This window comes from Rhodococcus sp. NPDC057297 (assembly GCF_042667435.1).
Lineage (GTDB): Bacteria > Actinomycetota > Actinomycetes > Mycobacteriales > Mycobacteriaceae > Rhodococcoides.
The window spans coordinates 114,355-172,025 of record NZ_JBHUZE010000011.1 but is presented as its reverse complement, the minus strand read 5'-3'; the positions used below and the strand labels follow the sequence as shown (position 1 = coordinate 172,025).

Annotated in this window: 52 protein-coding genes and 1 pseudogene (2 of these 53 only partly in view); 16 read left to right on the top strand and 37 right to left on the bottom strand. The window is 63.3% G+C overall.

Going from position 1 to position 57,671, the window contains the following annotated elements; all coding sequences use genetic code 11:
• The 13 genes and pseudogenes from ACFULT_RS25235 to ACFULT_RS25175 form a co-directional block, all read right to left on the bottom strand.
• On the bottom strand, positions 1-405 hold the 5' end (the start) of the coding sequence (locus tag ACFULT_RS25235) for a Gfo/Idh/MocA family oxidoreductase (protein ID WP_378482849.1). Its footprint begins 627 nt before the window's first position; 405 of the gene's 1,032 nt are visible here — the first part of the coding sequence; its start codon is at positions 403-405; its stop codon lies beyond the left edge, outside the window.
• 173 nt (positions 406-578) lie between these two features.
• Positions 579-1,217 carry an ABC transporter ATP-binding protein gene (locus ACFULT_RS25230; RefSeq protein ID WP_037112615.1) on the bottom strand — a complete coding sequence of 213 codons (639 nt, stop codon included), beginning with the start codon at positions 1,215-1,217 and terminating at the stop codon, positions 579-581.
• A complete protein-coding gene (locus ACFULT_RS25225) occupies positions 1,214-2,125 on the bottom strand; it encodes an ABC transporter ATP-binding protein (protein ID WP_378482848.1) in 912 nt (303 codons plus the stop codon). Before ACFULT_RS25225 ends, ACFULT_RS25230 begins: the two co-directional genes overlap by 4 nt.
• Positions 2,122-2,943, bottom strand: a complete 822-nt coding sequence (locus tag ACFULT_RS25220; protein WP_037112617.1) for an ABC transporter permease — start codon at positions 2,941-2,943, stop codon at positions 2,122-2,124. Before ACFULT_RS25220 ends, ACFULT_RS25225 begins: the two co-directional genes overlap by 4 nt.
• On the bottom strand, positions 2,936-4,006 hold the full coding sequence (locus ACFULT_RS25215; RefSeq protein WP_037112618.1) for an ABC transporter permease: 1,071 nt from the start codon (positions 4,004-4,006) through the stop codon (positions 2,936-2,938). Before ACFULT_RS25215 ends, ACFULT_RS25220 begins: the two co-directional genes overlap by 8 nt.
• A complete protein-coding gene (locus ACFULT_RS25210) occupies positions 3,961-5,574 on the bottom strand; it encodes an ABC transporter substrate-binding protein (RefSeq protein WP_378482847.1) in 1,614 nt (537 codons plus the stop codon). The genes ACFULT_RS25215 and ACFULT_RS25210 overlap by 46 nt, the downstream gene beginning before the upstream one ends.
• Before the next feature lie 70 nt (positions 5,575-5,644).
• The gene (locus tag ACFULT_RS25205) at positions 5,645-6,520 is read right to left on the bottom strand and encodes a sulfurtransferase (RefSeq protein WP_378482846.1); all 876 of its coding nucleotides are present in this window, start codon (positions 6,518-6,520) and stop codon (positions 5,645-5,647) included.
• Complete coding sequence (locus ACFULT_RS25200) at positions 6,517-7,443, bottom strand: TetR family transcriptional regulator (RefSeq protein ID WP_378482845.1); 927 nt, start codon at positions 7,441-7,443, stop codon at positions 6,517-6,519. The genes ACFULT_RS25205 and ACFULT_RS25200 overlap by 4 nt, the downstream gene beginning before the upstream one ends.
• Positions 7,444-7,565: 122 nt before the next feature.
• Positions 7,566-8,339 carry an enoyl-CoA hydratase/isomerase family protein gene (locus ACFULT_RS25195; RefSeq protein WP_378482844.1) on the bottom strand — a complete coding sequence of 258 codons (774 nt, stop codon included), beginning with the start codon at positions 8,337-8,339 and terminating at the stop codon, positions 7,566-7,568.
• Complete coding sequence (locus ACFULT_RS25190) at positions 8,336-9,097, bottom strand: 3-hydroxyacyl-CoA dehydrogenase (protein WP_378482843.1); 762 nt, start codon at positions 9,095-9,097, stop codon at positions 8,336-8,338. Before ACFULT_RS25190 ends, ACFULT_RS25195 begins: the two co-directional genes overlap by 4 nt.
• A gap of 101 nt (positions 9,098-9,198) precedes the next feature.
• Complete coding sequence (locus tag ACFULT_RS25185; protein ID WP_378482842.1) at positions 9,199-10,029, bottom strand: SDR family oxidoreductase; 831 nt, start codon at positions 10,027-10,029, stop codon at positions 9,199-9,201.
• Between the two features lie 13 nt (positions 10,030-10,042).
• Positions 10,043-11,234, bottom strand: a pseudogene (locus ACFULT_RS25180) (thiolase family protein).
• Between the two features lie 33 nt (positions 11,235-11,267).
• Positions 11,268-12,665 carry a 4-hydroxyphenylacetate 3-hydroxylase N-terminal domain-containing protein gene (locus ACFULT_RS25175; RefSeq protein ID WP_094720359.1) on the bottom strand — a complete coding sequence of 466 codons (1,398 nt, stop codon included), beginning with the start codon at positions 12,663-12,665 and terminating at the stop codon, positions 11,268-11,270.
• Positions 12,666-12,930: 265 nt separating this feature from the next.
• On the opposite strand from ACFULT_RS25175, the gene ACFULT_RS25170 reads away from it, so the two are divergent.
• From ACFULT_RS25170 to ACFULT_RS25150, 5 genes are all read left to right on the top strand, one after another.
• A complete protein-coding gene (locus ACFULT_RS25170; RefSeq protein WP_378482841.1) occupies positions 12,931-14,478 on the top strand; it encodes an acyl-CoA synthetase in 1,548 nt (515 codons plus the stop codon).
• A 175-nt stretch (positions 14,479-14,653) separates the two neighbouring features.
• Positions 14,654-16,108: a GntP family permease gene (locus tag ACFULT_RS25165; RefSeq protein WP_378482861.1), complete on the top strand. Its 1,455-nt coding sequence runs from the start codon at positions 14,654-14,656 to the stop codon at positions 16,106-16,108.
• A 68-nt stretch (positions 16,109-16,176) separates the two neighbouring features.
• Positions 16,177-17,382, top strand: coding sequence for a CaiB/BaiF CoA-transferase family protein (locus ACFULT_RS25160; protein WP_094720357.1), 1,206 nt, complete (start codon positions 16,177-16,179; stop codon positions 17,380-17,382).
• On the top strand, positions 17,379-18,335 hold the full coding sequence (locus ACFULT_RS25155) for a hydroxymethylglutaryl-CoA lyase (RefSeq protein ID WP_378482860.1): 957 nt from the start codon (positions 17,379-17,381) through the stop codon (positions 18,333-18,335). The genes ACFULT_RS25160 and ACFULT_RS25155 overlap by 4 nt, the downstream gene beginning before the upstream one ends.
• Positions 18,332-19,321: a D-glycerate dehydrogenase gene (locus tag ACFULT_RS25150; RefSeq protein WP_094720338.1), complete on the top strand. Its 990-nt coding sequence runs from the start codon at positions 18,332-18,334 to the stop codon at positions 19,319-19,321. The genes ACFULT_RS25155 and ACFULT_RS25150 overlap by 4 nt, the downstream gene beginning before the upstream one ends.
• On the opposite strand, the gene ACFULT_RS25145 is transcribed toward ACFULT_RS25150, so the two are convergent.
• Positions 19,309-20,091, bottom strand: a complete 783-nt coding sequence (locus ACFULT_RS25145; RefSeq protein ID WP_094720337.1) for an IclR family transcriptional regulator — start codon at positions 20,089-20,091, stop codon at positions 19,309-19,311. The two genes, ACFULT_RS25150 and ACFULT_RS25145, sit on opposite strands and share 13 nt — an antisense overlap.
• A 72-nt stretch (positions 20,092-20,163) precedes the next feature.
• Positions 20,164-20,778 carry a TetR/AcrR family transcriptional regulator gene (locus tag ACFULT_RS25140; protein WP_378482840.1) on the bottom strand — a complete coding sequence of 205 codons (615 nt, stop codon included), beginning with the start codon at positions 20,776-20,778 and terminating at the stop codon, positions 20,164-20,166.
• A 116-nt stretch (positions 20,779-20,894) separates the two neighbouring features.
• On the opposite strand from ACFULT_RS25140, the gene ACFULT_RS25135 reads away from it, so the two are divergent.
• The 6 genes from ACFULT_RS25135 to ACFULT_RS25110 are packed head-to-tail and all read left to right on the top strand — an operon-like array spanning position 20,895 to position 27,822.
• Entirely contained in the window at positions 20,895-22,472 is a 1,578-nt protein-coding gene (locus ACFULT_RS25135; RefSeq protein ID WP_094720336.1) for a carboxyl transferase domain-containing protein, read from the top strand.
• A gap of 5 nt (positions 22,473-22,477) precedes the next feature.
• The gene (locus ACFULT_RS25130) at positions 22,478-24,475 is read left to right on the top strand and encodes an acetyl/propionyl/methylcrotonyl-CoA carboxylase subunit alpha (RefSeq protein ID WP_094720335.1); all 1,998 of its coding nucleotides are present in this window, start codon (positions 22,478-22,480) and stop codon (positions 24,473-24,475) included.
• The gene (locus tag ACFULT_RS25125; RefSeq protein WP_037112635.1) at positions 24,472-25,638 is read left to right on the top strand and encodes an acyl-CoA dehydrogenase family protein; all 1,167 of its coding nucleotides are present in this window, start codon (positions 24,472-24,474) and stop codon (positions 25,636-25,638) included. The genes ACFULT_RS25130 and ACFULT_RS25125 overlap by 4 nt, the downstream gene beginning before the upstream one ends.
• Positions 25,635-26,135, top strand: coding sequence for a MaoC family dehydratase (locus ACFULT_RS25120; RefSeq protein WP_369597563.1), 501 nt, complete (start codon positions 25,635-25,637; stop codon positions 26,133-26,135). The genes ACFULT_RS25125 and ACFULT_RS25120 overlap by 4 nt, the downstream gene beginning before the upstream one ends.
• Positions 26,132-26,947, top strand: a complete 816-nt coding sequence (locus tag ACFULT_RS25115) for a CoA ester lyase (RefSeq protein ID WP_037112639.1) — start codon at positions 26,132-26,134, stop codon at positions 26,945-26,947. Before ACFULT_RS25120 ends, ACFULT_RS25115 begins: the two co-directional genes overlap by 4 nt.
• A 56-nt stretch (positions 26,948-27,003) precedes the next feature.
• Complete coding sequence (locus ACFULT_RS25110; RefSeq protein ID WP_378482839.1) at positions 27,004-27,822, top strand: Fpg/Nei family DNA glycosylase; 819 nt, start codon at positions 27,004-27,006, stop codon at positions 27,820-27,822.
• Between the two features lie 37 nt (positions 27,823-27,859).
• Here the strand turns inward: ACFULT_RS25110 and ACFULT_RS25105 are convergent, their stop codons facing one another.
• Both ACFULT_RS25105 and ACFULT_RS25100 read right to left on the bottom strand, forming a co-directional pair.
• Positions 27,860-28,618 carry an SDR family oxidoreductase gene (locus ACFULT_RS25105; RefSeq protein WP_037112641.1) on the bottom strand — a complete coding sequence of 253 codons (759 nt, stop codon included), beginning with the start codon at positions 28,616-28,618 and terminating at the stop codon, positions 27,860-27,862.
• A 63-nt stretch (positions 28,619-28,681) separates the two neighbouring features.
• Positions 28,682-29,539: a helix-turn-helix transcriptional regulator gene (locus tag ACFULT_RS25100; protein ID WP_241483901.1), complete on the bottom strand. Its 858-nt coding sequence runs from the start codon at positions 29,537-29,539 to the stop codon at positions 28,682-28,684.
• 48 nt (positions 29,540-29,587) lie between these two features.
• Between ACFULT_RS25100 and ACFULT_RS25095 the strand changes: the two genes are divergently transcribed.
• Positions 29,588-29,965 (top strand): VOC family protein, encoded by a 378-nt coding sequence (locus tag ACFULT_RS25095; protein WP_037112643.1) that lies wholly within the window; start codon positions 29,588-29,590, stop codon positions 29,963-29,965.
• Positions 29,966-30,046: 81 nt separating this feature from the next.
• Here ACFULT_RS25095 and ACFULT_RS25090 read toward each other — a convergent pair whose 3' ends face one another.
• From ACFULT_RS25090 to ACFULT_RS25055, 8 genes are all read right to left on the bottom strand, one after another.
• Positions 30,047-30,835 (bottom strand): 2-keto-4-pentenoate hydratase, encoded by a 789-nt coding sequence (locus ACFULT_RS25090; RefSeq protein WP_094720331.1) that lies wholly within the window; start codon positions 30,833-30,835, stop codon positions 30,047-30,049.
• A 122-nt stretch (positions 30,836-30,957) separates the two neighbouring features.
• Positions 30,958-32,142 carry an enolase C-terminal domain-like protein gene (locus tag ACFULT_RS25085; protein ID WP_378482838.1) on the bottom strand — a complete coding sequence of 395 codons (1,185 nt, stop codon included), beginning with the start codon at positions 32,140-32,142 and terminating at the stop codon, positions 30,958-30,960.
• A 104-nt stretch (positions 32,143-32,246) separates the two neighbouring features.
• A complete protein-coding gene (gene gcl / locus ACFULT_RS25080) occupies positions 32,247-34,037 on the bottom strand; it encodes a glyoxylate carboligase (protein WP_378482837.1) in 1,791 nt (596 codons plus the stop codon).
• A 1-nt stretch (position 34,038) separates the two neighbouring features.
• Positions 34,039-34,938 (bottom strand): 2-hydroxy-3-oxopropionate reductase, encoded by a 900-nt coding sequence (locus tag ACFULT_RS25075; RefSeq protein WP_378482836.1) that lies wholly within the window; start codon positions 34,936-34,938, stop codon positions 34,039-34,041.
• Positions 34,939-34,947: 9 nt separating this feature from the next.
• The gene (locus ACFULT_RS25070) at positions 34,948-35,754 is read right to left on the bottom strand and encodes a hydroxypyruvate isomerase family protein (RefSeq protein ID WP_378482859.1); all 807 of its coding nucleotides are present in this window, start codon (positions 35,752-35,754) and stop codon (positions 34,948-34,950) included.
• Positions 35,755-35,759: 5 nt separating this feature from the next.
• The gene (locus ACFULT_RS25065; RefSeq protein ID WP_037113007.1) at positions 35,760-37,187 is read right to left on the bottom strand and encodes an NAD-dependent succinate-semialdehyde dehydrogenase; all 1,428 of its coding nucleotides are present in this window, start codon (positions 37,185-37,187) and stop codon (positions 35,760-35,762) included.
• Positions 37,184-38,455 (bottom strand): iron-containing alcohol dehydrogenase, encoded by a 1,272-nt coding sequence (locus tag ACFULT_RS25060; protein WP_052059538.1) that lies wholly within the window; start codon positions 38,453-38,455, stop codon positions 37,184-37,186. Before ACFULT_RS25060 ends, ACFULT_RS25065 begins: the two co-directional genes overlap by 4 nt.
• Positions 38,452-39,465: an Ldh family oxidoreductase gene (locus tag ACFULT_RS25055; protein ID WP_037113387.1), complete on the bottom strand. Its 1,014-nt coding sequence runs from the start codon at positions 39,463-39,465 to the stop codon at positions 38,452-38,454. The genes ACFULT_RS25060 and ACFULT_RS25055 overlap by 4 nt, the downstream gene beginning before the upstream one ends.
• A gap of 125 nt (positions 39,466-39,590) precedes the next feature.
• Between ACFULT_RS25055 and ACFULT_RS25050 the strand changes: the two genes are divergently transcribed.
• Both ACFULT_RS25050 and ACFULT_RS25045 read left to right on the top strand, forming a co-directional pair.
• Positions 39,591-40,379 (top strand): IclR family transcriptional regulator, encoded by a 789-nt coding sequence (locus ACFULT_RS25050; protein ID WP_052059536.1) that lies wholly within the window; start codon positions 39,591-39,593, stop codon positions 40,377-40,379.
• Between the two features lie 121 nt (positions 40,380-40,500).
• A complete protein-coding gene (locus tag ACFULT_RS25045; RefSeq protein ID WP_052059535.1) occupies positions 40,501-41,892 on the top strand; it encodes an MFS transporter in 1,392 nt (463 codons plus the stop codon).
• A 157-nt stretch (positions 41,893-42,049) separates the two neighbouring features.
• Here the strand turns inward: ACFULT_RS25045 and ACFULT_RS25040 are convergent, their stop codons facing one another.
• From ACFULT_RS25040 to ACFULT_RS25015, 6 genes are all read right to left on the bottom strand, one after another.
• Positions 42,050-43,072 carry a Gfo/Idh/MocA family protein gene (locus tag ACFULT_RS25040; RefSeq protein WP_378482835.1) on the bottom strand — a complete coding sequence of 341 codons (1,023 nt, stop codon included), beginning with the start codon at positions 43,070-43,072 and terminating at the stop codon, positions 42,050-42,052.
• Positions 43,073-43,080: 8 nt separating this feature from the next.
• Positions 43,081-43,524 (bottom strand): heme-binding protein, encoded by a 444-nt coding sequence (locus tag ACFULT_RS25035; RefSeq protein WP_378482834.1) that lies wholly within the window; start codon positions 43,522-43,524, stop codon positions 43,081-43,083.
• Positions 43,525-43,609: 85 nt separating this feature from the next.
• A complete protein-coding gene (locus ACFULT_RS25030) occupies positions 43,610-44,635 on the bottom strand; it encodes a sugar phosphate isomerase/epimerase family protein (protein WP_378482833.1) in 1,026 nt (341 codons plus the stop codon).
• A gap of 55 nt (positions 44,636-44,690) precedes the next feature.
• Entirely contained in the window at positions 44,691-45,554 is an 864-nt protein-coding gene (locus ACFULT_RS25025) for a hypothetical protein (RefSeq protein WP_217900743.1), read from the bottom strand.
• A gap of 114 nt (positions 45,555-45,668) precedes the next feature.
• The gene (locus tag ACFULT_RS25020; RefSeq protein WP_378482832.1) at positions 45,669-46,949 is read right to left on the bottom strand and encodes an MFS transporter; all 1,281 of its coding nucleotides are present in this window, start codon (positions 46,947-46,949) and stop codon (positions 45,669-45,671) included.
• A gap of 52 nt (positions 46,950-47,001) precedes the next feature.
• Positions 47,002-48,090: a Gfo/Idh/MocA family protein gene (locus ACFULT_RS25015; RefSeq protein WP_378482831.1), complete on the bottom strand. Its 1,089-nt coding sequence runs from the start codon at positions 48,088-48,090 to the stop codon at positions 47,002-47,004.
• Positions 48,091-48,240: 150 nt separating this feature from the next.
• On the opposite strand from ACFULT_RS25015, the gene ACFULT_RS25010 reads away from it, so the two are divergent.
• Positions 48,241-49,503: an ROK family protein gene (locus ACFULT_RS25010; RefSeq protein ID WP_378482830.1), complete on the top strand. Its 1,263-nt coding sequence runs from the start codon at positions 48,241-48,243 to the stop codon at positions 49,501-49,503.
• 79 nt (positions 49,504-49,582) lie between these two features.
• Here the strand turns inward: ACFULT_RS25010 and catC are convergent, their stop codons facing one another.
• From catC to catA, 3 genes are read right to left on the bottom strand one after another with little or no spacing between them, the layout of a single operon-like run.
• Positions 49,583-49,864, bottom strand: coding sequence for a muconolactone Delta-isomerase (gene catC / locus ACFULT_RS25005; protein ID WP_037112999.1), 282 nt, complete (start codon positions 49,862-49,864; stop codon positions 49,583-49,585).
• A gap of 18 nt (positions 49,865-49,882) precedes the next feature.
• A complete protein-coding gene (locus ACFULT_RS25000) occupies positions 49,883-51,004 on the bottom strand; it encodes a muconate/chloromuconate family cycloisomerase (protein ID WP_378482829.1) in 1,122 nt (373 codons plus the stop codon).
• A 50-nt stretch (positions 51,005-51,054) separates the two neighbouring features.
• Entirely contained in the window at positions 51,055-51,918 is an 864-nt protein-coding gene (gene catA / locus ACFULT_RS24995) for a catechol 1,2-dioxygenase (protein ID WP_037112996.1), read from the bottom strand.
• 183 nt (positions 51,919-52,101) lie between these two features.
• On the opposite strand from catA, the gene ACFULT_RS24990 reads away from it, so the two are divergent.
• Positions 52,102-52,872: an IclR family transcriptional regulator C-terminal domain-containing protein gene (locus tag ACFULT_RS24990; protein ID WP_037112994.1), complete on the top strand. Its 771-nt coding sequence runs from the start codon at positions 52,102-52,104 to the stop codon at positions 52,870-52,872.
• Between the two features lie 2 nt (positions 52,873-52,874).
• Here the strand turns inward: ACFULT_RS24990 and ACFULT_RS24985 are convergent, their stop codons facing one another.
• From ACFULT_RS24985 to ACFULT_RS24975, 3 genes are all read right to left on the bottom strand, one after another.
• Positions 52,875-54,164, bottom strand: coding sequence for a benzoate/H(+) symporter BenE family transporter (locus ACFULT_RS24985; protein WP_052059532.1), 1,290 nt, complete (start codon positions 54,162-54,164; stop codon positions 52,875-52,877).
• A 10-nt stretch (positions 54,165-54,174) separates the two neighbouring features.
• The gene (locus ACFULT_RS24980) at positions 54,175-55,563 is read right to left on the bottom strand and encodes an MFS transporter (RefSeq protein ID WP_371828895.1); all 1,389 of its coding nucleotides are present in this window, start codon (positions 55,561-55,563) and stop codon (positions 54,175-54,177) included.
• Positions 55,564-55,684: 121 nt separating this feature from the next.
• Positions 55,685-57,671: the 3' portion of a LuxR C-terminal-related transcriptional regulator gene (locus ACFULT_RS24975; protein WP_378482828.1), read on the bottom strand. Its footprint extends 752 nt past the window's final position; only the last 1,987 of its 2,739 coding nucleotides appear in the window; its start codon lies off the right edge, out of view; it ends in the stop codon at positions 55,685-55,687.

The window sequence follows — 57,671 nt, the reverse complement described above, 5'->3', positions numbered from 1 at the left end:
GATCCAGCCGGCCGCGAAACGGCGATTGAACCCGACCTGCAGCACCACGTTCGCAGCGCCGGCAGCGGCGATCGCTCGATCGGCGTCGGCCAGCGTGATGGCCATCGGCTTCTCGACGAAGACGTGTTTGCCGGCTTCGGCGGCCGCGACGACGAGCTCAGTGTGCGTCCTGGCCGGCGTGGTGATGACAACTGCGTCGACGTCGGCGCGCGCGAGGATCTCCGCTGCGGATGTCTCCACGATGTCGACGCCGAGTAGATCGGCCAGCCGTCCACCGCTCGGCGTCGGGTCCGCAATGGCGACGAGCTCGCCTCCGGGGACGTGGCGGGCGATGAGTTCAGCGTGGCTGGAGCCGATCCGTCCGGCACCGATCAGCGCCAGTCGAACTGGATTCTTCGTGGACATCGTTCTTCCGTTCTGACGACTAGTACGTACTAGTAGTACGTTCCAGTGCAGAGTAGGGCTACACCGGTCGACGGTCAACCACGTGCCGCCCGAAAGTGCTCTCTCCAGCGCCGCGATTCCTTTCTCGGCAGGTCTTGTTGCCGGTGAATCACAGCCCTCGGGCCACTTCGTCTTCAGCTCCTGATGAACGTGGTGTCCGCGCCGATCGCAGCCAGGAGTTCGATGTCGTGACTGATCATCAACACACCCATGCCGGCGGCATGTGCATGCCCTTGGATCAATCGAATGATTGCTGCCGTCGTCGCGGCATCGAGCATGGCCGTGGCCTCGTCGCAAATCAAGTACTCGGGTTTCTGCGCGAGAGCCCTTGCCACGCAGGCACGTTGAAGTTGACCGTCACTGACTTGATGCGGTCGCCTGGCCAGCAGGTCGGTGGTCAATCCGACGCTGTCCGCGAGCGCGTCGACATTCGTAGTGCGACCCGCGATCACAGCGGGTTGCTCGATGATCGACCGCAGCGTCATGCGCGGATCGGTCGCCGATCGCGGGGACTGAAAGAGCAGCGCGACCTTTCGACGTATCTCGGACGGCACCGAGAATCCCACCTCGGCCACGTCGACGCCGTCGATGCGGACAACACCCTCACTCGGCGCGAGAAGTAACGCGAGGACACGCGCCATGGTGGATTTGCCGGAGCCGGACGGTCCGGCGAGCCCGACGAGTTCACCGGCCGGCACCGACAAGGATTGCCGAACCAGGATATCGGCTGTGCCGGGGTATCCGGCTGTGACCTCCCAGGCGTCGAGACTCATGGTGTCGCCTTCGTCCTGTACGACCTGGCCCCGACGGTGACCAGCTCCGTCGGTCCACCCGAGAACGTGGTGTCCGGTCGGCGGAGGTGGTACACGCACTCGTCGGGCAAGTCGGTCAGCTGTGGAGGGATCCCCGGCATCGGGTTCAGACCACGGGACGGCAGGGCGTTCACGAGGTCACGGGTGTAGTCGTGCAGCGGGTCGTCGAGCACCGACCGAGCAGGACCCGTTTCCATGATGCGCGACGCGTACATGACGGCGACTCGATCGGCGACGGAAGATCTGACGAGGGACGACAGGTCGTGGGTGATGAGCAGGACAGCGGCGCCGTTGTCCGCCGACCGACGCAGCAGCGCGAGCACGCGGTCGGCGAGTTCGGTGTCGAGGTTGGCCGTCGGTTCGTCGGCGACGATCACCGATGGGTCCCCGACGAGAGCCCCGGCAATCGCAACTCGTTGTGCCATGCCACCGGACAACTCGTGTGGATGGCGGTCCAGCTCCGCCGGGTCCAACCCGACTCGGAGGGCCAAGTCGTTCGCGGTGTGGGTGGACCCGAGCACCCGAATCGTCTCGTCCAGTTGTGAGCGCGCTGTGCGTACGGGTGTCAGATACGACGAGGCCGACTGCGGAATCAGTGCCACATCCCGGCCGCGGAAGGACTTGTCGGTGAACACGTCGATCGTCCGGGTTTCGGTCCTGACGGAAATCGAGCCCGTCACCGACGATTCCACGGGGAGCATCGACATCACGGCGGACGCGAGAATCGATTTGCCGCAGCCGGATTCGCCGACCAGGGCCGTGACCGTACCTCGTTCGATCGAGAGATCCACGTCGCTGGCCGCATGCACGACGCCACCGCCACGCACGGGAATCCTGATGGTCAGATTCTCGATGGTCAGAGCGCTCACAACCGCAGCTCCGATGGTGCGGGTGGTGCGATCGTCGAGCGCAGGGCCGAGCCCGCCAGCGCCACGGACACCGTTGCCAGCACGAGAATTCCCGCCGGAAACGCCAGTGTCCACCATCCTCCGAGCAGCAACGAGCTTCTCGCTTCGGACAACAGAGTTCCCAGGCTCGGCTGGTGCGGTGGAAGTCCGAAGCCCAGGAACGACAACGTCGACTCGTGCCAGATGGCGTGCGGTAAGAGGAGTACGACGGCGATCAGGGCTTGCGGCATCACGGCGGGCAGCAGGTGCCGCACGATGACGTGACGTCGACTCGCGCCCGCAAGAATTGCGGCATCGATGTAGGGCCTGCCCTTCAGTCCAAGGATCTCCGAACGAACGATGCGGGCGACCTGCGTCCAATGTGTGAGTGCGATCGACAGCATCACTGCCGCCGCACTGCCTCGGAACATCGCGACGACGACGATACCGAGCAGCAGATGCGGAAGCGCGTTGACGGCGTCGGTACTGCGCATGACGACTCGGTCCACCCAGCCACCGCGGAGTCCGGCCACTGCACCGACGGCGGTTCCGATCAGTGTGGCGAGCAGCGCGCACGACCCAGCGATCACGAGCGACGTTCGTATTGCGCTTGCGCTGCGTACGAACAGATCTCGGCCTGCCGAATCGGTACCGAACCAGTGCGAGAACGACGGTGCCAGCCTGGCCTGCTGAAAGTCGGTGATGCGATCGTCGACTCCGGACAGCCACGGAACGCCGACGGCGTACAGCGCAAGAAGCGACAGCACGGCGACAGCGACGATCAACCGTCGCCTAGCCATCGGTGTTCACCCGGGGATCCAACACTGCTGCGGACACGTCGGCGATCAGGGAGCCGAGCATGACCGCAACAGTGGTTCCGATGGTGAGGAAGGCCAGCAGCGCCATGTCGAGGTCTCGCGCGGACTGAACCAGGGCGCCTGCGATTCCCGGCCACGAGAACACTTCCTCGACGAGTACGGCTCCGACGACGAGCTCCGGCAAGCGCGCCCCGACCACGTTGACGAATGGAGCGAGAGAGGCCGGGACGATGTGCCGGGTCGTCACTGTCCGGCCCGGAATTCCCCGCGCGACGGCGCCCGCCACGAAGTCCTCTCCGCGAGAGGTCGATACCGATTCGCGCACCGCCAGCAACAACCACGGTAGCTGCGACAGGGCCAGCACCGAGACAGGAAGGGCAAGGTGCCTGAGCACTCCGACAGGAGTCGGGTCGGCGCCTGCGTCGGTGAGTCCTGCCACCGGCAGCCATCCCAGCCCAAGCGCGAAGATGGCGATCGCGCCGAGAGACAGAACGAACGGCGGCACAGCCTGTACTACCAGACAGACCCCGGTCACCGCGCGATCGAGCCACCCTCCGCGACCACTACCGGCCAGAACGCCGAGCACCAGTGCGAGGGTCGCGGCCAGCACCAGACCGAGTCCTGCGAGCAGCAGAGTCCACGGCACGCGCTCCATCAACACCTGAGTCACGGGTTGTCCGAACGACCTCGACATTCCCAGATCGCCGGTGACAACGCCGTGCAGCCACTGTCCGTACGTGTCGTACCACGAACGGTCCAGACCGAGTTGTTCGGTGAGAACAGCCTTGTCGGCCTCCGACGTCGTTGTGTACCGCACCCCCAGGTACGCCACGAGCGGATCGAACGGCGACGCCGACGCAGCCGCGAACAGCCCGACCGAGACGGCCACGCAGACCGGCACCACGAACAGCAGTCGCCTGCGCACCATGGCTACGATCGACCGCCGTCTGGCGTGTCGATCCGGCCGAGCAGTCACCTGTTGCCGAGGCAGTGTGGAGGTCACGGTGTCGTCGTCCAGGTCTGCAACGACCACCACGGCCCCCACGTGACGCCGTGCGAGTGCGGTTCGAGAATCGGTCCCGACATCGTCCAGTCCGAATCCTTGGAAACGTAGGTGTGATCGAGAAAAACCAGGTACACGTATCCGGGATCCTCGATGTAGGCGCGCTGGACGTCGCGGTAGGCACGGTCACGCTCCGCGATGTCCAGACTGCGACGCCCCAGCTCCAACCCAGCATCGACGTCCGCGTTCGAGTAATCGCTCGCGTTGTCGTAGACGCTCCCCACATCGGGACGGAGAAACACGGAGTTCAGCGCGTTGTACGCCTGCGTGTCCGGGTCGTACGGTTCGGAACCACCGCCGAGCAGTGTCCCGTCGTACGAGATCCTCGGATCGATCCGGTCCCAGGACAACGCCTCCAGCTTCACGTCGATGCCGACGGCCGATGCGTCGGACGCGAAGGCCTGAGCGAGGTCTCGACGCACGGTGTCCGTCGAGTTGTACATGACGGTGAATTCCGCGCGGGTGCCGTTCCTGGTGCGCACCCCGTCCGCAGCGAGCCGCCAACCCGCACCGTCGAGGATTCGTGCCGCGCTGTCGGGGTCGTACGAGAACACCGCCGACGGCTCGTACGCGTCACCGTAGACCGCCGGGATCGGCGTAGCCGCCGGCCGCCCGAACCCACCGAGGATGCCGTCGACCATCGATTGCCGATTCACTGCGAGGTTCAACGCCATCCGCACGGCCTTGTCCCCCGCCACCGGGTTGTCCGTCGGGAGGGACACTCCGCGCCAGTCCGCGGAGGTGTTGGACGTCAGCGACATTCCGTCGCGGTTGTCGAGTGACTCGGCGAGCAGTGGAGGGAGATTCGTGCCGTCGATCTCTCCGGCTGCCATGCGCTGAGCGCGCGTGTTGTCGTCCGGCACGTACAGCAAGGTCAACTTCTTCACTTCGGGCGCGCCGCCGAAATAGTTCTCGTTCGCTTCGAGTATCGCGCGGTCGGGCGCCAGGTCCACGAGTGTGTAGGGTCCGGTACCGATCGGCGCGGTGTTGAGGCTCGATTCCGCAGCAAGGCCCGGCGCGGCCACCGATTCCGAGGGAACGATGCCGATCAGGAGCTTCGTGGGCAGCGCAGAGTACGGATAGGCAAGCCGGAACTCGACCGTACTGTCATCCACTGCGACGACGTCGCTGATCATGTCGAACGACGACCGTGCTTCCGAAGCCGATGCCGGGTCGAGGATCGCACGGTAGGTGGCCACCACGTCGGCGGCATCGAAATTCGAGCCGTCGGAGAACGCGACGCCGCCGCGCAGAGGAACCGTCCACACCGTCGCGTCCGCGTTGGCTACAGGGAGCTCGGTTGCAAGTGCAGGTGTGAATCCCGGGAGACCTGGTGTGCCGTCCAGACGTAGGAGGCCGTCGTACATCTTGGCCTCGCCCGCGGAGCCGTACCCTGAGATCGGGTTGTAGTCACCGAGTCGATACCCGTCGGCGAGGACGATACCGCCCTCGGACGATCCACCCGTCGAACCGGTGGGCGCGCCGCAGGACGCGAGCGTGAGGATGCAGGCTGCTCCCGCGGCGCAGCAATGTCCGAAGCGTGTGTTCATCGACCTTCTTCGTTCGTACGGAAGTTCAAATGTACAAACGTTCAGATGAAAATGCGCGTCGGCGGTGCACTCACTCGCAATGTCCACCGGTGGCCGACTCCGGTCCGGTCGCGACAGGCCGAGTCGAGTCGTTCGACCACTGCGACCACGAACCCGGATACAGAGCCGCCTCCATGCCCAGAATGTTCAGGCCCGCGATCACATGTGCGGCGGTGACCCCGGATCCGCAGTACACCGCGCCGACGTCGGTGCCGTTTCCCACATGGTCGATCAGCGCCGATCGAAGTTCGTCGTCGGCAAGGAAAGTCCCGTCCTCCGCGAGCAGAGCACTGGTCGGGAAATTTCTCGCGCCTGGAATATGACCGGCCTTCGGGTCCACGGGTTCGACTTCGCCTCGAAAGCGCTCGGCTGCACGTGCGTCCACAAGTCGACCCGCTTCGGCGAACCGCGCTGCGCCATCGGCGTCCACGGTCGGTTGACCACCCTCCCTCAGCGTCACGTCGCCGGCCTCGACCGATGTCTCGCCCGTTTCGACCGGCCGACCCGACCGGGTCCATGCAGCGAACCCGCCGTCGAGGATCCGAACGTTCGCAATTCCGGCCCACCTCAGCAGCCACCACGCCCGCGCCGCCGACGTACTCGGACCCGCGTCGTAGACGACCACGTCATCGCCGTCGTCGATCCCCCATCGACGCGCGGACGCTTGGAGGGCGGCTACGTCCGGTAACGGATGTCGGCCGGATCCAGGTCCTGCGTGCCCGGCAAGTTCGGTGTCCAGGTCCACATACACAGCGCCGGGTATGTGCGACTGCAGGTACAGCTCTCGGCCGTCGCTGCGGCCGAGTGCCCACCGCACGTCGAGAACCCTCGTGCCGTCCGCCGAAACGGCACGACCGAGTTCCTGGACGCCCACGAGCACCGAATTGCGGAATGTCTGCGAAGTCATGTCCGTGTCCTTCGGTCGATGGATTCTGGAACATCGGGTCGATGCTTGACCAGGTCCAGAGCGAACTCGATGTACGCGGCTGCGACGTCCTCCGGGCGCTCGTTGCGCGCTGTGTCGAACCACTGGGCCACGGCGACGCACATCGCCACGACGGCGCGCGCGGCCTCGCGTGGCCGCGTGGTGCCGAACAACCCTTGCTCCACCCCCGCGTACACCTCGGCATCCACCATGCGCTGCACCTCGACACGTTTGGCTGCGATACGCGAATAGCTGGAGTCCTCGAGACTGCGCATTTCACTGGACCCGATGAACCCCAGCTCTTTCCGGTAACTGTGATAGAGCGTCAGGCTCTCGACCAGCCGAGCCAGTCTGCTGACCGGAGAATCTCCCTCCACCTCGTCACGTGCAGCGGTGACACGACGTAGGAGGTCGGTCATCGTGAGTTCGAAGATGGCAACGAGCATTGCCTGCTTACTCGGGTAGTAATGGTAAAGAGCGGATACACTCGAATTCGCTTCTTCGGCAATGTCACGGATGGAAGAGCCCTCGTATCCCTTCCGCACGATGCACGCCACCGCGGCTCGAAGCACGACATCCATCTCGAGGTCACCGTACTCACGCCAGTTCGGCGGACGATCTCCCACCGAGGTCGAGTTCGGGCTGCCGGGCCCTGCAGGGGCGCCGGCGAACAAATCGCCGGGTGCGATATCGAGAACAGTCGCAATAGCGTGCAAACGATCGATGCTCATCGTGGTGCGACCGGTCTCGAGGGCGGTGATGGTTGCCGGGCTCAGATCCAGGCGTCGCGCCAACTCTCGAAGCGATATCCCCTGCCGGGTACGCATATCCCTGACCCGGGCACCGACGTACGCGCCGGGACTCGTCGACGATTCTGCGCTGCTCGTGGATCCTGCACTGCTCATACGTTCAGCTTACCGGCTCACAGCCGTTCACCATCGCTGAACAGCGACAGGGGCAACACCGGGCCGGACTGCTCCGTCCTGTCGATTATCTCGCGGTAGCACTCCGCTTTCGGACCAATCGATCATGTGGCAGCGAAGCGAGCGATACGGCGTTGGGCATCGTCGGACGTGCTGACCTCGGCGATCGTGTCGGCCTCCTGATCCAGATGCTCCTGATACGACGATGCCATCGCCCTGCGCATCAGCCGCCGTGTTTCCCCGAGTGCTGGATGGGCACCGGCAACGAGGGTCGCGGCCAGTTCTTCCGCGCGGGTGGTGATGTCGGAATCGTCCACGAGGTCGGTGATCAGGCCCGTGTCGAGCGCTTCCTGGGCGGAGACGACGCGGGATGTCAGCAACATCCGAGCAGCGTTGCGTGCGCCCACGACCGCCGGAAGCAGCGCGGACACCCCGCAATCCGGAGACAGACCCACGCCCGCGTACGCCGCAGCGAACGTGCTCGACGGTCCAGCGACGACGAAATCGGAAGCGAGAACGAGGCCGAGCCCTGCACCCGCGGCCGAGCCCTGTACGGCAGCAACGACCACGACCGGCACTGTGTGAAGCTTCGCCAGTGCCCGGTGAACCACACCGGCCAGACCGCGTAGAAATGCGGCAGTGTCCTCCGCCGCCGCCATCTGGCGCACATCGCCACCCGCACAGAAGTTCTTGCCGTCTCCGCTCAGCAGGACCACGCGGACCGACGGGTTCGCGGCGACATTCTCGACCGCTCGTTCGAACGCCTCGGCCAGATCCGTGTCAATGGAGTTGGACGCGGCGCCGCGCGAGAGATGGATGCGAGCAAGCGCGCCGTCTGTCGAGAACGTCACCGGCCCTTCGACGACTGCGTCGGTCATCGTGGTGCCATACGGATGGCGCCGTCCAAGCGGATGACCTCACCGTTCAGCATCGGGTTCTCGACGATGTGGCGTACGAGCGCGCCGAACTCCTCCGGGTCACCCAACCGAGACGGATGCGGCACCTGCGCACCGAGGGATGCCCGCGCGTCCTCCGGCAGCGTCTTCAGGAGCGGTGTATCGAAGATTCCGGGTGCGATGGTCGCGACACGGATCTGGTGACGCGCGAGCTCACGGGCGATGGGGAGAGCCATCGACACGATGCCGCCTTTGGACGCCGCGTAGGCAGGCTGACCGATCTGGCCGTCGAAGGCCGCCACGGACGCCGTGTTCACGATGACACCGCGCTCGCCGTCGACACTGTCCGTGGTCGCAATCCTCTCTGCAGCAAGGCGAATGACGTTGAACGTGCCGAGGAGGTTGATACGAACGATACGTTCGAAGTCCTCGAGCGGAAGCGGGCCGTTCTTTCCGAGGACTTTGCCGGGAGGGCCGACGCCTGCGCAGTTCACCACGACACGGAGCGGTCCCTGCTCCGACAGTACGTCGAGTGCTTGCGACACGTCCTCGGTCGAGGTCACGTCTCCGGGAAGGAACGTGACGGATCCCGCCTGCGCTTGCGCGACGGCCTCGCCGGGGGATCCGGGCAGGTCGAGGATGCCTACATGGGCTCCCGCAGCTACGAGCGCCTCGGTGGTGGCCAGTCCGAGACCGGACGCACCTCCCGTGACGAGAGCGATGATGTTGTCGGTCTTCAACGAAGAGCTCCTGTTCCATGTCCACGACGAATGCCGTCCGTCATGAGTCCGATTCGATCGTGTGCGACGCGCGATGCTGCCCCGTCGGAACGGGGCGATGTTCAGCGTGGGTCGACGAAGATGTCGTAGTCGAGTGGTTCGACTCCCCCGTACTGCTGCAGGTCGGTGACTCCGGCCTCGGCCAGTACGTCGACATCGATGGTCGTTCGTCCCGTTCGGCGGCTCGGGCGGTGAGCGAGCAGCAGCGCCGCTGCGTCCGCCATGATCTGCGGATCGCGCGCGTGAGACGTTCCTTCTTCTCCGCCCAGCAGGTTCTCGACGGCAGCGGTCGCGATCGTGGTCTCGGGCCACAGGCAGTTGCTCGCGACACCGAACTCGGCGAACTCGGCTGCGAAACCGAGTGCCAGCAAAGTCATTCCGTACTTCCCGAGCATGTACCCGGGATGTTTGCCCAACCATTCGTTCGACATGTTCATCGGTGGAGACAGAGTCAGAACCTGCGCGGAGTCGGACTTCTTCAGGTGCGGAAGGCACGCCTGGGTCAGCGCGAACGTCCCGCGCACGTTGACCTGCTGAATGAGGTCGAACCGTTTGAGCGGCAGGTCCTCGGTCTTGGCGAGGTTCAGCACGCTCGCATTGTTGATGCAGAAGTCGATTCCGCCGAACGTGTCCACCGCAGTCTCGGCAGCTCGCTGGACGTCGGCGTCGATGCGTACGTCTCCGACGACTCCTACGGCATTACCTCCCGCGGCCTCGATCTGTTCGACGGCAGAGTGAATGGTCCCGGGAAGCCTCGGGTCCGGGTTGTCGGTCTTGGCCAGCAGGACCAGGTTGGCCCCACCCTTCGCCAGCTGAGTGGCGATGGCCAAGCCGATTCCGCGGCTGCCACCGGACATCACCGCGGTGAGTCCGTCGAAGCGTAGGTCGATCATGATGGTTCCTCCGTCAGATTCGTTCGATGATCGTCGCGTTGGCCATACCGCCGCCTTCGCACATGGTCTGCAGGCCGTACCGACCGGCCGTGTGCTCCAGGTAGGTCAGCATCGAGGCCAGGAGTCGACCGCCGGAGGCTCCGAGGGGATGCCCGAGCGCGATCGCGCCGCCTGCGGGGTTCAGGCGCTCGGGGTCGCTGTCGAAGTGGCTCTGCCACAGCAACGGAACCGGCGCGAACGCTTCGTTGACCTCGTACGCGTCGATCTGGTCGAGCGTCAGACCCGACTTGGCGAGAATCTTCTCGGTTGCCGGAATCGGACCGGTCAGCATCAGGAGCGGATCACTACCGGCAACGCTGAAGCTGTGGAACCGAGCGCGGGGGGGTCAATCCGAGCGCCGACGCCTTCTCCTCGCTCATGATGAGAGCCGCCGACGCGCCGTCGGTCAGTGGCGAGGAGTTTCCGGCTGTGATCGACCAGTCGATCTCCGGGAATCGGGCGGACATCTCGTCGGTGCGAAACGCCGAGGGGAGTGATGCCAACGACTCTGCAGTGGTGGACGACCGAACGGTCTCGTCGACGCTCACCAGCACGTCGTTTCCTGATGCGTCCGTCGTCCTGACGGGCACGATCTGATCTGTCTGCAGACGTTCGGCTGCCCCGGCCGCCAGCCGGTGCGAACGGGCAGCATATGCGTCCAGTTCCTCGCGATCGAACTTCCACCGCGCTGCGATCAGTTCGGCTCCGATGCCCTGTGACACGAGCCCGTCGGGAAATCGCGCCTTCAGCGGGCCCACGGTGGGATCGGCTCCGCCGACGTTCGAGAACATCGGGGCTCGGCTCATCGACTCGACGCCGCAGGCGATCACGATGTCGTATGCACCCGCCGCAACTCCCTGAGCGGCGAATGCTGCGGCCTGCTGGCTGGATCCGCACTGGCGGTCGATGGTCGTGGCCGGTACGGATTCGGGGAATCCGGCAGCCAGAACCGCGGTACGGGCGATGTTCACGGCTTGCTCACCGGACTGAGTGACGCACCCCGCGATGACGTCGTCGACGAGGGCCGGATCGAGATCGTGCTTGCGAACCAGCTCTGCCAACAAGTCGGCGAGAAGGGTGGCTGGGTGGACCGATGACAGCGAGCCGCCGGGCTTGCCCTTGCCCGACGGTGTGCGGATGATGTCGACTATCACAGCTGTTCTCATGTGAATGAATTCCTCGCTCGGGTGAAGGAGATATCAGAAACCGAGAAGCTCGGACACGTAGCGCCGAGCTCTGGATGCATCGAAAGACCGTGCGATTTGCATCTTTTCGGCCTCGGCCGAACCTTCTGCGTGAGTAGCGAGTACCGCCTGGTACCCACCCCAGCTTCCAGTGCACAGATCCCCGATCAGATTGATCAGCCGAAGTCGTTGTTCGGCCGGAACTGCTGCCGCGAAGTACTTCTCGAGGACCTTGCGGGTGTCGGGGTCCGCCCAGTCACCCGCGCCGGGACCTGTGGCCACCAATCCGCCTGCGAGATCGAGAACAGCTGCGGTCGCCGCATGGAATCCGTGTGCGAAGTGGTACTTGGCCATGTTCACCGAGAGTGGGTCGGGCAGCTGAACGCCGTTGTCGCCCTGCGTGGATCGGATCGCGGCGAGCTGGCCGAAGCCTCGAACGGTCTCGGTGTACGAGATCAGCTCCGTCAACTTGCTTTTCACGTGACCGGCTTTGGAGATGCCGTTGGCCTCCGCGATCATCGTCGCCGATCCGACGAGCAGGTCGAGCAGAGGCAACTTGTAGTGGATAGCCGTGTATCGGTGGTAGTCGACGAAGGCGATCGCGAGCGGACCTGCCAGTTCGGGTTGCCGAGCGAGAAACACGCGATTCTTCGGGACCCGAACGTCGTCGAAGACGGTCAGGCTCTCCAAAAGCTTGTGCTTCGACGAGAGGGGGTGGGTGAATTCGTCCCTGTCGCCGTGCAGATAGGGCGAGACGTACAGGGTGAGCCCGGGTGTATCCACAGGCACGGCGAAGCTGAGTGCATAATCCGCGTCCGCGGGACCCATGGCGCGTGTGGGCAGGACCAGGATTTCGTCGGCATTCGCGGAGAAGGAGGTGTGCACTTTCGCGCCGCGAACTGTGATCGTGTCGGCGTCCTCGTCGACGATGCGGAGGTACAGGTCGGGATCGGCCTGTTGATGTGGAGCGAGCATACGGTCGCCCTTGACGTCGGTCTGCGCGACCGCGATGGCGACGTCGTTCGCGCAGCAGTGCTCGTAGAACGACTTTGCGTTCTCCAGCCCCTCACCGGACAGAGCCCGCAGGAGACCGAACAACGCGTCGCTACCGACCTCTTTCAAGACGATCGTGCCGGTCCCGAGTGTGCACACACTTTCGATCAGTCTCCCGCGGCGCTCGATGTCCTCGGCGGTGCGTGGCACGCGATAGAAGGCGGTGTACGGTCCCTGCCCGTCGTCGGCGATGGCGAGATCGGGTTCCAGTTCCGCGATGTCGTACGCAAGCCCCGAGTGAGAGATCGCCGTGTCGAACTCCGGGAACGTCGTGACGTCGTCGATCTTCCGGCCCTGGTACACGACGTTGCGGCCGTCGCGCAGGCCCTCGCGATACTGACTTGCTGTGCGAATGCCCATCCATGCAGCCTCTCGGGTCGTGACACGTGAACGGCACACGACTACCTGAATTCGAGGACCGTTCAATCGTTCGATTTTGTTCAGCTTGGCAGAGCCTTGCTCGAGTGTCAACGAATTGGGTGCGCCGGGTGAACGAATAGCCCTCCCACACTTGAACATCAAGCAGTCGTCGGTTCGATCGGCGACGGCGTTTCCCGGTTCGCCGGCTCACTTCGTTGGTAGGGTTTGAACGATCGAACGGTAACCGTTCAGCGAAAGGAAAGCCATGTATCCCGGGGCCCACGTAGCGACCCAGCCGAACAAACCTGCTGTCGTCATGGCCGAATCCGGCGACACAGTGACCTTTGCCGAACTGGAATCCCAGTCCGTCCGCATTGCTCGGTATCTGCACGACGCCGGACTTCGCGAAGGCGACCACATCGCGCTCGTCAGCGACAACACGGCCAGGGTGTTCGAGGTGTACTGGGCTGCACTCCGGTCGGGCCTGTACATCACTGCGGTCAACCGCCATCTCACCCCCGCCGAGATGGCGTACATAATCGATGACTGCGGAGCACGCGCCGTCATCACGTCCGCTGCACTCGGAGACACCGCGACAACGGTGTCCGACTTGGTCGAGGGCGTGGACATCCGCCTGACCTTCGGGGGTACGGTTCCGGGCTTCGACGACCTCGACGACGCAATCGTCGGCCTGTCGGACGAGCCTCCCGCCGATCAACCCCGCGGCGCGGACATGCTCTATTCCTCGGGAACCACCGGTAAGCCCAAAGGTATCGAGCCGTCACTTCCGAATCGGCAGATCGAAGAACCCGGTGACACGATGGCCACGTTGGCGTCGACGATCTGGAGTGTGGATTCGGACACTGTCTATCTCTCGCCTGCACCGCTTTACCACGCCGCTCCTCTTCGTACTGCCGCTGCGGTGCAGGCTCTCGGCGGAACCGTCGTCGTGATGGGGAAATTCGATGCCGAGCGCGCGCTGTCCTACGTCGAGAAGTTCGCAGTGACTCACAGCCAGTGGGTGCCCACCATGTTCGTACGCATGCTGAAACTTCCCGACGAGGTAAGGGCGAAGTACGACTTGTCGACACTGCAGGTGGCCATCCATGCGGCGGCGCCGTGCCCGGTCGAGGTCAAACGAGCCATGATCGAGTGGTGGGGGCCGATTCTCGTCGAGTACTACTCCTCCACCGAACTGGCCGGATTGACGAGCATCACGTCCGCCGAGTGGCTGAGGAAGCCCGGTTCGGTCGGTCAGGACGGGTTTCTGGGCAACGTGCGCATCTGTGGCCCCGACGGCCAGGTCCTGCCTCCCGGTGAGATCGGCGACGTCTACTTCGAGCGAGACGTCATGCCGTTCGCGTACCACAACGACCCGGCCAAGACGAAGAGCGCACAGCACCCGCAGCACGAGAACTGGTCCACTACCGGGGACGTCGGCTACCTGGACGCGGATCGCTACCTGTTTCTCACCGACCGAGCAACGTTCATGATCATCTCCGGTGGAGTGAACATCTACCCACAGGAAATCGAAAACGTTCTCGCGTCGCATCCGAGCATCCTCGACGTTGCTGTGATCGGAGTGCCCGATCCGGAGATGGGCGAGCAGGTGCTCGCCGTCGTCCAATTGCTACCGGGCGTCGAATCCTCCGACGAACTGGCCGAGTCGATCCTGATCGTGGCGCGAGATTCATTGGCACGGTACAAGGTGCCACGCCACGTTGTGTTCACCTCGAAACTTCCGCGTACACCGACGGGCAAGCTCGTGAAGGGAGAACTGAGGGGCAAGTACGACAACGTCGTACTCGGTTGATCCGAATGCTTCCACCCGGCGAGCCCCCACCCGCGCACGCTGATCTGATTGCGTCGTTGCCCGGACCCGCTCTTGCTCACGAAGTAAATGTATGCCCATAATGTGAGTGACAGTGTGGCACGTCACAGCCGAGATCTCTCATGACGCCACTCACAACTCGTGGGAAGACCAACCGATGTCCGACATGTGGATCGTGCTCAACACCGCCATAGCAGTACTGGCGGTCGTTGTCTTCATCGTTCGCTTTCGTTTCAACCCCGTCGTTTCGCTGGTTCTCGGCGCCGCCTATCTCGGCCTCGCGACCAAGCTGGGCGTGGACAAGACGGTCGACACCATCGCCGGCGGGTTCGGCGAGATCATGGCCGAAGTCGGCCTCCTCATCGCTTTCGGAGTCCTCATGGGCTCCGTGCTTCAGGAGATGAACGCAATTCAACGGCTGGTGGGCACGCTGCTGCGTACCTTCGGCCCGAAGCGAATGCCGTACGCCTTGTCGCTCACGATCGCGACCGTACTTCAATCCATTTTCCTCGATGTACTACTCGTCATCTCTGCACCGCTCGCCCGCAACCTCGGGCCGAAGATCGGCAAGTACGGCACCGCCCGGATGGCCACGGCGCTGGCCATCGCACTCGAGTGCGGCATCGTGTTCATGGTTCCTGGCGTCGCCGCCCTCGCCCTCGCCGGCCTGCTGGGTGTGCCTCTCGGCAAGATGATGATCTACGGACTCATCCTCATCGTCCCCGTCGTCGTACTCTCGGTTGCCATCATGTCGTTCGTCTTCCGCCACGGCTGGTGGAACGAGGAGAAGGACGAGGAGCAGGTCGCGGTCATCGACGAGACGGTCGGACCGGTGGACGGTGCCGACTCGGACGACGAGCTGGGTGGAACGCCTGCCACGGAAGGTACCGGTACGTCGAGCGAAAGCACTTCCGCCGGCGGCGGTTCGGCTGCTGTCGGTGTCGCGGAGAAGGTGCGCCAGGAGAAGCAGACTCGCCTTGTCGTGCTGCTCTCGCCGCTGCTTCTTGCGCTCGTCCTGATCGCCACCGGTGCGGTCTTCGAGGTCGCCGAGCTCTCGCAGCCCATTGTCGAGTTCGTGGCCAGCCCGGTCATCGCTCTCCTCTTCGGCCTGGTCGGAACGTGCCTCATCGGCCGCTACCACGTAGGCCAGCAGCGCGTCGAGAGGGCACTTGCCCGAGGATTCGCCGAAAGCGGACAGATCCTCATCCTCACCGGTGTCGGTGGATCGTTGGCAGCAGTCATCAACGAAGCAGGACTGGGCGAGATCCTGGGTCGGTACTTCACCGCGAGCACCGCAGCGCCACTCCTGATGGTGTGGGTCATCGCCGCTGCACTGCACATCGCAGTCGGCTCCGTGACGATCTCCGCCATCACCTCGGCCGGAATCCTCGCCCCTGTCGCTCCGCTGATCGGACTCGACCCCGTCTTCATCGCCCTTGCGGCAGGCGCCGGTTCGTTGTTCGCGGTTCACGTCACGAGCAACACCTTCTGGCTTCTGCAGTCGCTGATGGGACAGACAACCCGCGGAACACTCAAGACGTGCTCCGTCGGCGTGTCCGTCGCCTCCGTGATCGCCCTCCTGCTGATCATGCCGATGAGCCTCGTACTGTGAGCGCCCACACGACCCCCACAGACCGTGCACCCGACGAGAATGCAGGGCAGAGTACCGAAAGGAACACCATGACCGACCGAGATCTACCACTGAGCGGGGTACGGGTGCTCGAACTCGGCAACTACATCGCCGCACCGACCGCAGCCCGTATGCTGGCCGATTTCGGCGCCGAGGTGATCAAGGTCGAGCGACCGGACACCGGCGACGAGCTCCGCAACTGGCGCCTGTACTCGGGCACCACCTCGATGCTCTACCGCACCATCAATCGCAACAAGAAATCCATCGTTCTCGATCTTCGCACCGACCAAGGTCGACAGGACGTCATCGATCTCGCCGCGAAGTGCGACATCGTGCTGGAGAACTTCCGTCCGGGGACACTGGAGAAATGGGGGATCTCGCCGGAGGTTCTCAGTCGGAAGAACCCCGACCTCATCGTCACCCGAATCTCCGCGTTCGGACAGACAGGCCCCATGTCCGAGCGCCCCGGATTCGCCGCAGTCGCCGAAGCGTACGGAGGTTTCCGCAACCTCGTCGGCGATCCGGACCGGCCACCGGTGCGCGTCGGAGTCTCGATCGGAGACTCGATCGCAGGCCTGTACGCGGCGTTCGGCTGCGTCATGGCCCTGTTCCAACGTCAGACTGCGAAATCCGCCCTGTCCCTGACACAGCGGTCCATCGACGTGGCACTGAACGAATCCATTCTGTCGATGATGGAATCGCTGATTCCGGACTATCTTGCCTACGGAGTCGAACGCGAACGCGTCGGAGGCCGCATGGAGGGTATTGCCCCGTCGAACGCGTACCCGTGCAACGACGGTCACTCCATCATCATCGCGGGCAACGGTGACGCCATCTTCCAGCGCTACATGGAGACGATCGATCGGCCCGACCTGGGCGCAGATCCCGATCTCCAGACCAACGCCGGTAGATGGAAGCGTCGCGACGAGCTGGACGCCGCGATCAGCGCCTGGACCGGGCTCCACTCACGCGACGACGCGCTGATGCTCCTCGACGCAGCCGGCGTTCCGTCCGGCCCGATCTACACCGCCGCCGATGTCGTGGCCGACGCGCAATACAACGCGCGCAACATGATTCAGAACTTTCGGGTCGACACCGGTGAGAGCGAGCCGACAAACGTGGGTTTCGTGGGCATCGTCCCTGTCATCGGCGGCACCTCGCTGCCGATTCGATCCGTCGGCCCCGAACTCGGTGAACACACTGCAGAAGTACTCAAAGACCTCCTGGGTAGAGAAAACGAAGAGATCGGCGCCTGATGTACCAGTTCACTCCAACAGCGCAACTACGAGACGTCACGTTGCGCGACGGGCTCCAGCTGACAGGCAAACTGTTGTCCGTCGCACGGAAGCTCGACATCACCCGCCAGCTCATTGCTCTGGGCGTGCCGGAGATCGAATTGGGCTCTCTCGCCAGGCCGGACAAGGTTCCCCCCATGGCGGGAACGCTCGAACTCATCGGCGAACTCACGCCCGAAGAACTGGAGCGATGCTGGGTGTGGGTCGCCACGCCACGGCACGTCGAGAAGGCGGCGGCGGCCGGCGCGCGCAACTTCCAGTACTGCCTGTCGGCGTCCGATGCGCACAACCAGGCCAACATCGGCCGTTCGACAGAGACGTCCATCGCCGCGATGCCCGATGCCACCGCGATCGCCGAGTCGGTCGGCGGCAAGATCGAGCTGTGTATCGCAACGTCGTTCACGTGCCCGTTCGACGGCCACGTTCCGGAGGATCGTGTTCTGTCCATCGCCAACGACGACAGAACGGCCGGTTCGGTCGACATCGTCATCTGCGACACTCTCGGACAGGCTGTCCCCGCCCAGGTGACGTCGCTCGTCGAGCGGGTCGCTGCCGAGTCCCCGCAGCGCCGCATCGTCTATCACGGTCATGACACATGGGGTCTCGGAGTGGCGAACACACTCGCCGCGATCACTGCAGGGGCCACTCTGGTCGACGGGTCCCTCGGTGGTCTGGGAGGGTGCCCGTTCGCACCCGGCGCGAGCGGAAACACCTCGACGGAGGACATCCTCTTCGCGACTCGCCCGGACTGGTTCGACCCCGATAAACTGGCCACCATGGTCGAGCTATCGGAGAATCTGCTTGCCGAGCTCGGTGAACCTATGCGGTCCAAGACGGTGCAGGGTGCACGCTCGAGCCGCAGCGACCGTTCGGAAGGCACCGGATCCGTCAACCCGTTCGAGTGGGTCGTATGAGCAAGATTCTCGTCACGACGCCTATCCCCACTCCCGGGATGGACATTCTCGCTGCGGCCGGTGAGGTCGAGGTGCTCGCACTCGATCACGCGGGGCTCGTCGAGAGATGCGCGTCGGGTGAGTACTCGGTAGTCGTATCCCAACTTCGCGACAGATTCGACGCCGAGTTGCTGGAATCGGCCAAGCTCACCGGAATATCGAATTACGCAGTCGGATTCGACAACATCGACGTGGCAGCGGCAACGGCACGCGGCATCACCGTCGGAAACACTCCTGGTGTGCTGACCGACTCCACCGCAGACATCGCGTTGCTTCTGATGCTGTCGACGGCACGCCGCGCAGTGGAGGCGGACAGCCTCGTGCGATCCGGAGGCTTCACCGGCTGGGCCCCTGAGTTCATGCTCGGCACGGACGTGTCCGGGCGGGTTCTCGGCCTCGCCGGTTTCGGCCGGATTGCGCGCGCGACGGCACGGCGCGCACTCGGTTTCGGTATGCAGGTCAAGTTCTGCCCACGTCCGCCGTCGGATCGAGACGTCAGCGACGCCGAACTCGGTGAATTCGCGGGCCGCGTCGAGCATGTCACGTGGGACGAGCTGGTGACGACGAGTGATTTTCTGTCCCTTCACGTTCCGCTGACCGACGCGACGCATCACCTCGTGGACGCCGACGTGATGAAGGCGATGAAGGACTCGGCGATTCTGGTCAATACAGCTCGTGGTCCCGTTGTGGACGAGACCGCGCTCGTGGAGGCGCTCGGTAACCGAACGATCGCCGCTGCAGGACTGGACGTGTTCGAACGCGAGCCGGCTCTGGCGCCGGGTCTCGCGGAGCTCCCGAACGCCGTACTACTCCCCCATGTAGGTAGCGCGACGGTATCGGTGCGGTCGGAGATGGCCAGGTTGTGCGCCGAGAACGCCGCCGCGATGGTCAGCGGCGTCCTTCCTCCGCATCCGGTCAACCCTGATGCGTGGCCTCACGCCGGGTAGCGACCACCGAGAGTTCGGGTGATCTGCTCGGCGTGCGAGACCAGCAGATCCACCCACTCCTCGCATTTCGACAGGGGCATCCGGAGAGTGGGTCCGCTGATCAACACGGCCCCGATGATGTCGGCCGCGGAATTGAACACCGGCGCCGACAATCCGGATGCTCCTGTGTCTCGCTCGCCAGTCGTGATCGCGTAACCGTCGGATCTGGTCTTCCGCAGCAATTCCCGAAGAACGTCGGGTTCGGTCACCGTCAGATCCGTCACCGGTTGAAGATCCTGTGCCAGGATCTCTTCCGCCAAGTCGTCGTCGTACGCGAGAAGCACGCGTCCCGCCGAGCCCGCGTTCAGCGGAGCGATCTTGCCTACGTACATGTCTCGCCGGAGCGGATGTCGCGTTTCCGCCAACGCCACACAGACCCGATAGTGCTGTTCGGCCCGAAAGAAGCACGTGGTCTCCGTTGTCTCGTCACGTAGGTTCTTGAGAATCGGGGTGACGATGGACAGAACATCGAGATCTTTGGCTGCAGTGGCGGCCCAATAGGACATCCTCACGCCGATCCGAATTCGGTCGCCGCTTCGATCGAGAAACCCTTGTTGCACCAGGTTGGTGACAAGACGCTGAACGGTCGACGTCGGAAGACCGGTGGCCTGCTGAATTTCACCGAGCGTCAGCGACGGACGATCGAAGGAGAAAGCGTCGAGGATTTCGGTGATCTTGCCCAGAACGAGCAAGGGTTGCTGCTTGGATCCCGAGGAGTTGTCCGTGCTCACAATTCAAATGTATCCCGATATGCCTACGGTCCGACACATCCGAATCGCAGTAGCGGTCCGCATTCGTGCGCCTCACCCGTCGATTCCCAGCGCCCCGGTGGCCATTCCCCGCAGCAGTGGGCGCACGTTCTTGGATCGTGTGCGCCCCGCACTGTACGGAGTCGAGTTGATCAACCCGAAGACTGCGTGAGCTTGTGTACGAGCATCGATTTCGCTGAGCGCCTCGTCGTGGACCCTCAGTTGCGCAACCCACAGCTCCACGTACTCGCGCTGCATCCGACGCACCTTGCGCCGGGCTGCATCCGGGAGGTTCTGCAGGTCGCGGTCCTGGATTCGGATGAGGGCCGGAGATTCGAAGGCGAAGTCCAGATGAAATTCGATGAGGTCATTCAGGACCTCACGACCTGCAGGCTGACGGTTCGCTACTCGCCTTCCGCCCTCGAGCAGGTACTCCGAAATACCGACGAGCAGCTCCACGAGTACGGACTCCTTGTTGGGGAAGTGCCGGTAGACGGCCGGCCCACTGACCCCGACTGCTGCGCCGAGGTCTTCGAGTCGCACGGATGCGAAACCGCGGTCGGCGAACAGTTCGGCGGCCGCAGAAAGCAACTGCGCGCGCCGTTCTGCCTTACGGCGTTCACGTAGCGTTTCCGGTTTGGACTCGCTGACCACAGTCTGTTCCGTCACTGATTCCTCTCCCCCATCCTGGACAACTCGGTTAATCCTAGTTTACTATCATTCCAGTTATTTTTAGTTAACTGAAATCAATCGCTTCGCACGATCGGACCGAAGGCGCGCACCATATGGCACATGAACCGACCGCGAGCAGGGCAGAACACCAGCTCCTCACCGCCGAACTCGCCGAACGCCTGGCCGGCGCCGCGCTCGGCGGTAGCGAGAAGTCGAGAGAACGCCACGTTGCCCGAGGCAAGCTGCTCCCCCGCGACCGCGTGAACGAGCTGCTCGACCCGGGCAGCCCCTTCCTCGAGATCGCTCCGCTCGCAGCCAACGGCCTGTACGACGACGAATGCCCGGGCGCAGGGGTCATTGCGGGAATCGGCAGGGTGTCGGGGCGTGAGTGTGTCGTGATCGCCAACGACGCAACGGTCAAGGGCGGCACCTACTACCCGATGACGGTGAAGAAGCACTTGCGCGCTCAGGAGATTGCACTGCAGAACACGCTGCCGTGCGTTTATCTGGTCGATTCCGGCGGTGCGTTCCTTCCCCGCCAGGACGAGGTGTTTCCTGACCGCGACCACTTCGGCCGCATCTTCTTCAATCAGGCCACCATGAGCGCCAAAGGAATTGCGCAGATCGCTGCGGTGATGGGGTCGTGCACCGCCGGCGGCGCGTACGTTCCGGCCATGAGCGACGAGGCCGTCATCGTCAGGAATCAGGGAACCATTTTTCTCGGTGGTCCGCCCTTGGTGAAGGCTGCCACCGGAGAGATCGTCACGGCCGAGGAGCTCGGCGGCGGTGACGTGCATTCGAAGATCTCCGGCGTCACCGACCACCTGGCCGAGGACGATCGCGACGCCCTGGACCGAGTGCGGAAGATCGTCTCGACGCTCGGGCCTCGCACGCCGTGCCCGTGGGACGTCGCTCCGTCCCGTGAACCGATCGCAGACCAGCACGAGTTGTACGACGTGGTCCCCACCGACCCCCGAACTCCGTACGACGTGCGGGAAGTGATCACCCGAGTCGTCGACGCAGGTGAGTTCGACGAGTTCAAGGCCGAATACGGTAAGACACTCGTCACCGGCTTCGCGCACATCCACGGTCATCCCGTCGGTATCGTCGCCAACAACGGTGTTCTCTTTTCCGAGTCGGCAATGAAGGGCGCCCACTTCATCGAGCTCTGCGACAAGCGCAGCGTCCCACTTGTGTTCCTGCAGAACCTCTCCGGCTTCATGGTCGGGCGCGACTACGAGGCGGGTGGAATCGCCAAACACGGTGCCAAAATGGTGACTGCCGTCGCGTGTGCCCGCGTTCCGAAGTTGACCGTCGTGATCGGTGGATCGTACGGTGCAGGCAACTACTCGATGTGCGGGCGCGCCTACTCTCCCCGCTTCCTGTTCATGTGGCCCAACGCGCGCATTTCGGTCATGGGCGGCGAGCAGGCCGCGTCGGTGTTGGCGACCGTACGCAGCGACCAACTCGACGCGGCGGGCAAGCCCTGGTCGGAAGAAGATCAGGAGTCGTTCAAAGCGCCGATTCGCGCCCAGTACGAGACACAGGGCAACCCGTACTACTCGACGGCCAGGCTGTGGGACGACGGAATAATCGACCCGGCCGACACCAGAACTGTTCTCGGACTGGCATTGTCGGCGTGCGCCAACGCACCGCTCGAACCGGTCTCCTACGGCGTTTTCAGGATGTGAGACAAATGGTCGAAAGAATCGATACCGTACTGATCGCGAACCGCGGTGAGATCGCAGTCCGCGTGGCTCGAACCCTGCGCACGATGGGAATCACCTCCGTTGCTGTCTACAGCGATGCGGACGCAGGAGCTCGGCACGTCACCGAGGCCGATACCGCCGTACGCATCGGACCAGCTGCAGCGAAGGACAGTTATCTGTCGATCCGCAACGTGATCGAGGCAGCCGAACGCACAGGCGCCCAGGCGATTCATCCTGGCTACGGTTTCCTCTCCGAGAACGCGGAGTTCGCAGCCGCGTGCGCGGAGGCCGACATCGCATTCCTCGGGCCATCGGCCACGGCCATCGCCGCGATGGGCGACAAGATCACGGCAAAGGACGCCGTCACCGAGTTCGGGGTCCCAGTCGTTCCGGGCATCTCGCGGCCCGGGTTGACCGACGCCGATTTGATCTCCGGCGCCGACGAGATCGGCTTCCCGGTGCTGGTCAAACCGTCGGCAGGCGGAGGCGGAAAAGGAATGAGGCTGGTCGAACGAGCAGAAGATCTGCCGGCCGCCCTGGCCAGCGCGCGCCGTGAGGCTGCGTCGTCGTTCGGCGACGACACGCTGTTCCTCGAGCGGTTCGTCCTCCGGCCCAGACATATCGAGGTGCAAATTCTGGCGGACCAGTACGGCAACGTCGTTCATCTCGGGGAACGCGAGTGCAGCCTGCAACGCCGTCACCAGAAGGTGATCGAGGAAGCGCCGTCGCCACTACTCGACCCGCAGACCCGCGCCCGTATCGGCGAAGCGGCGTGCAACACGGCCCGCAGCGTCGACTACACCGGCGCAGGAACTGTCGAATTCATCGTCTCCGCAGACAGCCCCGACGAGTTCTTCTTCATGGAGATGAACACCCGCTTGCAGGTCGAGCACCCGGTCACGGAGATGGTGACCGGACTCGATCTCGTCGAATGGCAAGTTCGTATTGCTGCAGGTGAGGTACTGACTCTGCAGCAGAACGACATCGTTCTCACCGGTCACGCGATCGAGACCCGCGTGTACGCGGAGGATCCTGGCCGCGGCTTTCTTCCCACCGGTGGCACCGTCGTCGGGCTCCGTGAACCCGGTGGTGACGGGGTTCGGGTCGATTCCTCGCTCGCCGTCGGCACCGAGGTGGGAAGCGCCTACGACCCGATGGTGTCGAAGGTGATTGCGTACGGGCCCGATCGAGCTACCGCCCTGCGCACACTCGATCGTGCGTTGTCGGAGACGGCCGTACTGGGCGTCGTCACCAACATCGAGTTCGCCCGATTCCTGCTTGCCGACGACGACGTTCGAGCGGGCACGCTCGACACCGGTCTGTTGGACCGCCGACTGGAAGATTTCACTCCTGAGTCCGTGCCGGATCAGGCGCTGATCGCGGCTGCAGCCGTCTCCTGGCTCGAGACGTGGACCGGCGCCGGGTCCGACATCTGGTCGTCCCCGACCGGATGGCGGGTGGGCGAGCACGCGCCGTTCACTGTGCGATTGTCCACAGGCGAAGCGGCAGTGCACGTCTCGATCACCGGTGTTCCTGGATCGGCGAAGGTCGCCGTCGGCGATGGGCCATCCAGGCCCCTGCACGCCGAAGTACGAACGGACACCATCGTGACCGTCGTCGACGGGCACCGTGTGACTGCGCGATTCGCCCACGCCGAGAATGCGACCTGGATTTCAAGTTCACGCGGAACCTGGTCGATTTCGACGGTGTCCGAGCCGAGTGTTCGCGCCGAGGAAGCCCACTCGGACGACGCCGAGATCCTCAGCCCGATGCCCGGTTCGGTCATCGCAGTCGAGGTCATTGCCGGTGACGTCGTGACCGCAGGAACCGCCATCGTCGTCGTGGAGGCGATGAAGATGGAACACACCCTGACCACCCCGGTCGACGGAACCGTCGAACTCGCGGTGTCGGTCGGTGACCAGGTTCAGGTCGACCAAGTTCTCGCCCGCATCACTCCCAACGAAGATTCAGAGGTGCAATCGTGACCGACTACCTGTCGTCGTCGTCCTTGCCGGACGAGTATCGCCAACTCAGAGACTCGGTAGCCGATTTCGCGAAGACGGTCGTCGCGCCGGTGTCGGCGAAACACGACGAGCAGCACTCGTTTCCGTACGACGTCGTGGCGAAGATGGGCGACATGGGCTTGTTCGGGCTTCCGTTTCCCGAGCAGTACGGCGGCATGGGCGGCGACTACTTCGCGCTCTGCCTTGCCCTCGAGGAGCTCGGCAAGGTCGATCAGAGCGTCGCGATGACTCTCGAAGCAGGGGTGTCCCTCGGAGCGATGCCCGTGTTCCGATTCGGAAACGACGCGCAGAAACAACAGTGGTTGCCGAAATTGACCACGGGTAGGGCGCTGGCGGCCTTCGGTCTCACCGAGCCGGGAGCGGGCAGCGATGCCGGCGGCACCAAGACCACCGCGAAACGCGACGGCGGTGACTGGATCATCAACGGCAGCAAGCAGTTCATCACCAATTCGGGAACCGAGATCTCCGAGCTGGTGACGGTGACCGCGGTGACCGGGACCGACGAGGCGACAGGCAAGAAACGCATCTCGTCGATCCTCGTGCCGACCGACACTCCGGGATTCGTCGCCGAACCCGCCTACAACAAGGTCGGGTGGAACGCGTCGGACACACATCCGTTGAGCTTCACCGACGTCCGCGTACCCGAGGAGAACCTGCTCGGGGACGAGGGGCGCGGGTACGCGAACTTCCTGCAGATCCTCGATGAAGGCCGTATCGCCATCGCTGCCGTGTCCGTCGGTGCGGCACAGGGATGTGTCGACGAGAGCGTCAAGTATGCGAAGGAGCGCGAGGCCTTCGGCGCACCGATCGGACGCAATCAGGCGATTTCGTTCAAGATCGCGCGGATGGAAGCGCGTGCACACACCGCCCGTACCGCGTACTACGACGCCGCCGCACTGATGCTGGCAGGTAAACCGTTCAAGAAAGCAGCGTCGATCGCCAAGCTCGTCGCCTCCGAGGCTGCGATGGACAATGCCCGAGACGCGACGCAGATCCACGGTGGATACGGATTCATGAACGAGTACGTCGTGGCTCGGCATTATCGGGACAGCAAGATCCTCGAGATCGGCGAAGGAACGACCGAGGTCCAATTGATGTTGATCGCGCGGGGGCTGGGGCTGTGAGCGGGAGAACTATTCGGCAGCGAGGCCTGTGGTTCGAGGAAATGGAGGTCGGCGTCACCTACGAGCATCGGCCCGGCCGAACCGTCACCGAAGCGGACAACACGCTGTTCACGACCCAGACGATGAACACTCAGGCACTGCATCTCGACGCCGCGTACAGCGAGAGCACATCGTTCGGTGAGCGGTTGGTCAATTCGATGTTCACGGTGTCCACTGTCGTGGGCCTGTCCGTCGCACAGCTGACCCAAGGCACCATCGTGGCAAATCTCGGATTCTCCGAGGTGACGTTCCCCAAGCCGCTGTTCCACGGTGACACGCTGTACGCCGAGACTTCGATCTCGGACAAGCGTGAGTCCAAGAGCCGGCCCGGCGAGGGCATCGTCACGTTCACGCATACCGGGCGAAACCAGCACGGCGACGTCGTCGTGGTCGCTGTCCGCAAGACACTGGTTCGGATGAAGCCGGCCACGGACTCACTCTCGGAGGATCGTTCATGAACTGGGTGCCGCCCGGTCCGGCCTGGTTGTTCTGCCCAGCGGATCGACCGGAACGGTTCGAGAAAGCGGCTGCGCGCGCAGACGTCGTCATCCTGGACCTCGAGGACGGCGTTGCACCGGCGGACAAGGCTGCGGCACGCGAAGCACTGGTTGCCGCCCCACTCGACCCGGCCAGGACGATCGTCAGAGTCAACGCGCACGGCACCGACGACTGCACTGCGGATCTCACAGCACTGGACAGAACCGACTACACCCACGTGATGCTGCCCAAATGCGAGAGTCCGCAGGACGTAGCGGCCTTGGCTCCCCGCGATGTGATCGCGTTGTTCGAGTCACCCACCGGCGCCGTCGAATGCCACCGTGCGCTGGGCGCCGAGAACGCTGTCGGTGCGATGTGGGGAGCCGAGGACCTCATCGCTGCTCTGGGCGGCAGCTCCAGCCGGTTACCGGACCGGTCGTATCGAACTGTGGCGCAGCATGTCCGGTCGCAGGTTCTACTCGCCGCGAAGGCGCGCGGCTTGTTCGCGCTCGACTCGGTGTATCTGGACATCCCCGATCTCGACGGTCTGCGTGAGGAGGCGGACGACGCCGTTGCGGTGGGTTTCGACGGCAAGGTCGCCATCCATCCCAGTCACGTCCCGGTGATTCGCAGCGCCTTCGCGCCGACGGACGACGAGATCGACTGGGCAGAGCGAGTTCTGGGCGCCGTACAGTCGAACCGCGGTGTGTTCAGCCTGGACGGCAAGATGGTCGACGCGCCAGTGCTCACCCATGCTCGACGAATCCTGGCGCGTCGTTCTCCGTTCTCGTAGCGACGGCGCGTAGAAGAGCAGGGGTAGACGATTGCCCGACGGGGTAAAGACTGTCGGTGCCGGAACTACCCGAAGTCGAGAACGCCAGACAGGTCGTCGAGAAGGCGCTCGGTCGCGTCATCGTGGAGGTCGACGACGCCGATACGTTCGAGTGCCGACCCCATCCCCCAGGCGAGATCGCGCAAGCGCTCACCGGCGGTGTGCTTACCGAAGCGTGTCGCCGCGGCAAAGCGATGTGGTGCGAGACCGAACTCGCCGACGGTTCGGAGGGCCCGACCCTCGGAATACACCTCGGCATGGGCGGGCGCATCATCGTCACAGCACCGGACGGTGAGCAAACGTCCCGGTACGGCGGCGGCGATCCCCATGTGGGCGAACGTGACACCGACAAACCCGAGTGGACTCGGTTCGCGATCACCTTCGACGACGGCGGCCAGCTCCGTCTGTTCGACAAGCGCCGGCTCGGCCGCGTACGGCTCGAACCCGACATCGACGCGCTCGGTCCGGATGCCGCCGAGATAACCCGCGACGACTTTCGGCACCGCATCGGGATGAGCGCAGCACCGCTCAAAGCCCGCTTACTGGATCAGGCTGCGGTATCGGGGATCGGTAATCTTCTCGCCGACGAGGTCCTGTGGCAGAGCGAGATCTCACCGTCACGCCGCGCCAAGACCCTGACGACCGACGAGCTCGACGAACTCCGGGTGGTTCTGCGCCGTGCGATCAGGTCCGCTATAAAGAAAGGCGGAGTACACACCGGTGAGATCATCCCGTTCCGCAAGAAGGATGCGACGTGTCCTCGCTGCGGCGCACCGATGTCTCGCGGAACCGTCGGCGGCCGTACGACGTGGTGGTGCTCCCGCGAGCAGCGGTGACAAACTGATCATCGTCCCCACGCAGTCGAGTCGACGCTCAGCCCCGCCCCATGTACGGCATCCGGTTCGCCATGATCGTCATCGTCGGGACGTTCACGTCCAACGGCAGATCCACGAGATGCACGACGGTGTCGGCGACGTGCACCGAATCGAATGTCGGTTCCGGGCGGGTGGTTCCGTCTGCTTGCCGCGCTGCGTGTGCGATCCCCGCGGTCATGTCGGTCGCGGCATTTCCGATGTCGATCTGGCTGCAGCAGATGTCGAAGTCACGACCGTCGAGCGCGATCGATTTGGTCAGCCCGGACACGCCGTGCTTCGTTGCGGTGTAAGCGACGCTTTCGGGGCGCGGTGTGTGTGCCGAAATCGAGCCGTTGTTGATGATCCGGCCACCTCGCGGGTCCTGGACCTTCATGATGCGCACGGCTTCGCGCGCGCAGAGGAACGCCCCGGTGAGGTTCGTGGCGACGGTATGAGACCACGCTGCGGGATCGACCTCGTCGATGCTGCCGGGCGGCCCGAAGGTACCTGCGTTGTTCACGAGGACGTCCAGTCTTCCGAAGTCCGTGAACACGCCCTGGAACAAGCGATGGACTGAATCCGGAACGGACACATCGCATTCGCGAACGTCGGCGCGGTCGTGTCCTTCGGCCACCTCGTCGAGAGTCGCTCGCGTCCTGCCCACCAGCACCACCCGATGACCGACGCCGAGCAAGGCGGTTGCCATGGCTCGCCCCAGCCCGGATCCAGCGCCGGTCACGACGATCACACGTGGCACACGTCCCACTTCGGTCACCATCAGACCATTCCATCACGCCGGACCGGCGGCGTGAGCGTCCTAGGAAGAAACGCAACCCCTCGCTCACACCGCGCGCGGTCGGGGCTCCTTCGGTCGTGCCTGCATGTATGTCCCGGGCGAAACACCGACGAGTTCGGTGAACTCCCGGGTGAAGTGAGCTTGGTCGAACCAGCCGTACCGAGCTGCCAGGTCAGCCAGAGACCCTGCATAGCCGTTGTCCAGATCCGTCACCGCGTCGTGAATGCGGTAGCGCGCGAGGACCCACTTGGGCGGCGCGCCGACAAGTCTTTCGAACAATCGCTGCAGCCGCCGCGCTGCGATTCCGCACCGCTCTTCGACCTGCTGCACTCTGATCAGCTCTCGGTCGTGCAGCATCACCTCGACGACGTCGAGGACTGTCGAGTAATCCGGTTCGACGTCCCGAACGTAAGGGCGAAGCACGGCGTCCATATGCGATCGACACTCGTCCGGTGCGAGATGAGCACCCAGAGTCGCCAACGACTCGACGGTGGCCGGCAAGAACGCGATGGGAGGCGCGACTGGTACGTCGCGCAGCTCTCGGGCACGAGTGCCGGTGAACGCCGCGAATCCTCCCGGGCGAAACTTGGCACCGAACACCCATCCGGAACCGGCCAGCCGTACGTCGAATCTCCTGGTGAGTACTCCTGTGACGACAACGGAATCAGTGACTCCCTCACGCACATGCCCGCGTTCGACGCTCAGGGTGCATGCCGGGTGTGGAAGCGTCGAGCTCCGGAACGACGTTCCCGACGGCAGATCCCAGCGCAACAGCCAATAGTTCTCGATGTATGGAGACAGGGGCGCCGAGCAGGGCAGCCGGGCAAGTTCGACGTGGCGCGCGAGTTCAGCGGGTCGCAGAACACCCGCAGTCGTCGCTGTCGCATTTTTCCTATCCGCCACAGGGAGCAGTCTAGGAGGCTGTGACGACACCGTTCGTCAGGAGAGAACATGAACCCCACGCCCGTAGCAACACTGAAGATGGTCACCCTGGACTGCACTGACCCCGAGGCAAGTGCGAAATTCTGGTCGTCCCTGCTCGGATGGGACGTGGTGCACGCCGAGAGGGACTACGCGATGGTGGCCGGACCCAGTAACGCGTTGGGGTTCGGGCGTGTCGAGGACTACGAGCCTCCGCAGTGGCCCAACCAGCACGGCAGCAAACAGTTCCACTTCGATCTCGCCGTTGCCGATTTGGACGAGGCAGCGAGCGCGGCCGTCGAACTCGGCGCGACCCTGCCCGACGAACAACCGGGAAACACCTGGCGCGTGCTGCTCGACCCGTCCGGCCATCCGTTCTGTCTGACGAATGCCGACAGCTGGGGATGATCCGTTCGGCCAGCCACGCGTCGGCTGCTATCGGACCACCTCGTTGGTTTGCCCGCCGCATCCGCTCGAGGTGCTGAGGAACTAGCCGAAGGTCGCCGTGACACGTCCGATTCCGGCGATCTCCGCGGTGTACGTCGACCCGGGGTTCACCGTGACGACAGGACCGAGCGAGCCGGTGAGAATCACGTCGCCTGACCGGAGTCGCGATCCGTGCTCGAGGCTGGTTCTCGCGATCCACGACAACGCACTCCACGGGCTTTCGAATGCGTCCCATCCGTATTCACCGAAGACTCGCTCGCCGTCTTCCGTCATGACCACCGCGGTGTCGACAAGACCGTTCGTGTCGACCGGACGCACTGCATCTCCGAGGACGTACAGCCCGGACGACGCATTGTCTGCAATGCTGTCGGCGACACTGATGTCCCAGCTCGCAATTCGGCTGTCCAGGATCTCGAAGGACGCGCACACCTGCGAGACGAATTGCGGTGCTTGCGTTGCGGAGACCGGTTCCGATATGTCTGCAGAGAGAACGAGTGCGATCTCAGGTTCGATCCGCGGCTGCATCAAACGCCCGAGGTCGATCACCGCATCGGCACTGACGTCGAAGTCGTCGAGCAGGACACCGAAGTCGGGCTGATCCACACCGAATTGCGTCTGAACTGCGCGCGACGTCAGGCCGATTTTACGTCCCGCTACTGTTCGACCCGCCGTCAAGCGCGCACCGATGTTTCGAGCCTGCACCCTGTAGGCCGCATCGAGGTCAGCACTACCGATCAGGTCGCGCACCGGCGCGCACGGGGTACGGGTCGCCCCTGCCGACGAGAGCCTGTCGGCAGCTTCACTGATCACGTTCTGTTCCACGATAGTCATGAATCGAACCTAGTAGCCGTAATCATCGATACGTAGGGTTCGATCCGCTCAACGGGACGAAAACATCTGTGCACCGGTTGTTCTCGAAACTCCATCGCAAGCGATCGATCGTGCTCCGGCCGTCAGACCTGAATCGTGTTCGACTTTTCGATCTTCGAACTGTCCAGTTCGATGCCGAATCCTGATCGTCGGGGAATGTCCACACTCCCGCCGATCGCCACCGGTGGATCGATCTCGAAGAAATGCCGTAGCGGAACAATATTGACCAGATATTCGACCTTCGGGCACACGATAGGCGACTGACTGGCAGCCACATGCAATGCCGCGTGAATGTTGTGGCCGTGCGCAATCATCGGAATGGCATGAAGCTCTGCCATTGCGCAAATCCGAACGAGCTCGGTGACACCCCCACACCATTCCGGATCCGACTGCACCACAGCGAGAATCCCATCGTTCAGATAGGGCACCAGATCGTTTCGATCGTACAAATGCTCACCCGCAGCCAGGGGTACCGAGGTTGCCCTGTGCAGTTCCGCATATGCGGCGAAGTGGCTCGGCAGGAACGGTTCCTCGAGCCAGGTTGGATGCAAGTCGTCGACTCGGCGTGTCCACGCCTTGGCGTAGGCCAGGTCCCATCCGCGGAACACGTCGAACATCATGTCCGCCTCGTCGCCGATCGAACGCCTCACCGAGCGGGCTACGTCGACGTTTCTACGCAGACCTTGCTCACCGTCGGACGGGCCGTCACCCAGGAACCATTTCTGGCCTTCGAACCCCTCCCCCTTGGCCCACCTGACCTGCTCCACGACCGAGTCCTCGTCCAGAGGGGTGCCCAGCATGCTGGCGTAGGCCGGAATGGATTCGCGCGCGGAACCACCGAGCAATTGCCAGACCGGCGCGTCGAACACCCTGCCGCGCAGATCCCACAGAGCGTTGTCGACGGCGCTCATCGCCATCTTGAAATGTCCATGGCGCGCGTGCCGGTCCACTCGATCCAGCGCGTCCCATGTGACGGTGACCGCCAGCGCGTCACGCCCGATAAGGCGTGGACCTATCTGCGCAATCAGCGGTGCCACGACTTCCGCATCGATCGGTCCGTAGATTCCTTCGACTCCTGCATCGGTGCCTATTCGAAGGTATCGGGCTGTCATCGAACCACCTGCACCGAACGGATTTTTCGGAAAGGTACGGAATTCAGGATAGATCCGGGCGGCATTGACCTGCGCCGGCCATCGACGATCCGGGTCGGCCGGAGACGGTCCGGTGACCTCGACGATCTGGACACTCGTAATCACGATCTTCTTCAACACAATCTCCGTTGACTTCTATTGTTTCGAACGCGCTTTTCGACCCTAGTGGAACTGAATCGGGGTACCACCGAATCTTTACCGCCCGTGTTCGACGGCCATCCTCAGCTCGGTGAAAGCAGGGCAGTCGGCGCCGCGTCAGGGCCGTCGACTAGTTCCTCGAATTCATTGATCGCATCGATGTCGTTCCCCATAGCGATGTTGGTGACGCGTTCGAGGATGATTTCCACGACGACCGGGACTTTGTGTTCCGAGGCGAGGGTTCGGGCACGGCGGAGTGCGTCGCCGATCAGTTCGGGTTCGGTCACGCGCAGTGCTGTGCATCCCAGTCCTTCTGCGACACGGACGTGGTCGACGCCGTATCCCTTGGGCAGGGTCTCCTCGGTTTCTTGGGTGTTGATGTTGTCGAATCCGAGTTGGACGCAGAAGTCCATGTCGAAGGCGCGTTGGGCCTGGCGGATCAGCCCGAGGTAGGAGTTGTTGACGACGACGTGCACGTAGGGGAGGTTGAACTGCGCTCCGACGGCGAGTTCTTCGATCATGAACTGGAAGTCGTAGTCACCGGAGAGGGCAACGACGTCGACGCTCGGGTCGGCGGCGACGGCACCGAGGGCGGCCGGGATGGTCCAGCCCAGCGGGCCGGCTTGCCCGCAGTTGATCCAGTTGCGTGGGGAGTAGACGTGCAGAAACTGTCCGCCCGCGATCTGGGAGAGTCCGATGGTGCTGATGTATCGGGTGTCTCGGCCGAAGACCTTGTTCATCTCCTCGTACACGCGTTGCGGTTTGATCGGCACGTTGTCGAAGTGGGTGCGTCGGTGCATGGTGGCTTTGCGGTGGGCACATGCTGCGACCCAGTCACCGAGATCGCGCAGTGTTCCTGCTGCCGTGCGTTCCCGGGCGACCGCGATGAACTGCTCGAGGGCTGCTTTGGCGTCGGAGATGATGCCGTAGTCGGGTGCGAAGACGCGTCCGATCTGGGTGGGTTCGATGTCGACGTGGACGAACGTGCGGCCTTTGCGGTAGGTGTCGAGGCCCCCGGTGTGCCGGTTGGCCCAACGATTGCCGATGCCCAGCACGAAGTCCGAGGCCAGTAGTGTGGCGTTTCCGTAGCGGTGTGCGGTCTGCAGTCCCACCATGCCCGCGGCGAGGCGGTGGTCGTCGGGAATGGTGCCCCATCCCATCAGGGTCGGGATCACGGGGACGTCGAGGAGTTCGGCGAGTTCGACGAGGAGGTCGGAGGCGTCGGCGTTGATGATGCCGCCGCCGGCGACGATCAACGGCCGCTCGGCGGCGAGGAGCATGTCGATCGCCTTCTCGGCCTGCGCCCGCGAGCACCGGGGCTTGTGCACCGGCAGAGACTGGTAGGTATCGGGGTCGAAGTCGATGTCGGCGAGCTGGACGTCGATGGGCAGATCGATCAGGACCGGTCCAGGTCGGCCGGATCGCATCAGGTGGAATGCCTGAGCGAACGCGCCCGGTACCTGCGCCGGTTCGAGGACGGTCATCGCCATCTTGGTGACGGGCCCGGCGATCGCGGCGATGTCGACGGCTTGGAAGTCCTCCTTGTGCAGCCGTGCGACGGGAGCTTGGCCGGTGATGGCCAGGATCGGGATGGAATCGGCCATCGCGGAGTACAGGCCGGTGATCATGTCGGTGCCGGCCGGGCCGGAGGTGCCGATGCAGATTCCGATGTTGCCCGCGGCGGCGCGGGTGAACCCTTCGGCCATGTGGGAGGCGCCTTCGACGTGGCGGGCGAGGACGTGGCGGATGCCGCCGTGCTCCCGCATCGCGGCGTAGAAGGGGTTGATCGCTGCGCCGGGCAGACCGAACGCGGTGGTGGCGCCTTCGAGTTCGAGAATCTTCACGGCTGCATCGGCCGCGCGCATCTTGGGCATGTCAGTGCACCGTGGTTTCTGTGTCGAGGGTTCCGGACAGGCGAGCGACCCCGCGGTAGAGAGCCGAGTGATCCATCCCGCCGTCGCCGTTGGCGCGGGCCGATGCCATCAGCTGGGCCAGGACTGCGCCCATCGGCACGGCGATGCCTGCTTCGCGGGCAGCGGAGGTGACGATGCCGAGGTCCTTGTGGTGCAGGTCGATTCGGAATCCCGGTTCGAACGATCTGTCGAGCATCTTCTGTGCCTTCTGGTTCAGCACTGCTGACCCGGCGAGGCCTACGCCGAGTACCTCGACCGATGCCGCGAGGTCCACTCCGTAGGCTTCGAGGAATGCGATGGCCTCGGCGAGGACCTGGATGTTGCCGGCGACGATCAACTGATTGGCGGCTTTGACGGTCTGCCCCGACCCACTGGGGCCGACGTGAACCACTGTTTTTCCGACCACGTCGAGTATCGGCTCGGCGGAGGCGAAGTCCTCTGCGCTGCCGCCGACCATGATCGACAGTGTGGCGTTCTCGGCGCCTGCCTGGCCTCCGGAGACGGGTGCGTCGATCAGCCGGAATCCGCGGGTGGAGGCTTCCTCGGCGAGTGAGGCGGTCACGTCCGGGCGGATGCTCGAGAAGTCGATGACGAGGGTGCCGCGGCGGGCATGGTCGAACACGCCGTCCTCACCGAGCAGCACCTGGTGCACGTCGGGGGAATCGGGGACCATGACCGCCACGATGTCGGCGTCGGCGACGGCCTTCGCGATGGAGTCCGCGGCGATGCCACCGGCAGCCACGAGACGTTCTGTCGCACCGACCGACCTGTTGTAGCCGACGACTGTGTGTCCGGCCTCGGCGAGATGAACGGACATGGGGCTTCCCATGATCCCGAGACCGATGAAAGCGATTGTGCTCATGGAGAATCCTTACGTGGAAGTGGAGACAGTCAGCCAGGAGAACGTGTCGGGGCGAGTCGCCTTGTACTCGAGACCGATACGACCCTCGTAACCCAAGCGCTCGAGGTGGGCGAGGTGGCGAGCCACATCGATTGTTCCGGTGCCTGGTTCTCCACGGCCGGGCGCATCGGCGATCTGAACGTGACCGATCACGTCGGTGTGATTGTCGAGTGCAGCCGTGATGTCGTCCCCGTTGACGTCGAGGTGATACAGATCCGCCAGCAGACGAAGACTGTGTACGTCGTGGTCGCGCTCGACACGACGAATGACGGCCACGGCGTCGTCGGCGGTCAGAAGCGGATATGCCGGTGCACCGCTGACCGGCTCGATCAACACGACCGCGCCGATCCCGGCGGCAGCGGCCCCGGCGGCAGCCAGATTCTCGGCCGCGACACGATCCTGCTCGGCGGGATCGGTGCCGTCGATTCGGTTTCCGTACAACGCATTGAACGCGCCGGTCCCGAGCGTCTTCCCGATGCCGACAGTGACGTCGATGTTGTCACGGAAGGCACGAACCTGCGCGGGGTCGCTCAGAATTCCGCGGTCGCCCGCAGGCATGTCACCCGCGGCGAAGTTCAATCCGGTCAACCGAACGCCTGCATCCCGGACCGCGGAGACGAACGCGTCCACATCACGGTCGCCGGGAACCGGAGTCGGAAACGGCCACCAGAACTCCACGGCGTCGAACCCCGCCGCCTTCGCAGCAGCCGGTCGCTCCAGCAGCGGAACGTCGGTGAACAGGATGGAGCAGTTGACGGAACACGATGACAGAATCAGGGAATTCACAGATCGACTCCGATGTACTTCTCCTCCAGGAATTCGAGGATTCCCTCAGAACTCCCCTCTCTGCCGAGTCCACTTTGCTTCATTCCGCCGAACGGCGCTGCCGGATCGCTGAGCACACCCTTGTTCACAGCCACCATCCCCGCCTCGATTCGTAACGACGCAGACAACGCAGCACCTTTTTCTCCGTACACGTATGCGATGAGACCGAAGATGGTGTCATTGGCCATACGGATCGCGTCGTCGACCTCGTCGTATTCGATGATCGAGACGACCGGTCCGAATATCTCGGTACGGGCTATCTCGCTGTCGTGAGCGACCCCTCGGAGAACAGTCGGCTCGTAGAAGGCCCCACCGTCGAGAGACTTTCCACCGCAGACAATCTCAGCTCCCTCTTCCACCGCGCGATCGACAAGGTCGGCAACCTTGTCTCGCTCCTCGATGGAGACGAGAGCACCGAGTTGGTTGGACCGATCGGAGCCGGGACCGACGGTCCACGTCGAAAATTCCGACACCATCCGCGAGATGAACGATTCGCACAGCGAGGAATGGATGTAGAAGCGATTGGCAGCAGTACATGCCGAGCCGCCGTTGCGCATCTTCGCGACGAGGGCGCCCTCGACTGCCATGTCCACGTCGGCGTCGGGCAATACGACGAAGGGTGCGTTACCTCCCAACTCCATCGACGAACTGATGACTTGGTCTGCCGCTTCGTGCAGCAAAACGCGTCCAACCTCGGTCGATCCGGTGAAGCTCAGCTTGCGCACCGCAGGATGGTGCAACATTCTGGACACAGCAGGACCCGTCGGGACGGGCGTCACCAGGTTGACCACACCCGACGGCACGCCGGCTCGTTGGAGTGCGTCGACTACGAAGGCAGCAGCAAGAGGTGTCTCTCTGGCAGGTTTGAGCACTACGGTGCACCCCGCAGCGAGAGCAGGCGCGATCTTGCGAGTAGCCATTGCGGCTGGGTAGTTCCACGGCGTGACGAGGAGCGCGACACCGACCGGCTCGTGGGTGACGATGATGTGTTTGTCGTCGGAGGGAGATCGGCGAAAGTCGCCGTGAACCCGTGCGGCTTCCTCGGAATACCAGCGAAAGAACTCGATCGCGTACTTCGCCTCGCCCAGAGCATCAGCGAACGATTTGCCGTTCTCCAGAACGATGATCTCGGCCAGTCGCTCGATATCGTCTCGAAGGATCTCGAACGTAGCTCGAAGCAGCTCGCTCCGATCCCGCGGCGACGTCGTCCGCCAGTGCTCGAGCGCACTTTCTGCAGCAGCGACAGCTGCGTCACAATCAGCGTCGTCGGCTACCGCGAATGCGGTCAGTTCCTCACCGACAGCGGGATTCACGACCGGAAAAGTCTTGCTGGAGCTGCCGTCCCTCCACTGCCCGTCGATATGCAGCTGACTACGGAATGTCATGCGTGGATCCTGTTCTGATCGTTCGTTTCTTCGGATACGGGCCGGGCGCGGTCACCGTCGAGAGCCGCTCGGACGATGCGTCCGATCAGCTCCGGTGTCGGGGTGTCGCTCGAGTTCGCCACAAGCCGTTTCACAGTGAGAGAGAGTTCGACGATTCGGGGAACGTCCGCGTCCGTGACGCCTATCGAGCGCAAGTCCGAAGGCAGACCGATCTCCTCGAATACCCCTGCGATGGCGTCGATCGCAGCTCGGGCAGCGGCCTCCGAATTCGATTCCCGAAGACCGAGAGCCTCGGCGATGTGCGCCAGCTGTGGAACGCAGGTCGGCAACACCGCATCGAGCACGTACGGCAGGAGCAAGCCCGTGCCCAAGCCGTGCGGCGTATGGGTGAGTGCACCGACCGGATACTGGATAGCGTGCGAGAGATGGGTGCCGGCAGAACCGAAGGCCATCCCTGCCAACAGACTGCCCTGCGCCATTGCACGTCGTGCGTCCAGGTCGTTCCCGTCCCGTACTGCGCGGGACAGGTTGGGCACGATCAATCGGATGGCTTCGAGGGCCAGAGGGGAGCTCAGCAGATTTCGGCCCACGAAGACTGGTAGTTGCGCCGACCAATCGGCTGGACGTACTGCGGCTGTGTACGCCTCGACGGCATGAACGAGTGCATCCGCACCAGAAGCCGCAGTGACCGATGGCGGGGCGCCGATTGTGAGAAGTGGGTCGACGATGGCTACGCAGGGAACGAGATAGGGACTCGAGATTCCCACCTTGAGGTCCCGGTCCGGATCCGTGAGAACGGCAACACCGGTGACTTCACTCCCGGTACCCGCCGTCGTCGGAACCGCGACGACAGGCAGCACCGGGGACGGAATCGCATTCTCGCCGTACCACGTGTCCAGTGCACCGATGGTGCTCAGTCCCAGAGCAATCAGCTTGGCGAGGTCGATCGCGCTTCCACCCCCTACGGCCACCACGGCATCGGCACCGGAATTGCGGTGTGCGGCGATGAGTTCTTCGACGTGCTCGCGCGGAAGTTCGGGAACCACCCTGGCCTCGACTGTGACGTCGACATTCAGAGACGCCAGTTCCTTCAGGATTCCATCGAGTTCAGGCGAGTCCAGCAGGAATGGATCGCAGACCAGGAGCACGTTGCTTCCCAGTCTCGAAGCCTCGACTGCGACTGCCGAGAAACTGCCGTCTCCGAACAAGATTCGGTCGGGTAGTCGAAGCACGCCGTGCGCTGTCGCTCCGGTTTCGTCTGTGGTCATGAGAGTTCGCTCCCTTCGGCCAAACGGTGCGCGTGCACCCACACGGCGGAATCGACGGGCACGCCATGTGCACAACTCTCCGATCGTGTACGTCGTGCTCGGTCACCGGGAACATCCACCGCTGTCGATGCGCCCCCGCTGGCTCGTATCTGTGTGAGGTAATCGGTCAAGAAAGGTAGAACTGGTCTCAAGCCAAGGGCATCCAGGCTGATCACGACGAGCAGATCGCCTTTCGTGACCGGATGCTCGGAATCGAGAGTGCCCAGGATGTCAGCGCCGTACGCAGTCTGCGTCACCGTCGCGACGAGCGATTCGATCGCGACCCCCAGCGCATATCCCTTGGGCCCGCCGAATGGAGACAAAGCGCCGAAGTCTGCTGCTTCCGAGGCATTTCGGGTAGGTTCGCCGAATCGATCGGTTGCCCATCCGTCAGGGAGAGCCCGCCCCTTGGCCGCGTAGTCGATGATCTTGCCCATGGACACAGCAGAAGTGGACATATCCAGGGTCAAAGGTTCATCGGCAGTCGGTATCCCTACTCCGATCGGGTTCGTACCGACCGCACGAGAGCGACCGCCCCACGCGTGTACGAGCGCCTCGCTCGTAGTGAGCAGCAAACCGATACAGCCCTGTCGAGCAATACGTTCGACGTAGGGTGCGAGCATTCCGATGTGGCTCGACCTGGAAATCGCCGCCATAGCGATGCCGGTTCGCGCCGCACGCGCAGAAACTGCTTCTATTGCGGCATCGAGCGCGACTGGACCGAAGCCCATGTTTCCGTCGACGGTCAGCGACGCCTCGGCTCTCCATTCGAGACGTGGCGTTGCCTGCACATCGATCAATCCCCGACGCATCCGTTCGACGATCACGGGGAGTCGACGCAAACCATGCGACGGATGGCCGCGTAATTCACCCTCCACCAGTGCGTCTGCCTGCAACACTGCAGTTCCAGTTGTGGCACCGTGATGTTCGAGCACCCTGATTGTGAGTTCCCGTAGTTCCGTCTCGCTCACGACCGTGGAGAGTTCCGCTCCCAACATAGGTTCCGTCGTCAACTTGTCTCCTATAGTGAATTGCGGTCTCTGACAATTGCGGTGATCGTGTGCGTCCATAGTTCAACGAAGCTGGGAGATCTGCCATGGCCCGTCCTGCAGAGCAGGACGACTTCGAAAAGTCGTCTTTGTTCCGAGGCCTCACACTGCTGGAACAATTCGAGAGCCCCGGACAAATCCTCAGCATCAGTCAATTGGCCCGCCAGTCGGGCGTACCGAAATCCACGGCGCATCGACTTGTGCAGAATCTCGTTGGCTGGGGTGCACTCGAACGCTGTCCGACCGGTGTCAGACTCGGTGCGAGGCTGTTCGAATTGGGAACTCTCGTAGCGGCTTCCACGTCCTTGCGAGATCTCGCGATTCCGTATGCACACGCCCTGCACGAGGTCACCAAACTGACCTGCAATCTTGCCGTACGAGAGGGGGACGAGATCCTCTACATCGAGAAAATCTCGACACCGGCGATGAGTGTTCCTCACTCTCGCCTCGGCGGTCGCGCACGAATGCATGCAACAGCTTTGGGCAAAGCAATACTCGCTTTCAGCGAACCCGCCTTCGTCGACGATGTGTTGTCCAAGTCCCTGGCAGCGCAGACGCCCAAAACCATCGTCGACCCGAATCGGTTGCGTAAGGAGCTCGCCGAGGTCCGGAAAGCGCGGGTGGCGTACGACGTAGAAGAATCGCGGTTGGGAATATTCTGCGTGAGTTCACCCATCTTCTCCGGCACCACCGGCCCAGTGGTCGGAGCGATCTCGGTGACAGGAGCGACTCAACTCGCCACAGCTCAGAAGTACGCTCCGACGGTGACCGCAACTGCACTCGGTTTGTCGGCATCTCTGCAGCCGCGCAGATCTCGCGGTCACGTCGAGCCCTGAGAGCTTTCCTCGAAAGTCGACGGCGTTTGCGTCCCGCTCCGTGGTACAGGTGTAGATCAGCCCCAATGAGGCGGGTATCACTGATACCACCCAACTGTTGGGCACATCACAAAGGAGCTCCATGGATACCACGCGCAACTCCCCCGAGGAACCGAACATCACCACCCTGGGGCCAGAGGGGCAGCGAAAGACAATCAGGAAAGTTCTCCTGAGGTTGGTGCCCATTCTTGCGCTCGGCTACTTCTTCAATGCGCTCGAGAAAACGAACATCGGGCAGGCCGGGTTGCATATGAACGCCGCCCTCGGACTCACGGCCTCCATGTTCGGCCTCGCTGCCGGACTTCTGTTCGTCGGGTACGCCCTGTTCGAGGTTCCGAGCAACCTCATGATGATGAAGTTCGGCGCGCGAAGATGGTTGGCGCGCATCATGATCACCTGGGGAATCTGCGCATCCGCGACAGGATTCGTGACGAACGAATGGGGCCTCTACGCTGTACGCTTCCTACTCGGAGTAGCCGAGGCCGGCTTCTATCCGGGAGTGATCATGTATTTCGCGCTCTGGGTTCCGAGGGAATATCGCGGAACGATGTTCTCCCTGTTCGTGCTCGGCGGCACGAGCGCCGCCATCCTGGGTGGACCACTGACCGGGTTCCTCCTCACCCCCGACAGCTATTTCGGGATAGAAGCATGGCGAGTGATGTTCGTATTGGAAGGTGTTCCGGCCGTCCTCGTGGGTATCGCGTGTCTGTTCGTCCTTGCAGATCGACCCGGCACCGCAAAGTGGTTGTCCGAGCGGGAGCGCGATTGGCTCGAAGGAGCCATTGCCCAGCAGGAGGCCGACATCCCAGCGAGCCACGGTGCCAGTGGGGCCCTGAAGTCGCTACAAGACCCGCGAGTCGTCGTCCTGTCGTTCATCTACTTCTGCCTCAAATGCGGCCAGTACTCCATCCTCTTCTTCCTCCCGCTGATCATCGCCGGCTTCAAGACGTCCTCACCCACCGGCCTGTCCAGTCTCCAGATCGGTCTCATCACCGGACTGCCTGCACTGTGTGCGATCGTTCCCTCGATCCTGTGGGCGCGCCACTCCGACAAGACGCAAGAGCGACGTTGGCACGCGACTATTCCCGCGCTCGTCGGAGCCGTCGGTATCGGTGCGTCGGCGCTGGTCGACAGCCCTTTGATGATCATGGTTTTCATATGCCTGGCCATGGTCGGTCTGGTTTCCCAGAGCGCCTCGTTCTACCAAATTCCCGGACTGTTCCTCACCGGAGCCGCCGCTGCCACGGCCATCGCCCTGATCAACTCGCTCGGCAATCTGGGCGGATTCGTCGCTCCCACGATGTTCGGAGTCATGAAGGACGCCACCGGCGGATACCAGGTCCCGAGCTTGGTCATGGCCGGCGTGCTTCTGGTGGGCGCCACGACAACCGCCCTACTGCCGGTGATGTTCAAGTCTCTGGCGCGCAAACCGGCGCCCGTGGCGCCGAACAAAGAGGCAGTACAGCAGTTGTAGACCCCTGCAGACGACCACACCGCAAAGGTCCGGAGCGCCGATCGACGACGCTCCGGACCTTTGCCGTATGGAAGAAATGTCGCACTGACTACTCGCCATCTCACCGCGGAAGACAGGGACGCTTCCACGCCGTGACTCCGATGGACTACGTACGCTGCTACACAGTGACCAATTGACCGTTCCGGCTGGCGGACAAACGTATCGCGTCGAGACATTCCGCGTTGCCCAACGCGTCGGTCAGGTCGACAGCGGGCCGTTCGCCGAGGGCCACGCACCGAGCGAAGTCCTTCAGCTGCAAGGCGTACTGCGGCGCCCGCACGAAGTCGATGTCGGAGGCCTCACTGTCTCCGAACCGGTAACTGAGTCTCGCAATTCCGTCGGCGCCTGCGTGGACCGGATTCAACACATCGATGTAGCCGTTCGAGCCCATGATTCGAACGGTCGATATCCGCGGTGCCCGCGCGTCGACCATGATCTGGGCTGTCCCGTCACCGAACTGCAACTGGGCGCTCACACGGACATCCACACCGCTGGGAAGGTCGACTGTGTTCGCGGAAACCGAGGATGGCTCGCTTCCGAAAGCCATCCGTGCGATGTTGACGCCATAGCTCGCAACGTCCAGCAGGATGCTTCCCTGGCCAGGAAGAGTCGGGGGTTGCACTGGCTCGGGGAAGTCCAGCGACATCGACCAGAGGACGTGACGAATCGCGCCCAGACTGCCGTCCTCGATCCGTTGTTCGATCCATTGCCATTGCGGGTGATGCCGAATCATGAAGGCCTCGGCAACCACTCGGTCGTTCGATGCAGCAATCCCCTGCCTCACCTCGGCAGCGTTCAAAGCGAACGGTTTCTCACAGAGGACGTGCTTTCCTGCTCGCAATGCCCGAATCGTCGCGTCCACGTGGAGGCTGTGTGGCAGAGCGATGTACACCGCTTCGACAGACGCATCTGCCAACAGCTCGTCGATGGTCGAGTAAACGGCACGAAAGCCGTGACGATCGGCGAATGCAGCAGCCTGCTCGTGCCGTCGGGCGTAGACCGCAACGGGGTCGACGACCTTTTCCGAAATCGCCTGCGCCGCCACATCGTCCGAGATCGAGCCCGCTCCGATGAAGCCCCAACCCAGCACGGAGACATCGTCGTCGACGACGCCACCCTGCCCGACCAGTGTCGAATCCATACTTGCACTCACTTTCCGTTCTCCGCCACACCGATCGCACGAAGCGCGGCTCGCGCACACGCGACATCGACATCACCGGGTCCGCCTGAGACGCCGACTGCACCGACCAACACCTCGCCGTCCCAGATCGGCACTCCCCCCGGCAGGATCGTGAAACGGGGTCGTCTGAGGATTGCGTCGCGAGTCGACTGATCCACCGTCGCCAGCCAGTCGCCCAGTTCCTCGGTGCCACGACCGCCGAAACTTGCAGTTGTCCAGGCTTTGTCGTGAGCCAATGGCCCAGACCCCTGATGAGCACCGTGCATCTTGAGATAGGCCACGGACGCCGCAGAGCTGTCGACCACATGCACACTCACCGTCGACCCGGCAGCTGCAGCACAGTCTGTCGCTGCTCTGATCATGGTGTTCAATGCGTCGGTACTCAACTCGAGTGAGCTCGCTAGGTAGGTCAATGTTTCTCGCTCCTCGTGTGGGCAGTGCTGAAGGATGTGTCATCTGCGGCCCGATACCGCTTGCGGCCGGTGGAACTGTGCACGGTCACTGGTTACTGAACGAGCTGTCGAAAGAGTGACTGGGGCGTTCCCACAACAGGTTTCGTACGAAGTCCACAGCCTGCGCCGCGCCGTGCTGACGGTCCATTCCGGCGTCCTCCCACTCCACCGAGAACGGTCCGTTATAGCCGATTGCGCGTAGCGCACGGAAGGAGTCTTCCCACGGGACGTCGCCGTGGCCGGTCGAAACGAAGTCCCACTGTCGCCGCGGGTCACCCCACGGCAAATGTGAACCCAGTATGCCGGTTCGTCCGTTCGCCGGGCGAATACGAGTGTCCTTGCAATCGACGTGGCAGATGCGATCCTGGAAGTCCCAGATGAAACCGACGACATCCATGCCCTGCCACAGCATATGCGACGGATCCCAGTTCACCCCGAACGCCGGATGTCCGTCTATTGCTTCCAGGCTCCGCACCAATGTCCAGTGATCGTAGGCAATTTCGGAGGGATGGATCTCGTGCGCATACCGAACGCCTTCTTCGGCGAACACATCGAGGATCGGTGTCCATCGACGGGCGAAATCCTCGTATCCATCGTCGATCACGGATTCCGGTACCGGCGGAAATTGCGCCACGTAGGGCCAGATCTTCGAACCGGTGAAACCGGTGACGACCGAGGCACCGAGACGTCGCGCAACACGTGCCGCGCGCTTCATGTCCTGCGCGGCACGTTGGCGAACCCCCTCCGGCTCCCCGTCACCCCAGGTGTAGGGCCGCACGATGGCCTCATGCCGGAAATCGATCGGGTCGTCGCACACAGCCTGGCCGGTGAGGTGATTGGAAATTGCATGCACCCGAAGTCCGTGACGTTCCACGATCTCCAACCTTTCACCGAGATAGGCAGGATCCTCGTCGGCGCGCAGCAAGTCCAGGTGATCACCCGACGCAGCAATCTCGAGGCCGTCGTACCCCCACGATGCCGCCAGGCGTGCAACGTCCTCCAGAGGCAGATCTGCCCACTGGCCGGTGAACAACGTCACGGGCGGGGTCGTACTGCGCGATACTTCGGTCATGACCGTCCTCGATTCGACTGAAATTGCCCTGAGCGACAAGTTTGTCGCGGAGTGATCAGAGTGTCGACGGGTACGCGAAGAACGCGAATCGGCGTCCGTCCGGAGCCCAACTGTTGCAGTTCATCGTCCCCTGACCGCCGAACAACGTGACCACGGTCCTCGATTCGCCACCGTCGCTCGGCATCATGCGCAGCTCGATGTCCACGTCCGCCGGGTGACTGATCGAACCCGGTGCGTAGCTGATGTAGACGAATTCGGTGCCATCGGGCGTGAAGTGCGGGAACCAGTTGACCCGTTCGTCGAAGGTGAGCTGTTCGCGCTCCGTGCCGTCCGGGCGCATACGGAAAATCTGTGCATGCCCTGCGATCTCGGCATTTTCTTCGGAGTTGTAATAGATCCACTGGCCGTCACGCGAGTATTCGGGACCGTCGTAATCGTTCACGCCGGTGGTGATCTGATTGTCCGGCCCTCCACTGGTGGAGATCGTCGCGAGGTTTCTGCGTGCGCGCGGCTCGTCACCTTCCGGCTCGACCGAGACGTACGCGAGCGTCGACTCGTCCGGCGACACTCCGTGCAGCCAGTAACTGTAGTGCTCTTCCTCCGGGTGCTCGTTCGAAATTCGTCGAACGTCACCTCCCTCGAGGCTGACGCAATACAGATGACCGCCCGCACTGAAATAGACTCGATGCCCGTCCGGTGAGACAACGTGATCGTTGTTGACATCGACGACGTCGCCGATGTCGATGGTTTCCGGCTCTGCGGTGCCGTCGGCGAGCATTCGCAACAGGCGTCCGCGATCGTCGTTGATGATCAACCACTTGCCGTCGGGAGTCCAGTTCGGTGACTGAACGAGGGTATCGAACTCCCTCAGCACCGTCTCGGTTCCCGACACCACATCGGCGATGATCAACTGCGACACTTGATTGTCCTGCAGCCTGTCTCGGCCAGGATAGCGGTCGACCTCTATACCTTTGGAATTGCGCGAAGAAATCAATGTATTACTTTCTGTACAAGGTGGGTTAGTCGGTGAGTGTCAGGCCGGGGTTTCGGAGGCGACAACACGAGCAGCCGACTCCTCGTCGTCTACGGATGCGCGCCCATGCGAGGACGAGTTGAAGAAGACGATCATGATGGTCGCAGCGACGGCCGTGATCCCCCCGACGATGTACCACAGGGGATTCCACGCAGCGAGATCGGTGGACGAACCGACGAACGTGTTGAACAGCTCGCCCGCAACGACGGATCCCACTGCGTTGCCGACGCCGAACGAGATGAAATGGATCAGCGCCTGTCCCTGAGCTCGTGATTCCGAACGCGACGCTGCGTCGGCGTACATGAACGCCGCGAGTAGAACGAAGTCACTACATACTCCGTGGAGCGCGACGATGATTACGACCAGCCAGATGTTGCCGTCCGTCATGGCGAGTAGCGCCACTGCTCGCACGACCCAGGCCAGTAAACCGACCGTGAGGACCCATTTGATTCGGAACCGCCGAAGAATCAGTGGAATGAGCACGAGAGCGACGATTTCGGTGGCCTGCCCAATTGTCATGAAGGACGCGACGTTGGGAACGCCTGCCAGTTGCAGGTACGTCGAACCGAATGAATTGTAGATCGAAATCGGTACCGCAGCGAGCAGCAGGCAGATCACGAGAACGGTGAAGCTCCTCTGCCGAAACATCACGAAGGCCTTCGCCCCGACGACGTCACCCCAGACGAACTTGGTGCCTCGCGCCGGAGGTGGCGTGTTCGGCAGAGTGAGCGCATAGACAGCGAGGATCAGTGACAGCACCCCGCCGATGTAGAAAATCGAAGTACTGGCCGACAGTCCGTTCTGACCGATGAACAATCCGACGATGATCCACCCGGCAGTACCGAACGCGCGAACGAAAGGAAATGAGTTGGAGTTCTCGGGCGTATTGGCGAATACGATGTTGTTCTGCGTTGCGTTGGTGGGCTGGAAAATCAAGAGGTAGATGAACATGACCACCAGAAACAAGGTGGCGTTGGAGTCGGTGATCAGGGGCGGAATCGCGAACAGAATGGCACCGCTGATCGCGTAGAGGGCGGCAAGAAACCGTTGGGAGGCGAAGAACCGGTCCGCGACCGCACCTGCCAGAAGCGGTGAAGCCATGGCGCCGACGGCAGCAAGTGAATAGGTGAGGCCGACAATCGAATTCAGTCCGTTCGAGGTGAGAACGAGACCTAGCGTGGCCCACCACGATCCGTAGGCCATATAGGCAAGGAGCATCATCACGGACAGGCGGCCGAACATCGTCGGTGCGACGCGATGCTGCGAGAGTTGAGTGGTCATGTCGTTCTCCGAGGAGGGTGTGCGTGGATGGGAAGGGTTGCGTTCGTTCGGATCAAGCGGCGCGAAGGTGGGCAGCGCTCGTCTCGATCCATCGGTTGCCGGCTGCGGAATCGAGTACCGCGTCGGTCAGCTGAACTGCTCGTAATCCGTCTTGGAAGGTAGGGAGTCCCTCTACGCCTTCACCCCGGATTGCGCGATGTACGTCGGCCACGAAAGCGCTGAACGCGTCCACGTACCCGAGAGGGTGTCCGGCGGGCACCACGGACAACCGCGCAGCGTCGGACGAGAGCAGCCGCGGCTCCCGCGGGAGCGTCGTGCCTCCGTCCAGCGCGCCGAGCCACAAGTCGTCGGGGTGCTCTTGATCGAATGCCACTGTCACAGTGTCCGTGCTGATTTCGAACGCCAGCTGATTTTTACGTCCAGCCGACACTTGCGAGATCAATACCGATCCGATCGCCCCGCCGTCCATCTCGAATATCAGGGTGACGGCGTCCTCGGTCTCGACGGTTCGGCCACCTCGTGTGGGTTCGACTATCGAGGTGCGCGCGGCGAGACGAACAATCTGCCTACCGGTGACGAATTCGAGTGCATCGACGAGGTGCGATCCGATATCTGCGAAGGCGCGCGATCTGCCGCCGGAAGTGGAATGGACTCGCCAATTGTCCGAGGTGCCGGTGAGCCAGTCCTGCAGGTACCGACCACTGATCGTCAGTACTCGGTTGCCGGTGATCCGAGCGCGAGCTTCGCGGACCATCGGATGGAACCTGTAGACGAAGGGGACAGCGTTGACGACCCCGGCGCGGGCGGCCTCGGTGGCCAGCGCGAGCGCGGCAGCAGGGTCGGTGGCGAGTGGTTTCTCGCAGACCACGTGCTTGCCTGCTCGGACCACGCTCATGGCTTGATCCGAGTGCAAGGCGTTAGGGGTGAGGATGTGAACGACGTCGATGGTGTCGTCGGCGAGTACCGCGTCCAACGTGGGGTACGCCTTGTCGATCCCGAAGCGTTCTGCAGCGGCTGCGCCGCTCTCGATCGAAGATCCGACGATGCCGGAAAGCCGCGCGCCGGCGGACCGCGCAGCCTGCACATGGGTTCGGCCCATGAAACCGGTACCGATGAATGCTGTGGAGATCGCGTGGTTCATTCAAGTCCTCGAAAGAGCAGGTGGGGCGCGTGACGCAGTGACGCAGTACACAGCTTCTGGTTGATATGAGCTAACTTATGGTTGTGAACGCCAGAAGTCAACAACAGGCGATCCAATAAGATCGACGAGTTCCCGACCACAGAGGTAGACATGACCGAGGCCGCGCGACCGAACACCAGCTTTGCGGATACGACGCTGGCGCACATCGTGGAAATGGTGCGTAGCCGCACCGCACTCACACGCCAGGAACTCACCGACCGAACCGGTCTGGGTCGCGCGGTGGTGCGGCAGCGAGTCGACCTGGCGATCGACTTGGGCTTGGCGGAAGAATCGGGAATCGGCGCCTCCACGGGCGGGCGCGGACCTCGTCTACTGAGGTTCAGGAGCGAGTCCGGTCGGCTGGCACTGGCGGCATTGGGACCGTCGCGCATCACGGTGGGGGTCGCCGACCTCCAGGGGGAAATTCTGGGCAGACACACAGTCGACTGGGAAATATCGCACGGCCCCTCGAAGACTCTCGACGAGATCGTGCGAACTCTTCGATCGGAACTCCGACATGTCCTCGACAAGCCGGTGTGGGGCGTCGGTGTGGGACTCCCAGGACCTGTCGAGTACGTATCGGGACGCCCGGTAGCGCCACCGATCATGCCCGGGTGGAACGGCTTCGATGTCCGTGGCCACCTGGCAGTCGCGCTCGACGCTCCGGTCTGGGTCGACAACGACGTCAACATACTGGCGCTCGGCGAACGCGAACGGCTCATGACGCCGGAAGCCGACAACTTCATGTACGTGAAAGTCGGAACCGGAATCGGCGCGGGACTGGTGTCCAACGGTCGCATTCACCGAGGTGCAGACGGAGCCGCGGGCGATATCGGCCACATTGCCGTCGCGGGATCCACAACAGAGTGCCGCTGTGGGCAGATAGGGTGCTTGGAGGCAATCGCCGGCGGCTGGGCTCTGGTTCGCGACGCGACCGACGCTGCCCGAGCCGGCCGTAGTGACATCCTCGCCGGCTTCCTGCAGAACACAGATGACCTGACCCTCGAACACATTCTGCAGGCAATGGATGCCGGCGACACGTACAGCACGGCTGCGGTGGCCGCGGCAGCGAGCACGATAGGCGAGGCGCTCGCGTCGACAGTCAGCGTATTCAACCCGTCGTTGGTCATCGTCGGAGGAGACGAGGTCGCCTTCGGTGAGGGGTTCCTCGCGCGTGTACGGGAGGCTGTGTATCGGCGATCGCTTCCTCTCGCTACCCGAAACCTGCAGATAGTTGCACCGATCTCGGATGGTCACGACGGGCTCCGCGGGGCAGCCGCTCTCGCCGCACACGAAATTTTCTCGCGCACCCTCCCCGACTGGGTGGCAGAGGGGACCCCGGTGGCAACGTTACTGGCCGCTCAGCTGTCATAGACGAGCTGCGAACGAGACCGATAGCGTTGGCGCACCACACGACGAGGCGAGCGCAGCCGTACAGATTCAGGCCAGCCGACTACTTCACATCGGAGCCGTGACGCGTGAGCGCCTGCACTTCGATGGTCATGTATGGAAACAGCGGCAAATTCCACAGTATCTCGTGCAATTCGTCACCATCACGTACGTCGAAAATGCTGATGTTGCTGAATTGTCCTACGATTCGCCAAATCTCGGGCCACTTGCCGTCACGCTGCAGCTGCTGCGAATACGCCTTCTCGCGCGCAACGATGTCGGCACGTACGTCGGGGTCCAGATCGTGCGGGATGGCTACGTCCATCCGGACATGAAAGAGCGTCATGTGTTCAGTCCCTACTCACTAGTTTCGAGTCCACGTCTTGACGGCGTCCAGGTTCAACTCGACGCCCAGGCCCGGGCCTTCCGGCAGGTGAACCTGACCGTTCTCGTACTTCAGTGGTGTCTGAAGAAGCTCCTCGTCGAACAACAAGGGGCCGAACAACTCTGTGCCGAAATCGATCGCGGTCTCGGAGCATGCGAAGTGGATCGAGGCGGCTGTACCGATGGGCCCCTCGATGGACGTCGCACCGTGACAGGAGATGCCGGCGGCTTTCGCGATCGCGGCGATCTCCGCGCTCTTCTTCAATCCGCCACTCTTGGTCGTTTTGATAGCGATGATGTCGGCACCACGCCGCTGAACGATTTCCAGTGCATCGTGCGGCGTCTGCACACTCTCGTCGGCCATGACCGGCACCGGCAGCAGCGCGTTGAGCTCGGCCAGCACTTCGAATTGATCTGCGGGAGTCGGTTGCTCGATCATTTCGACGCCGCCTTCGGCGAGCTTGGGCAAGTACTTCAACGCGGTGAGGCGATCCCACCGAGCGTTGACGTCGACGCGCACGCCTGCCTTCCCCTCGAGTGCTTGTGCGATGCGGATGACGCGTTCGGTGTCTTCGTCCGGGTCGAGTGCACCCATCTTCAGCTTGAAACTGAAATTGAGCTTTGCATCGAGCTTCTCCTGCGCTTCACCCACGATCTCGTCGGCCGACGCAGCACCGAGGGCCCACGTCACATCGACGCTGCGCCGGAACGCGCCGCCGAGAAGGGTGTGCACCGGAACATCGAGCGAGCGTGCCCACGCGTCGTGAAGAGCAACGTCGACCGATGCCTTCGCGAAGCGCGCGTTGGCCACGACACGCTCGATGTCCCGCTGGATTCCGGTGATGTCGTCGGCGCGGCGGCCGACCAGAACAGGCACGATGTACTTCTCGACGATGGCCTGCATCGTCTCGACGGACTCACCACCCCACCACGGCCCTCCGGGAACGACGCCCTCGCCGTACCCCACTGCGCCGCCCTTGGTGCGCACGGCGACCAACAGCAACGGCTGGGCCGTCATCGACGTCGTTGCGAACTTGTGCGGGCGCACCAAGGGCACGTCGAGAATGGTGGTGGTGACGGACTCGATGGTCAGGTCGGACATCGGCCTACTTTCTTCGGTGGTGGCAGCTGCGATGGTGACGCCGGCGACCGTCAGGCCGGGTCGAGCACGAAGTCGTAGCTGACGTGGTTCTTGCCGTCGTCCCCCGGAATCGGGTCGAGGATGAGCTCGGGCTTGGTGGCCATTGCCACATCGTCGTCGACGTAGTCGCCCCCACGGAAGTACAGCTGCGTGGTGACCGACGCTTTGCCCGGGGCCGAGACGATCAGATGCAGGTGAGCCGGTCGCCACGGGTGCGCCCCTTGCGCTGCAACGAATGCGCCGGTCGGGCCGTCCGTCGGGATCTGGTACGGCGCAGGCTGAATGGTCGTGATCTCGTACCGACCGTCGTCGTCGACCGTGATGTCCCCGCGCAAGTTCCACTCGGGCAGGTGCGGTGCGAACTGGGAGTAGTACCCGTCGTCGTCCGCGTGCCAGATCTCGACGTGAGCGCCTGCGATTCCGTTGCCCTCGAGATCCTTCACCTGGCCGGAGAAGATCAGCGGGGTGATCTTCCGATCTTCGTCGCGCATGGGCAGCGTCGCTACCGACGGAAGTGCCGGGGCATTCGCGATGTAGTACGGCCCCTCGATGCTGCCCTTGGTTCCCTGGCGGCTCTGTGCGAGAACCTCTTCGACGGAATGCTCGAGGAATACGTCGAGGAAGAGGGGCCATTCGCCGCCCTCGCCGAGATCGATGAGCCACTGCTTCAGCACGCGGTACTCGGGGTAGGTCACCTTGTGATCGAGCACCACCTGGTTGAGTGCAGCGAGCGCGTCTTTCGCAATCGCTGCCACTCGCTCGGGCGGGGTGTCCGCCGAGACACGCTCGTTCTTGAACTTGTCGGTCGCAGCCGTACCCGAACCAACTGCAGTCGGCGAGGTCGCGGTGTCGTTGTGAGCTTCTGCTGTGGTCATTCGGTGTCTCCTCGGATCTGGAGGGTGGGTGCGCGAGGGCCGGGCTGAGCTCTCGGCGGTTCGATACTTGATAAGATTGCACGCTATGCGTACAGTCAGTCCGCAGTGCGTACCGACACTGTGCCTTGACTCACACGCGGTTGTCAACATCAGGCGACCGCCTCTACCTGAAAGACGTTTCCGTTGAGCGACAACGAACGTGACTACATCCAGAGCATCGAACGGGGATTCGCGGTTCTGTTGGCATTCGACGCATCGACACCCAATCCGACGCTCGCCGAGATCGCGTCCGCTACCGAACTGTCCAGGCCTGCCGTTCGACGAATTCTGCTCACACTCCAGCGTCTCGGCTACGTCACGGGCGTCGGCACACGATGGTCTCTCACACCGCGCGTGCTCAGCATCGGACAGCACTACACCGAGACACACTCGCTGCTGGATGCTTCGACGCCACGACTGCTGGAACTTGCCAAGCAGACGGACGAGTCCGCGTCACTCGGAGTGCTCGACGGGCCCGACGTCGTCTACGCGGCACGCGTACCGGTCCGACGCATCATGTCGATCAACGTCTCGGTCGGTACCCGCGTGCCTGCGTATGCCACTTCCATGGGCCGAGCACTTCTCGCGTGGGCGCCACCCGAATCGATCGACGATGTCCTCGACGCCACCAACTTCACCCAACTCGTTCCGGGAACGATCACGGACCGGCAGGCAATCCTGAACGAATTGGCGGCGGTGCGCGAGCACGGGTATGCGTTGATCTCCGAGGAACTCGAACAAGGGCTCATCTCGCTGGCTGCGCCGGTGAGAGACGCCGTCGGATCCGTCGTCGGTGTGGTCGCGTGTTCTACGTCTACTGCTCGCAACACCGTCGACCAATTCAGAGTCAACGCCCTCCCCCATGTCCTCGCCGCCGCCAACGGTCTGAGCGAGGACCTCGGTTATCGCGCCTAGAGTCACGGTGAGTGCATACTGCGGGGTCGGTCCATGACCCAGGTGACGACCACCCCCGCGGTGAGCCCCCAGAACGGTGCCCCGAGGCCCACCGCGTGCACTCCAGAAATGGTGACCAGGAGCGTCACCAACGGACCCAACGGTGAATTTCTCGCAGCCGTGCCGCCCGAGGAGTCGCTGAACGCGGCCACGAACGCCCCACGCAGCGCCTCGAGCATGGCCAAGCCTGCGAGAGCCGAGATGAAAGAATCGGGAACGGAGTCGAGACCCCGTACGAGAATCGGCGCGCCGACTCCTACTCCCATGGCGATGACACCACACGCGATCCCCGATATGTACTGCCTGCGGCGTTCACCGACTGCGACGAGTAATGCATTCGTGGGACCGGCGAGGCAGGTGGAGACCGCCCCCAACGGTGCCACGAGCACGGACCACACACCGCACAGCAGCGTCACAACGGTCACTGGTGGACGATGGCCGGCGCCGGCGAGTACAGCGGCCCCCTGCCCGTTCTGCACTGCGATCACAGTGATCGCCAGCGGGATCACCAGCTGGGCGGAAGCATCCCAGTTGAATTGGGGCGCGGTCGGTTCGGGCAGTCCGACGAGTGGGAGTGCCGCTTCGGCATCGCCTAGTTCGACGAATCCGCCCGTAAGCGCCAGCGCTACGAGACCGACGAGCAGTGCGACCAGGACGGCGGGTACGCGCGGGGCAAGTCGAGCCGACCGCATTATCAACACCCACGCGACGACCATGCTTCCTGCCACCGCGACATCCGAACTGACCGAACGTATCAAGTCGGTACCGAACGACAAGAATGCTCCCGCAACCATTGCCATGACGACTCTGTGTGGCAGAACCGACATGATTCGTGCCACCAGGCCTGTCGCGCCGAGCACTCCGATGAGAAGACCGGTCAGAATGTAGGCCCCGACGACCTCCGGCCATGTCAGAGACGGGAGGGCCTGTCCAACCAGTACTGTGCCCGGAATGGTCCAGAAGAACGCCAATGGCATCCGGTACACCCAGGACACGACCGCGGTGAGCAGTCCGTTGAGGACGAAGACCCCGAAGATCCACGATGCCGTCTGAGTGGCGGTCAGCGATCCGGCAGAGGCAGCACCCATGATGACGGCGACCGGACCTGTCGCGGAGAAAAGGACACCGGTCGCGCCGGCGCCGACATAGCGACCCCCGACATCCGCACGTATCTCTCGAAGACGCGGTGGCCGTTCGGTCGGGATCTCCAGTCCGCCCCGGACGGTCCGGATTTCAGCACGGTCGATACTCATCTCCTGACTTCTACCTGTTCCCTTCCGTGATCGTCGTGAATGCGTCGTTCGTGGTAGCTGCAGGCGCACCCACCGAGGTCCGCCGCTTCGGCACAGCGACCGTCACGAGCGCACCCATGAGCGCAACTGCAGCGAAAAGGTAGAACGCAGTGGACGAGGCGATGCCTGCCCCGAGGAGGAACCCGCCGATCAGAGGGCCGAATATGCCTCCGAGCCGGCCGAATCCGGCACACCAGGCGACCCCGGCTGCGCGTGCAGTGGTCGGGTAGTAGTTCGACACGTACCCGTAGATCAGAACCTGGGTTCCGATCGCGCCGACGCCGGCGCCTGCGACAGCCGTGAGCAGAACCCCCAAGGGAAGCTGTGCGGTCAACACGATCAGCGAGAGAGCCGCCAGACAGAACGTCACCGCGACGACTTTCTGCGGGCCGGTCCGGTCTGCCACGCGCGAGGCGATGAGCCCACCGACGATCGCACCTCCGTTGAGGACGAGCAGGAAGGACAACGAACCCTTCGCGTTGTATCCGGCTTCGGACATGATCTGTGGCAGCCACGTGTTCAGGCCGTAGGTGAGCAACAATCCGGAAAAGCTCATCATGCCGAGTAACGCTGTGGGCCGCAGAAGTGGCTTACGCGCCAACGCGGCGAATCCGACGCGATCGCCGGTCTCGTTCGCTTCGGCCACGGGCATCGGAATCCCTGTCCGGTCGCAGACAGCTTTGGCATCGGCGCCCCTTCCGCGCGCCACCAGCCATCGCGGCGATTCCGGCATGCGCAGAAACGCCAACGGGAGCAAAATCACCAGCGGAAGCGCGCCGAGCCAGAACAATCCCCTCCACCCGATCGAGTCCTCGAGGGTGATCGCCGCAATCGATGCCAATACACCGCCGGCTGGAATTCCGCTGTAGACAATGGCATTGAACAGGTTTCGCTTACCTTGCGGTGCGAATTCCGCGATCATCGCACCGACCGTCGCCACCAGACCACCCACTCCAATTCCGGTCAGGAAGCGAAGAACGCCGAAGGTGCCGATGTTGTGCGCCAAAGCCGTTGCGGCCATGCCGACCGAAAACCACACGATGCAGGTGAGCATCGTCTTACGTCGACCGATGCGATCTCCGAAAGCACCGGCGAGTAACGCCCCGACGAGCACACCGACCAACGCGTAGGAACCGAGCGCGCCTGCCGTACCTGGATCGAGTTGCCCGAGCTGTGACGAGTCGGCGAGCAGAGTAGGTAGCACGGTGCCGTAGACGACCAGGTCGTACCCGTCGAAGACGATCGCGACGGTCGACAAGACGACGATCCACAGGACGCTGTTGCGATGTTCGTTGCTGACCCATCCGTCCGGGGCCATGCGCGCAGGTGATCCTGGTGGTGGAAGTTGTGAGGTTGACATGGAGAATCCTTAGATCGAAGAGGGTTCGTCGGGAGGTAGGCGTAAGCCGGTCACTGTGACGAGCATCTCGATCGTGTCGCTACCTGGGGCAGATCACACCAGGGCTTTGCCCAACCTTGGCCTAGGATTCTGCTGCGAACGTCGGTCGTTCCCGAGCTTTGGTTGCCGCCAACTCTGCGCGTGAACGGATTCCGAGTTTCGCGTAGACCCGCGTCAAGTGAAACTGAACCGTTTTCACCGAAAGAAACAGCTCTGACGCGACTTCACGATTGGTCATTCCGGTCGACACGAGACCGGCAACGGCGTCCTCCTGTGGTGTCAACGTGTCGCTGGGACGGTCTTTGAGGACAGCGTGCACTCCGCCGGCCTTCAATTCTCGGTCGCACCTGCGGACGTACGTCGTGGCACCGATCGCCAGGTATCCCTCGCGGGCGGCAGCTATCACGCTGTCTGCCTCACGACGCTTGCCTGCACGCCGTAGCGTCTGTCCGTACGCGAAGTTGACGCGAGCACGATCGTAGACCAGTGGAAGCGGTGCCAGCAGCGTGAGAGCGTGCTCGAACGACACCCGTGCCGAGTCGAGGTCGCCCAGTGCGCCGTGCAGACGTCCCCGAGCACAGGCCAGTCTGGCCGATCCGGACCTGTGCGCGTTCACCGTCGCTCTGGCCTCGTGCTCGGCGAGAAATTCGTCCGCTTCCTGCAGACGACCCTCGACGACGAGAGCGTTTGCGTACACGTCCGGCCACGGCCAGAAACCGGTCTCGGACACATCCTTGCGTGCCCACGGTTCGGTCAGCGGGGCGAGTGCCCGCAACACTGCCGGGTAGTCGGCCCGTGCTTCGGCGACTGCGGCGTGAGCCAGGGCCGCGGGTACTCGCATGATCGCATAATCGCGCGCTCCGGCGTCCCCCCGACGCGCGCTGTCCGACGCCGCTACCCAGTCTCCGCGCAACGCATGAATCTGAGTTGCAGTCCACTGCAACAACGGAACGATCAGCGCCTGTCCGGAACTGTCCCCTAGATCGGCACCTTCACCGACCGTCCGCAACGCAGCATCCCAATCGCCGGTCACGAAATAGGTTCGGGCAACCCAAGCGCGGGCCCACAAAGCGATTCGGGTGGACCCTCCGAGAAAGTCGGTCGGTGCGGCCGATTCCAGCTCGGCTCGAGCGAGTTCGACATGGTCGGTCGCAAGATGTAGCCACCCTGCACCCATCTGAACGCGCTGGCCTACGGCCCCGGTACCAGCTTGGCCCCAGAGATCTCGATAGCTCGCCAGAGCTTCCGTAGTCCGACCGGTACCACCGAGTCCGAGGCCCCGTATGGCCTGGGCTTCGACTGCCGTGGAATGGTCGGCGCCGACCAACTCCACGGCACGGTCTGCCCACTCCACCAACTTTGCACCGTCGCAGCGCGCAAGATTGTGCAACACCTGCCGGTGGCAGATCACCGCGGCGATCTCCGGCTCCCGGCTCGTGCGGACCAATTGCCAGGCGCGTTCGAGGCGCGCGTCGGCTTCCTGTGGACGACCGCGAAGGATCGCGAGATAACCCAGAACTGCATTGCGCATCGGCGTCTCGGCGAGAGACTCGATCTCGGCCACATGTCCCGCCGCGGTTCGCACATCTCCCGCACCGAGAAGCGCGTCCACTGCCCTCACGATCATGTCGTCGCGACGCCCCGGCTCCACGGCAGTTCTACTCGACAATTCGAACAACTCTGCGGCCGTTGCCCATTCGCCACGAGCCGCGCGTTCGGTTGCCAGGTGGGCGAGTTCCTCGCTCATTCCGATCCCGGGTAGAGGGTCGGCTTCGACGGTGTGGGCGAGCACATCGGCTGGGTCCGTGAGCACTTCGGCTGCTTGCCTGTGCATGTGCGCACGAAGCGGTCGGCTCATCGTCGCGAGAACGGCCGCGCGAACCATCGGATCGGGAATGTCGAGAACGATCGCGGACGATTCGTGATGCACCACGAGCAAACCACGTCGCTCGGCGGCATCGATGGCCGTCCACGGATCCTCGATCCGTGCAAGGGAGCACACCGTCGGAAGCGCGCCCGCAGACCCGAGGACGGCAACAGCCTCGACCATGCGACGCGCAACCGAATCG

Bases quoted from the DNA above. Each gene is read 5' to 3' on its own strand.
- ACFULT_RS25160 (WP_094720357.1), top strand. From the start codon at position 16,177: ATGACCGACCGAGATCTACCACTGAGCGGGGTACGGGTGCTCGAACTC.
- ACFULT_RS25050 (WP_052059536.1), top strand. From the start codon at position 39,591: ATGGCCCGTCCTGCAGAGCAGGACGACTTCGAAAAGTCGTCTTTGTTC.
- ACFULT_RS25220 (WP_037112617.1), bottom strand. From the start codon at position 2,943: ATGGCTAGGCGACGGTTGATCGTCGCTGTCGCCGTGCTGTCGCTTCTT.
- ACFULT_RS25115 (WP_037112639.1), top strand. From the start codon at position 26,132: ATGAACTGGGTGCCGCCCGGTCCGGCCTGGTTGTTCTGCCCAGCGGAT.
- ACFULT_RS25015 (WP_378482831.1), bottom strand. From the start codon at position 48,090: ATGAACCACGCGATCTCCACAGCATTCATCGGTACCGGTTTCATGGGC.
- ACFULT_RS25030 (WP_378482833.1), bottom strand. From the start codon at position 44,635: ATGACCGAAGTATCGCGCAGTACGACCCCGCCCGTGACGTTGTTCACC.
- ACFULT_RS25195 (WP_378482844.1), bottom strand. From the start codon at position 8,339: ATGACCGACGCAGTCGTCGAAGGGCCGGTGACGTTCTCGACAGACGGC.
- ACFULT_RS25040 (WP_378482835.1), bottom strand. From the start codon at position 43,072: ATGGATTCGACACTGGTCGGGCAGGGTGGCGTCGTCGACGACGATGTC.
- ACFULT_RS25090 (WP_094720331.1), bottom strand. From the start codon at position 30,835: ATGACTATCGTGGAACAGAACGTGATCAGTGAAGCTGCCGACAGGCTC.
- ACFULT_RS25130 (WP_094720335.1), top strand. From the start codon at position 22,478: ATGGTCGAAAGAATCGATACCGTACTGATCGCGAACCGCGGTGAGATC.
- gcl (WP_378482837.1), bottom strand. From the start codon at position 34,037: ATGCCCAAGATGCGCGCGGCCGATGCAGCCGTGAAGATTCTCGAACTC.
- ACFULT_RS25150 (WP_094720338.1), top strand. From the start codon at position 18,332: ATGAGCAAGATTCTCGTCACGACGCCTATCCCCACTCCCGGGATGGAC.
- ACFULT_RS25200 (WP_378482845.1), bottom strand. From the start codon at position 7,443: ATGAGCAGTGCAGGATCCACGAGCAGCGCAGAATCGTCGACGAGTCCC.
- ACFULT_RS24980 (WP_371828895.1), bottom strand. From the start codon at position 55,563: ATGTCAACCTCACAACTTCCACCACCAGGATCACCTGCGCGCATGGCC.
- ACFULT_RS25185 (WP_378482842.1), bottom strand. From the start codon at position 10,029: ATGATCGACCTACGCTTCGACGGACTCACCGCGGTGATGTCCGGTGGC.
- ACFULT_RS25095 (WP_037112643.1), top strand. From the start codon at position 29,588: ATGAACCCCACGCCCGTAGCAACACTGAAGATGGTCACCCTGGACTGC.
- ACFULT_RS25205 (WP_378482846.1), bottom strand. From the start codon at position 6,520: ATGACTTCGCAGACATTCCGCAATTCGGTGCTCGTGGGCGTCCAGGAA.
- ACFULT_RS25060 (WP_052059538.1), bottom strand. From the start codon at position 38,455: ATGACCACAGACGAAACCGGAGCGACAGCGCACGGCGTGCTTCGACTA.
- ACFULT_RS25000 (WP_378482829.1), bottom strand. From the start codon at position 51,004: ATGTCCGACCTGACCATCGAGTCCGTCACCACCACCATTCTCGACGTG.
- ACFULT_RS25020 (WP_378482832.1), bottom strand. From the start codon at position 46,949: ATGACCACTCAACTCTCGCAGCATCGCGTCGCACCGACGATGTTCGGC.
- ACFULT_RS25135 (WP_094720336.1), top strand. From the start codon at position 20,895: ATGGCACATGAACCGACCGCGAGCAGGGCAGAACACCAGCTCCTCACC.
- ACFULT_RS25010 (WP_378482830.1), top strand. From the start codon at position 48,241: ATGACCGAGGCCGCGCGACCGAACACCAGCTTTGCGGATACGACGCTG.
- ACFULT_RS25165 (WP_378482861.1), top strand. From the start codon at position 14,654: ATGTCCGACATGTGGATCGTGCTCAACACCGCCATAGCAGTACTGGCG.
- ACFULT_RS25230 (WP_037112615.1), bottom strand. From the start codon at position 1,217: ATGAGTCTCGACGCCTGGGAGGTCACAGCCGGATACCCCGGCACAGCC.
- catC (WP_037112999.1), bottom strand. From the start codon at position 49,864: ATGACGCTCTTTCATGTCCGGATGGACGTAGCCATCCCGCACGATCTG.
- ACFULT_RS25105 (WP_037112641.1), bottom strand. From the start codon at position 28,618: ATGGTGACCGAAGTGGGACGTGTGCCACGTGTGATCGTCGTGACCGGC.
- ACFULT_RS25175 (WP_094720359.1), bottom strand. From the start codon at position 12,665: ATGGGCATTCGCACAGCAAGTCAGTATCGCGAGGGCCTGCGCGACGGC.
- ACFULT_RS25210 (WP_378482847.1), bottom strand. From the start codon at position 5,574: ATGAACACACGCTTCGGACATTGCTGCGCCGCGGGAGCAGCCTGCATC.
- ACFULT_RS25045 (WP_052059535.1), top strand. From the start codon at position 40,501: ATGGATACCACGCGCAACTCCCCCGAGGAACCGAACATCACCACCCTG.
- ACFULT_RS25170 (WP_378482841.1), top strand. From the start codon at position 12,931: ATGTATCCCGGGGCCCACGTAGCGACCCAGCCGAACAAACCTGCTGTC.
- ACFULT_RS25065 (WP_037113007.1), bottom strand. From the start codon at position 37,187: ATGACATTCCGTAGTCAGCTGCATATCGACGGGCAGTGGAGGGACGGC.
- catA (WP_037112996.1), bottom strand. From the start codon at position 51,918: ATGACCACAGCAGAAGCTCACAACGACACCGCGACCTCGCCGACTGCA.
- ACFULT_RS25075 (WP_378482836.1), bottom strand. From the start codon at position 34,938: ATGAGCACAATCGCTTTCATCGGTCTCGGGATCATGGGAAGCCCCATG.
- ACFULT_RS24985 (WP_052059532.1), bottom strand. From the start codon at position 54,164: ATGAGTATCGACCGTGCTGAAATCCGGACCGTCCGGGGCGGACTGGAG.